47 protein-coding genes and 1 pseudogene (2 of these 48 cut by a window edge) are annotated in these 57,671 nt (G+C 57.0%); 29 read left to right on the forward strand and 19 right to left on the reverse strand.

Annotated features, from left to right (window positions below):
- The 3 genes from ACK13D_RS18025 to ACK13D_RS18035 all read left to right on the forward strand — a co-directional run.
- On the forward strand, nt 1-927 hold the 3' portion of the coding sequence (locus ACK13D_RS18025) for an MFS transporter (protein ID WP_010258909.1). 354 nt of this gene lie to the left of the window's left edge; the window shows 927 of its 1,281 coding nt (coding positions 355-1,281); its start codon lies beyond the left edge, outside the window; the stop codon is at nt 925-927.
- 74 nt (nt 928-1,001) lie between these two features.
- Nucleotides 1,002-1,976 carry a glyoxylate/hydroxypyruvate reductase GhrB gene (gene ghrB / locus ACK13D_RS18030; RefSeq protein WP_010671603.1) on the forward strand — a complete coding sequence of 325 codons (975 nt, stop codon included), beginning with the start codon at nt 1,002-1,004 and terminating at the stop codon, nt 1,974-1,976.
- Nucleotides 1,977-2,057: 81 nt separating this feature from the next.
- Entirely contained in the window at nt 2,058-3,308 is a 1,251-nt protein-coding gene (locus ACK13D_RS18035; protein WP_010671604.1) for a valine--pyruvate transaminase, read from the forward strand.
- Here ACK13D_RS18035 and ACK13D_RS18040 read toward each other — a convergent pair.
- Nucleotides 3,305-4,756 carry an aminotransferase-like domain-containing protein gene (locus ACK13D_RS18040; protein ID WP_010258912.1) on the reverse strand — a complete coding sequence of 484 codons (1,452 nt, stop codon included), beginning with the start codon at nt 4,754-4,756 and terminating at the stop codon, nt 3,305-3,307. The genes ACK13D_RS18035 and ACK13D_RS18040 overlap by 4 nt on opposite strands.
- Before the next feature lie 167 nt (nt 4,757-4,923).
- Between ACK13D_RS18040 and ACK13D_RS18045 the strand changes: the two genes are divergently transcribed.
- Genes ACK13D_RS18045 through ACK13D_RS18070 form a run of 6 tightly spaced genes read left to right on the forward strand, consistent with a single transcriptional unit; the run spans nt 4,924 to nt 10,646 of the window.
- The gene (locus ACK13D_RS18045) at nt 4,924-6,390 is read left to right on the forward strand and encodes a hypothetical protein (RefSeq protein WP_418796970.1); all 1,467 of its coding nucleotides are present in this window, start codon (nt 4,924-4,926) and stop codon (nt 6,388-6,390) included.
- A gap of 17 nt (nt 6,391-6,407) precedes the next feature.
- On the forward strand, nt 6,408-7,682 hold the full coding sequence (locus ACK13D_RS18050) for an ATP-grasp domain-containing protein (protein ID WP_320513902.1): 1,275 nt from the start codon (nt 6,408-6,410) through the stop codon (nt 7,680-7,682).
- Nucleotides 7,670-8,377, forward strand: coding sequence for a class II glutamine amidotransferase (locus ACK13D_RS18055; RefSeq protein ID WP_022624802.1), 708 nt, complete (start codon nt 7,670-7,672; stop codon nt 8,375-8,377). The genes ACK13D_RS18050 and ACK13D_RS18055 overlap by 13 nt, the downstream gene beginning before the upstream one ends.
- A gap of 5 nt (nt 8,378-8,382) precedes the next feature.
- Nucleotides 8,383-9,183, forward strand: coding sequence for a 2OG-Fe(II)-dependent halogenase WelO5 family protein (locus ACK13D_RS18060; protein ID WP_010671609.1), 801 nt, complete (start codon nt 8,383-8,385; stop codon nt 9,181-9,183).
- A gap of 29 nt (nt 9,184-9,212) precedes the next feature.
- Nucleotides 9,213-9,713 (forward strand): YbaK/EbsC family protein, encoded by a 501-nt coding sequence (locus tag ACK13D_RS18065; RefSeq protein ID WP_256849977.1) that lies wholly within the window; start codon nt 9,213-9,215, stop codon nt 9,711-9,713.
- Nucleotides 9,714-9,734: 21 nt separating this feature from the next.
- On the forward strand, nt 9,735-10,646 hold the full coding sequence (locus ACK13D_RS18070; RefSeq protein WP_033768428.1) for an EamA family transporter: 912 nt from the start codon (nt 9,735-9,737) through the stop codon (nt 10,644-10,646).
- A gap of 62 nt (nt 10,647-10,708) precedes the next feature.
- On the opposite strand, the gene ibpA is transcribed toward ACK13D_RS18070, so the two are convergent.
- Nucleotides 10,709-11,125, reverse strand: a complete 417-nt coding sequence (gene ibpA, locus ACK13D_RS18075) for a small heat shock chaperone IbpA (protein ID WP_010258920.1) — start codon at nt 11,123-11,125, stop codon at nt 10,709-10,711.
- A 290-nt stretch (nt 11,126-11,415) separates the two neighbouring features.
- On the opposite strand from ibpA, the gene ACK13D_RS18080 reads away from it, so the two are divergent.
- A complete protein-coding gene (locus ACK13D_RS18080) occupies nt 11,416-11,784 on the forward strand; it encodes a YceK/YidQ family lipoprotein (protein WP_223564587.1) in 369 nt (122 codons plus the stop codon).
- On the opposite strand, the gene ACK13D_RS18085 is transcribed toward ACK13D_RS18080, so the two are convergent.
- The 7 genes from ACK13D_RS18085 to dnaA form a co-directional block, all read right to left on the reverse strand.
- Nucleotides 11,759-13,018 (reverse strand): DUF3748 domain-containing protein, encoded by a 1,260-nt coding sequence (locus tag ACK13D_RS18085; RefSeq protein ID WP_418796971.1) that lies wholly within the window; start codon nt 13,016-13,018, stop codon nt 11,759-11,761. The two genes, ACK13D_RS18080 and ACK13D_RS18085, sit on opposite strands and share 26 nt — an antisense overlap.
- Before the next feature lie 115 nt (nt 13,019-13,133).
- Complete coding sequence (gene yidA, locus ACK13D_RS18090) at nt 13,134-13,943, reverse strand: sugar-phosphatase (protein WP_010258924.1); 810 nt, start codon at nt 13,941-13,943, stop codon at nt 13,134-13,136.
- 99 nt (nt 13,944-14,042) lie between these two features.
- The gene (locus ACK13D_RS18095) at nt 14,043-14,522 is read right to left on the reverse strand and encodes a YhcH/YjgK/YiaL family protein (protein ID WP_010258925.1); all 480 of its coding nucleotides are present in this window, start codon (nt 14,520-14,522) and stop codon (nt 14,043-14,045) included.
- A 192-nt stretch (nt 14,523-14,714) separates the two neighbouring features.
- Nucleotides 14,715-17,123, reverse strand: coding sequence for a DNA topoisomerase (ATP-hydrolyzing) subunit B (gyrB, locus tag ACK13D_RS18100; RefSeq protein WP_010258926.1), 2,409 nt, complete (start codon nt 17,121-17,123; stop codon nt 14,715-14,717).
- Nucleotides 17,124-17,141: 18 nt separating this feature from the next.
- The gene (gene recF, locus ACK13D_RS18105) at nt 17,142-18,227 is read right to left on the reverse strand and encodes a DNA replication/repair protein RecF (RefSeq protein ID WP_010258927.1); all 1,086 of its coding nucleotides are present in this window, start codon (nt 18,225-18,227) and stop codon (nt 17,142-17,144) included.
- A 314-nt stretch (nt 18,228-18,541) separates the two neighbouring features.
- A complete protein-coding gene (gene dnaN / locus ACK13D_RS18110) occupies nt 18,542-19,642 on the reverse strand; it encodes a DNA polymerase III subunit beta (RefSeq protein ID WP_010258930.1) in 1,101 nt (366 codons plus the stop codon).
- A 4-nt stretch (nt 19,643-19,646) separates the two neighbouring features.
- The gene (dnaA, locus tag ACK13D_RS18115) at nt 19,647-21,062 is read right to left on the reverse strand and encodes a chromosomal replication initiator protein DnaA (RefSeq protein ID WP_010671615.1); all 1,416 of its coding nucleotides are present in this window, start codon (nt 21,060-21,062) and stop codon (nt 19,647-19,649) included.
- A 597-nt stretch (nt 21,063-21,659) separates the two neighbouring features.
- On the opposite strand from dnaA, the gene rpmH reads away from it, so the two are divergent.
- The 7 genes from rpmH to ACK13D_RS18150 all read left to right on the forward strand — a co-directional run bounded on the left by rpmH (nt 21,660) and on the right by ACK13D_RS18150 (nt 27,276).
- Entirely contained in the window at nt 21,660-21,800 is a 141-nt protein-coding gene (gene rpmH, locus ACK13D_RS18120; RefSeq protein ID WP_003849659.1) for a 50S ribosomal protein L34, read from the forward strand.
- A 14-nt stretch (nt 21,801-21,814) separates the two neighbouring features.
- A complete protein-coding gene (gene rnpA, locus ACK13D_RS18125; protein WP_008926396.1) occupies nt 21,815-22,174 on the forward strand; it encodes a ribonuclease P protein component in 360 nt (119 codons plus the stop codon).
- On the forward strand, nt 22,138-22,395 hold the full coding sequence (yidD, locus tag ACK13D_RS18130; protein ID WP_008926397.1) for a membrane protein insertion efficiency factor YidD: 258 nt from the start codon (nt 22,138-22,140) through the stop codon (nt 22,393-22,395). The genes rnpA and yidD overlap by 37 nt, the downstream gene beginning before the upstream one ends.
- Nucleotides 22,396-22,397: 2 nt before the next feature.
- Nucleotides 22,398-24,044, forward strand: a complete 1,647-nt coding sequence (yidC, locus tag ACK13D_RS18135; protein ID WP_010258933.1) for a membrane protein insertase YidC — start codon at nt 22,398-22,400, stop codon at nt 24,042-24,044.
- A gap of 92 nt (nt 24,045-24,136) precedes the next feature.
- The gene (mnmE, locus tag ACK13D_RS18140; RefSeq protein ID WP_010258935.1) at nt 24,137-25,501 is read left to right on the forward strand and encodes a tRNA uridine-5-carboxymethylaminomethyl(34) synthesis GTPase MnmE; all 1,365 of its coding nucleotides are present in this window, start codon (nt 24,137-24,139) and stop codon (nt 25,499-25,501) included.
- Nucleotides 25,502-25,766: 265 nt separating this feature from the next.
- Nucleotides 25,767-26,357, forward strand: a complete 591-nt coding sequence (locus tag ACK13D_RS18145) for a malonic semialdehyde reductase (protein ID WP_010258936.1) — start codon at nt 25,767-25,769, stop codon at nt 26,355-26,357.
- A gap of 169 nt (nt 26,358-26,526) precedes the next feature.
- Nucleotides 26,527-27,276 carry a 4'-phosphopantetheinyl transferase family protein gene (locus ACK13D_RS18150; RefSeq protein ID WP_158132132.1) on the forward strand — a complete coding sequence of 250 codons (750 nt, stop codon included), beginning with the start codon at nt 26,527-26,529 and terminating at the stop codon, nt 27,274-27,276.
- Nucleotides 27,277-27,312: 36 nt separating this feature from the next.
- On the opposite strand, the gene ACK13D_RS18155 is transcribed toward ACK13D_RS18150, so the two are convergent.
- A complete protein-coding gene (locus ACK13D_RS18155; protein WP_010258938.1) occupies nt 27,313-28,626 on the reverse strand; it encodes an NCS2 family permease in 1,314 nt (437 codons plus the stop codon).
- A 152-nt stretch (nt 28,627-28,778) separates the two neighbouring features.
- Here ACK13D_RS18155 and yieH point away from each other — a divergent pair, with 152 nt between their 5' ends.
- Together yieH and ACK13D_RS18165 are read left to right on the forward strand one after the other, a co-directional pair.
- A complete protein-coding gene (gene yieH / locus ACK13D_RS18160) occupies nt 28,779-29,438 on the forward strand; it encodes a 6-phosphogluconate phosphatase (RefSeq protein ID WP_010258939.1) in 660 nt (219 codons plus the stop codon).
- An 11-nt stretch (nt 29,439-29,449) separates the two neighbouring features.
- Entirely contained in the window at nt 29,450-30,382 is a 933-nt protein-coding gene (locus tag ACK13D_RS18165; protein ID WP_163799671.1) for a GlxA family transcriptional regulator, read from the forward strand.
- Here the strand turns inward: ACK13D_RS18165 and ACK13D_RS18170 are convergent.
- Nucleotides 30,367-31,362 carry an acyltransferase gene (locus ACK13D_RS18170; RefSeq protein WP_089415186.1) on the reverse strand — a complete coding sequence of 332 codons (996 nt, stop codon included), beginning with the start codon at nt 31,360-31,362 and terminating at the stop codon, nt 30,367-30,369. The two genes, ACK13D_RS18165 and ACK13D_RS18170, sit on opposite strands and share 16 nt — an antisense overlap.
- A gap of 221 nt (nt 31,363-31,583) precedes the next feature.
- Between ACK13D_RS18170 and glyQ the strand changes: the two genes are divergently transcribed.
- From glyQ to ACK13D_RS18195, 5 genes are all read left to right on the forward strand, one after another.
- A complete protein-coding gene (glyQ, locus tag ACK13D_RS18175; RefSeq protein ID WP_010258942.1) occupies nt 31,584-32,495 on the forward strand; it encodes a glycine--tRNA ligase subunit alpha in 912 nt (303 codons plus the stop codon).
- 9 nt (nt 32,496-32,504) lie between these two features.
- Entirely contained in the window at nt 32,505-34,574 is a 2,070-nt protein-coding gene (gene glyS / locus ACK13D_RS18180; protein ID WP_207254341.1) for a glycine--tRNA ligase subunit beta, read from the forward strand.
- A gap of 376 nt (nt 34,575-34,950) precedes the next feature.
- The gene (locus ACK13D_RS18185) at nt 34,951-36,681 is read left to right on the forward strand and encodes a ShlB/FhaC/HecB family hemolysin secretion/activation protein (RefSeq protein ID WP_418796972.1); all 1,731 of its coding nucleotides are present in this window, start codon (nt 34,951-34,953) and stop codon (nt 36,679-36,681) included.
- A 58-nt stretch (nt 36,682-36,739) separates the two neighbouring features.
- Nucleotides 36,740-47,128: a hemagglutinin repeat-containing protein gene (locus ACK13D_RS18190; protein ID WP_418796973.1), complete on the forward strand. Its 10,389-nt coding sequence runs from the start codon at nt 36,740-36,742 to the stop codon at nt 47,126-47,128.
- 5 nt (nt 47,129-47,133) lie between these two features.
- A complete protein-coding gene (locus tag ACK13D_RS18195; protein ID WP_050482658.1) occupies nt 47,134-47,349 on the forward strand; it encodes an Imm31 family immunity protein in 216 nt (71 codons plus the stop codon).
- A 94-nt stretch (nt 47,350-47,443) separates the two neighbouring features.
- On the opposite strand, the pseudogene ACK13D_RS22070 reads toward ACK13D_RS18195, so the two are convergent.
- Nucleotides 47,444-47,593: pseudogene (locus ACK13D_RS22070) on the reverse strand (SymE family type I addiction module toxin); the annotation flags it as partial.
- A 385-nt stretch (nt 47,594-47,978) separates the two neighbouring features.
- Here ACK13D_RS22070 and ACK13D_RS18200 point away from each other — a divergent pair.
- Nucleotides 47,979-48,908 carry a VENN motif pre-toxin domain-containing protein gene (locus ACK13D_RS18200; protein WP_418796977.1) on the forward strand — a complete coding sequence of 310 codons (930 nt, stop codon included), beginning with the start codon at nt 47,979-47,981 and terminating at the stop codon, nt 48,906-48,908.
- A gap of 21 nt (nt 48,909-48,929) precedes the next feature.
- The gene (gene imm40, locus ACK13D_RS18205; protein ID WP_033773226.1) at nt 48,930-49,229 is read left to right on the forward strand and encodes an Imm40 family immunity protein; all 300 of its coding nucleotides are present in this window, start codon (nt 48,930-48,932) and stop codon (nt 49,227-49,229) included.
- 52 nt (nt 49,230-49,281) lie between these two features.
- Here imm40 and ACK13D_RS18210 read toward each other — a convergent pair whose 3' ends face one another.
- Together ACK13D_RS18210 and ACK13D_RS18215 are read right to left on the reverse strand one after the other, a co-directional pair.
- The gene (locus tag ACK13D_RS18210; protein ID WP_033773228.1) at nt 49,282-49,605 is read right to left on the reverse strand and encodes a hypothetical protein; all 324 of its coding nucleotides are present in this window, start codon (nt 49,603-49,605) and stop codon (nt 49,282-49,284) included.
- The gene (locus ACK13D_RS18215; RefSeq protein ID WP_033773229.1) at nt 49,602-49,826 is read right to left on the reverse strand and encodes a SymE family type I addiction module toxin; all 225 of its coding nucleotides are present in this window, start codon (nt 49,824-49,826) and stop codon (nt 49,602-49,604) included. Before ACK13D_RS18215 ends, ACK13D_RS18210 begins: the two co-directional genes overlap by 4 nt.
- 625 nt (nt 49,827-50,451) lie before the next feature.
- Here ACK13D_RS18215 and ACK13D_RS18220 point away from each other — a divergent pair.
- The 3 genes from ACK13D_RS18220 to ACK13D_RS18230 all read left to right on the forward strand — a co-directional run bounded on the left by ACK13D_RS18220 (nt 50,452) and on the right by ACK13D_RS18230 (nt 52,898).
- Nucleotides 50,452-51,714, forward strand: coding sequence for a glycosyltransferase family 9 protein (locus ACK13D_RS18220; RefSeq protein ID WP_159227230.1), 1,263 nt, complete (start codon nt 50,452-50,454; stop codon nt 51,712-51,714).
- A gap of 591 nt (nt 51,715-52,305) precedes the next feature.
- The gene (locus ACK13D_RS18225; protein WP_033773230.1) at nt 52,306-52,584 is read left to right on the forward strand and encodes a type II toxin-antitoxin system ParD family antitoxin; all 279 of its coding nucleotides are present in this window, start codon (nt 52,306-52,308) and stop codon (nt 52,582-52,584) included.
- Nucleotides 52,584-52,898 carry a type II toxin-antitoxin system RelE/ParE family toxin gene (locus tag ACK13D_RS18230; protein WP_159227229.1) on the forward strand — a complete coding sequence of 105 codons (315 nt, stop codon included), beginning with the start codon at nt 52,584-52,586 and terminating at the stop codon, nt 52,896-52,898. The genes ACK13D_RS18225 and ACK13D_RS18230 overlap by 1 nt, the downstream gene beginning before the upstream one ends.
- A gap of 102 nt (nt 52,899-53,000) precedes the next feature.
- Here the strand turns inward: ACK13D_RS18230 and ACK13D_RS18235 are convergent, their stop codons facing one another.
- The 5 genes in view from ACK13D_RS18235 to fdnG are tightly spaced (at most 21 nt apart) and all read right to left on the reverse strand, a layout consistent with a single transcriptional unit that may run on beyond the window.
- The gene (locus ACK13D_RS18235; RefSeq protein ID WP_010257484.1) at nt 53,001-53,612 is read right to left on the reverse strand and encodes a glutathione S-transferase; all 612 of its coding nucleotides are present in this window, start codon (nt 53,610-53,612) and stop codon (nt 53,001-53,003) included.
- A gap of 21 nt (nt 53,613-53,633) precedes the next feature.
- The gene (gene fdhE, locus ACK13D_RS18240; RefSeq protein ID WP_010257482.1) at nt 53,634-54,557 is read right to left on the reverse strand and encodes a formate dehydrogenase accessory protein FdhE; all 924 of its coding nucleotides are present in this window, start codon (nt 54,555-54,557) and stop codon (nt 53,634-53,636) included.
- A complete protein-coding gene (gene fdoI, locus ACK13D_RS18245) occupies nt 54,557-55,198 on the reverse strand; it encodes a formate dehydrogenase cytochrome b556 subunit (RefSeq protein ID WP_010257478.1) in 642 nt (213 codons plus the stop codon). Before fdoI ends, fdhE begins: the two co-directional genes overlap by 1 nt.
- Nucleotides 55,198-56,097: a formate dehydrogenase subunit beta gene (gene fdxH / locus ACK13D_RS18250; RefSeq protein WP_418796974.1), complete on the reverse strand. Its 900-nt coding sequence runs from the start codon at nt 56,095-56,097 to the stop codon at nt 55,198-55,200. The genes fdoI and fdxH overlap by 1 nt, the downstream gene beginning before the upstream one ends.
- Before the next feature lie 12 nt (nt 56,098-56,109).
- Nucleotides 56,110-57,671 carry the 3' portion of a formate dehydrogenase-N subunit alpha gene (fdnG, locus tag ACK13D_RS18255; RefSeq protein WP_418796976.1) on the reverse strand. The gene runs 1,489 nt beyond the window's last position, so the window shows 1,562 of its 3,051 coding nt (coding positions 1,490-3,051); its start codon lies beyond the right edge, outside the window; its stop codon occupies nt 56,110-56,112.

Raw genomic sequence — 57,671 nt, forward strand, 5'->3', positions numbered from 1 at the left:
GTGATGCCCGCGATGCTGATCTACATCAGCAACTGGTTTACCAAGTCGGAACGTTCACGCGCCAATACCTTCCTGATCCTGGGTAATCCGGTCACGGTGTTGTGGATGTCGGTTGTGTCAGGCTATCTGATCGAATCGTTTGGCTGGCGTGAGATGTTTATCTTCGAAGGGATTCCGGCGGTGGTCTGGGCTATCGCCTGGTGGTTCCTGGTACAGGATAAGCCGGCGCAGGCGCGCTGGATGAGCGATGCCGAGAAAGCGGCATTGCAGGCTGAACTGCAGAAAGAGCAGGAAAATATTAAAGCGGTGCGCAACTACAGCGAAGCGTTCCGCAACCGCAACGTGATCATTCTCTGCCTGCAATATTTTGCCTGGAGTATCGGCGTCTATGGCTTTGTGCTGTGGCTGCCGTCGATTCTGCGTAACGGCACGCAGATGGGCATGGTAGAGGCGGGCTGGCTCTCCGCAGTGCCTTATCTGGCGGCGACCATTGCGATGGTGGTGGTCTCCTGGGCGTCGGATAAAACCCAGAACCGTAAGCTGTTCGTCTGGCCGCTGCTGCTGGTGGGCGCGCTGGCGTTCCTGGGCTCTTATCTGGTGGGATCGAACAATTTCTGGATGTCCTACACCCTGTTAGTGATTGCCGGTGCCGCGATGTATGCGCCTTACGGACCGTTCTTCGCCATTATTCCTGAGATGCTGCCACGCAATGTCGCCGGTGGCGCAATGGCGCTGATTAACAGTATGGGTGCGCTGGGGTCGTTTATCGGTTCATGGATTGTCGGCTATCTTAATGGAGCCACCGGCAGCCCGTCCGCGTCCTACATCTTTATGGGATCGGCCCTGCTGGTTTCGGTGTGGCTGACGCTGATTGTGAAACCGGCGCAGAACAAAGCGCCGCCGCTGCAGGGTGCGAAACCCGCCTGAAAGCGTAAACGTTAGCCTCTATTTCTCCGGGCGGCCTGCAAGCCGCCCGCTACTTATTGACCGGGAGCCACCGAATGAAACCCGCTGTAATTCTCTATAAAAAACTGCCCGACGATCTTTATGCTCGCCTGGCTGAACAGTGTGACGTAACGGAAATCAGCGATCTCTCGCCGGAAAGCCAGCAGGAACATGCTGCGGCGTTCCAGCAGGCAGAAGGTCTGCTGGGATCGGGCGGTAAAGTGAATGGTGAGCTGCTGGCGAAGATGCCCAATCTGCGCGTCTGCTCCAGCGTCTCTGTAGGCTATGACAATTTTGATGTGGATGCGCTGAATCAGCGTCACGTGGTGCTGATGCACACGCCGACCGTGCTGACCGAAACCGTAGCGGACACCATGATGGCGCTGGTACTGAGCACCGCCCGTCGGGTACCGGAATTGGATGCCTGGGTCAAAGCGGGCAACTGGCAGAAGAGCATCGGTCCGGCGCAGTTCGGCATCGACGTGCACCATAAAACGCTGGGTATTCTCGGCATGGGACGTATCGGGATGGCGCTGGCGCAGCGCGCCCACTTTGGCTTCGGCATGAAAATCCTCTATAACGCCCGCCGCGAGCATGAAGAGGCGCAGTCGCGCTTTGGCGCACAGCGCTGTGAACGGGAGGCGCTGCTGAAGCAGAGTGATTTCGTCTGCATCAGTTTGCCGCTGACTGAAGAGACGCACCATCTGATCGGTGCCGCCGAGCTTGAACTGATGAAGCCGGATGCGGTGCTGATCAACGCCGGTCGCGGGCCGGTGGTGGATGAGAATGCGCTGATCGCCGCGTTGCAGGCGGGCAAACTGCATGCCGCCGGGCTGGATGTGTTTGAGCAGGAGCCGGTCTCTGCCGACTCTCCGCTGCTGTCGCTGCCCAATGTGGTGACGCTGCCGCATATCGGTTCTGCCACCCATGAAACCCGCTACGGCATGATGCAGGATGCGGTAGAGAATCTCCTCGCTGCACTCGGCGGAAGCGTCGAGAAAAACTGCGTGAACCCGCAGGCGCTGAAGTAATCCCCTCGCCTTTCCATTGCGCCCGCCCATGGCGGGCGTTATGGTGGACCCCCGATTCGCTATCACAAATATTTAACCGCTATGTCTTTTTCTCAGTTCGGCGACAAATTTACCCAACATTCCGGCATCTCACGTCTGATGGAAGATATGGGCGCGGGCCTGCGAACGCCCGGCACCATCATGCTGGGCGGCGGTAATCCGGCGCAGATCCCGGCCATGAACGACTACTTTCAGCAACTGCTGCAGCAGATGCATGAGGAAGGCAAACTCAGCGAGGCGCTGTGCAATTACGACGGCCCGCGCGGAAAAGCGACGCTGCTGGCGTCGCTGGCCGGACTGCTGAGCGATCAGCTTGGCTGGCCCATCACCGCACAGAACATTGCGCTGACTAACGGCAGCCAGAGCGCCTTCTTCTATCTGTTCAATCTGTTCGCCGGTCGTCGGGCCGATGGCAGCAAAAAGCGGGTGCTGTTCCCGCTGGCGCCTGAGTATCTTGGCTATGCGGATGCCGGCCTGGAAGAGGGGCTGTTTGTGTCGGCGAAGCCGAACATTGAGCTGCTGCCGGAAGGCCAGTTTAAATATCATGTCGATTTTGAGCATCTGCCGATGAATGAAGAGGTCGGGCTGATCTGCGTATCGCGCCCGACCAACCCCACCGGCAACGTGATCACCGATGATGAGCTGATGCAACTCGATGCGCTGGCACAGCAGCATGACGTGCCGCTGCTGATCGACAATGCCTATGGCGTGCCGTTCCCCGGCATCATCTTCAGCGAGGTGCGCCCGCTGTGGAACCCCAACATCATTCTCTGCATGAGTCTGTCGAAGCTCGGCCTGCCGGGTGCGCGTTGCGGCATCATTATCGCTGACGAGAAGACCATCACCGCGCTGAGCAATATGAACGGCATCATCAGTCTGGCGCCCGGCAGTATCGGTCCGGCCATTGCCAATGAGATGATCCGTCGCGGCGATCTGTTGCGGCTCTCCGAAGAGGTGATTAAGCCGTTCTATCAGCAGAAGGTGCAGCAGACCATTGCGATCCTGCGGCGCTATCTGCCGGAAGACCGCTGCCTGATCCACAAGCCGGAAGGGGCGATTTTCCTCTGGCTCTGGTTCCGCGATCTGCCGATCACCACCGAATTGCTTTATCAGCGGCTGAAAGCGCGCGGCGTGTTGATGGTGCCGGGCCACTTCTTCTTCCCGGGACTGGAACAGGCGTGGCCGCACACCCATCAATGTATGCGGATGAATTACGTGCCGGATGCAGAGAACATTGAGCGGGCGGTGCAGATTCTGGCGGAAGAGGTTGAGAACGCCTGGCGCGACAGCTAATCCTGCGTATCGGTTAACGACAGCTGGCACCACTGTGCCAGCTGCTGAATCGCCTGTTCCACTTCCGCATTCCAGCCAAAACCGGCATTCAGCCGGAAACAGTGATCGTAGCGCTGGTCGGTGGCAAAAATGTGGCCCGGCGCAATGCCGATGCCCGCGTTGCGCGCTTTCAGAAACAGCTCGCGCACGTTCAGCGCCTGTCGGGGCATCTCAACCCACAGCACATAGCCTCCTTCCGGATCGGACACCCGGGTTCCCGCCGGAAATTCCCGTAACACCGACTGACGCATTTCACGGATTTGTCGTGCCAGCTCACGCCGCAGCTTACGCAGGTGAGCATCATAGCCGCCACTGCGCAGCAGTTCCGCCACCGCCGCCTGCGACAGCACCGAGGTGCCCATGGTTGAGGTATATTTCAGTGAGGCGATTTTGCGCATGTAGTTGACGCTGTGAACCCAGCCGATACGAATGCCTGGCGCCACGGTTTTAGAGAAGCCGCTGCAGAGAATGGCGTTGGGGCTGAAGGCGCGCATCGGGAAAGGGCGGCGTTCACCGAAGGCGGTATCGCCGAAAATATCATCCTCGATGATCACCACATCGTTTTCATCCGCCTGCCGCGCAATATAGGCCTTATGCTCGTTGGGAATGCTTTTTCCCAGCGGATTGTTGACGTTGCACAGGGTGAGAAAAACCCGCACCGCCTTGCGCTGAAACAGCCCGGTGAGCTTCGCGACATCGACATACCCTTCCGGCCCGGCTTCCACTTCAATCACCCGTAAATTGAGGTTATGCAGCATCTGCAGCAGCACGAAATAGCAGGGTGACTCCACGGCGACCACATCGCCTGGCTGGGTCGTGGCGCGCAGCGACAGCGAGATCGCCTCAATGCAGCCGTTGGTGATCAGAATATCGTCAGCGCTGATATTGCAGCCGTAACCCACTGCCCGGCGGGCAATCTCTGTTTTCAGCGGCGCATAGCCGGTGCCCTTCACCGTATTCCCGAGCAGGGCCGGTTTGCTGTAGCCCATCTGACGCATCAGCAGGCCGATGCGCTTGACCGGATAGAGTGCGCTGTCACCGTTGGCCAGATCGAGACGCACCCGGCAGTCTGAGCCAAGCATCGCCAGATGAAGTTCTGTCTGCTCATCAAGCGGCGCGATGGCGCGCGGCTGTTCGCTGACGGCGGGCAGCTGACGGGAAGAGGGCCGCTGCGGCGCAACAAAAAAGCCCGATTTGGGGCGGGCAACGGCGTAGCGCTCATCTTCCAGCGTGCGCAGTGTCTTCAGGGCGGTGGTAAGGCTGACATTGTACTGCGTCGCCAGCGTGCGCACTGACGGCAGACGGCTGTCAGGTGCCAGCGAACCGGCATGAATGGCCTGCTTGATCTGTTCTGCGATCTGGCGGTAACGACTGCTCTGACTCTCCTGTTCCCCGATAATATCGGCCATCTGTTCCACCCCATATCGCGCTGATCTGTGCATATTCAACAGAGTACATTCAAAGTACTTTAGGCTGCATCTCTTAATTATTCATAACGCTAAACGGCCCGGCGACCCCGTCAGCCCCGGGCTTCAGACCATAAAGTGATTCTGTTCACCTGAGGAAAACGTGAGAAATGAATAATCTGCCCGCCATGATGAAGGAGATGGAAGCGTATCTGTCACCCGCCATCATTGAGTCTGCTCAGCGCTGCTCTTTTCGCCTGCTGGCAGCGTTGCCGGATCAGCAGCAGCTGGAGAATAACCGTGTGCTGCTCGCCTATGGCGGGGGAAAAGACAGCAGCTACATGGTGGCTTACGTGCGTTACATTCAGGGACTGATCTGGCAGCAGCAGGGCAGCACCTTTCATCTGCGGATCAGCACCAATCGCCATGCGGCGATGAATCAGAGCGTAATGGAGAATATCCACCGCGTTTATCAGTCGCTGGGGATGCATGACGATGAACGGGTGGAGTGCCTGGTGGTTGATGGCCTGCTTATCCGGCCGTTTGACCGCGACCTGCCGATGCCGGAGAGCGTGCGGCAGCAGAACCGCAATGACGTGCTGATGAATGGCCACCGGTTTCGCGCCGACGCGCGCTCGACCTTCTGCAACGCCTGTAATCTCAGCATGGTGAACTCCTTTGGCCTGGCGGCAGACTACAACGGTGGCGTGGATCTGATTGTTACCGGCGACTCGCCACAGGAGCAGGCCGCCTATGTCGCCTGGGCGCGGCACCTCTCACGGCTGTTTGATGCGCCGGTGGCGGACAAAACCCGGGGCTTCAGCGGGTTTCTGCAGACGCTGGATGGTGTGGCAGAGCGCTACTTCAGCGATGTTTATGGCGCCGATCAGCTGACGCCTGCGCACCGCATCACCCACCAGCTGGCGCGCAATCCACTGTTCTTCAACATCTATCAGGACACCGCCTATGAAGCGGGCGCGCACTGGGCACTGCTCAGCGAATTTATGCGCTTCCGTTTTGATGCGCTGATGTTCAGTTTTTCCGAATCCGACTGCGGTAATCCGACGCTGATGGCGCACCTGCGCGGATTGCGGGCAGAAACGCTGCTGCAGCGCCACTATGCCGAAGGGATCCGCGAATATGTGCGCTTTGCGCTGGGACTGATGGTGAAGAAAGATTTTCCGCCCGCGCTAATCGATGAGATGGCGGCGCGCTATCAGGATGACGCCGCGATCCAGCGGCAGCGGCAGCGCGCGGCGGACTTCGCCATACAGGCGTTTGACCTCAGCGAAGATCAGCTGATCTGCATGATCTACTCCCCGTTCCTGGCGCAGGGAGAGCAGCTCGGACACTGGCTGATGCAGCAGCAGATTACGCTGGATGAGGCGGCCATCCGCGACCTGCTTGAGCAACGCAGTGAAGATCGCGCGCTGGCACAGCAGTTAACCCGGCTCTCCGGCATGACGCTGACGCAGATGCGGCACTGCTGGCAGAGCAAGCCGGTCAGTTCGCTGCTGGAGGGCAAAAGCGCCGATCCGCTATCGCGCGTGCTGCGTTTTGATCCCCACAAAGCGGTGATTCAGGTCAATAACGGTGTACTGAATGACATCGTGACAGAAATCATTTCCGGGCGTTAACCCGGTAAGGCGAGGCGATGAAAAAGATTTTTCTGCAAATTGGCGCCACCCGCGACGGGCAAAATCCTTACTGCGCGGTGGCGAAGCGCGACGGCTATTTTACCGTGCTGGCTGAAATGGGTGATTTCGTCGATTACCAGTCGTTAAGCCTGGCTCTGCCATTTGATCTGATCATTCGCCTCGATCGCCCCGAGAATCCCTGGGAGGTGATGCAGGCCTATCTGCACGCCGGTTTACTGGCGCATCCGCTGGTGGTGCTGGCGGGCTTTGAAGCCTACAACGCCAGCGCCGGACGACTGCGCGAGATGCTGGCCGGGCCGGATGCGCCCGCTGCCTTTATTCCGCTGGATAAATATGCTCAGCGCATGGCGCTGAAAAAAGCCTGGCCGCGCTTCCCGCAGCCGGAGTTCCGCTTTTTCGCCTCGCCGCTCAGCATTCTGGATGCCGGACAGGCGCTGATCTATCCCTGCGTCGTGAAGCCGGTGGATGGCGGCGGCGGCCTGGGCATCTGGCTGATTGAGCATGCCGATCAACTGCATAGCGTAGTGAAACAGCTGGTGCAGACCATGAACTACGGCGGACGCGGCTTCAGCGGCTTTATTGTGGAAAGCGCGCTGATCGGCGATGAGTTTTCATTACAGGGCGTGGTGCATCAGGGACATCCCCAGGCGCTGACCTGCTGCCAGAAGGTGATTGAGCAGCACCGGGATGCTGAGGGCTGCGTCAGCTTTTATGAGTCGGGGCATGTGGCGATGGCGGCAGCGGCCCTGCCGGTCTCGTTCAGCAGCCTGATGACATTCTGTTGCGAAACCTTTGGCTACCGTCAGGGTGCATTTCATATCGATTTTATTGTGGTCAACGGCGTGCCACATTTCCTGGAGATGGGGTTCCGGCTCTCCGGCATGGGCGTGGCGACGCTGGTGCAGGAGGCGACCGGCATCAACTGGGCGGAAGTCACCTTCCGGCTGGAGGCGGGTGGCGCATTGCCCGCGTTTGCCTTAACCACACCCGGTGCGGTCGGCCAGCTGCGGTTGCGGCAACCGGCGCAGCTGCAGGCTGCCGAACGCTGGATCGATCAGCATCAGCAGGGCGCGTTGTTACCGCCACTCAGATTGCCTGCGTTACAGGTTTCGTCACGCTCATCGCTCTATGCCGACCTGACGCGTCACGCGGGCATTCTGGCCACTTTCAGCCTGACGGCCACAGCGCGTGAGCCGATTATGACCACTTTTCAGCAGGTGATTGCCGCGCAGCCGGTGGCGGCCGGGAGAGATAAAGTATGTGCAGGATGATTCTGGCGCATGGCCGGTTCGACAGCGCAGAGATTCTGGAGGCGGCGCGCGCCATGAGCTGCGGTGAAAGCGCCGAACACGATGGCCCGATCAAATCACACCCTAACGGCTGGGGCTGTCTGTGGCTCGAAGAGGGTGAGATTCGTACCCTGCACGGCACCGGCGCGTTCGCAGAAGCGCTGCCGGGTATCGATGTGGATCGGCTGCGCAGCCGGTTTCTGGCGGTGCATGTGCGGCACGCCACGCTGAGTAAAAATCAGGGACTGGCGTTTTCTCATCCGCTGTGGCGCAACAGCGCCGGACATCAGTGGTACATGATGCATAACGGCTTTCTGCCGACGATTTACCGCCAGCTCGGTCTGGCCGAATCGCGCTTCGATTCAGAAGAGTATCTGCGTTATCTGGTGGATCAGACCACGCCTGCCGATTTCACCCGCGACTATCTGCGCGCAAAGATGGCGCAGGTAGAGCCGGGCGGCAGCGCAGGGAATGCCATTTTCGTCACCCGTGACAAAGCCTGGGCGTGGCAGTGGTATCCGCACGACACGCCCTGGCCCGACTATTTTACGATGCATTTTCAGCAACAGGATGGTTGCACGCTGATCGCCTCTGAACCCGTGGCAATACCAGGCAGCGCTGGCAACTGGCGGCGAATGAACAATCATGAACTCTATGAAATACCGTTTAGGGAGTGATAAACATGGCAATTTTCAATCAGTTCCGCGTGATTAATCCCAACATGTTTGTGGAATCGACCTGGCTGGATGACATCGTCACCGCACGGGTGCCGCTGCTGGTGCTGCGTAATTTCCTGACGCCAGAGGTGCGGGAAGCGGTGGTGACTGACCTGCAGAGCTGCCGGGAAAAGATCCGTGTCTCCCACTATCCCAATGGCGCGCTGACCACGCTCGGCCCCTATCTGGCGCGTCATACTGCGGCTCCCGATAACTACTTTACCGAGCTGCGCGATATCCAGCCGGCGTTGCCGCCCTCACTGAATACGCTGCGCGAACAGATTTACCGCTGGGTTCAGCATGCGCTGCGGCTGGAAAGTTTACGCATCGCCCACGAACCGGGTTGTGGAGACTATGCCGGTTCTATCGTGCGCTTTCATGCCAATGGCGTCGCGAACCCGCTGCATAACGACAATATCGTGCGCGACGCCGCAGAGACTTCGCTGGTGGTGACGCAAATCCTGCATCAGCTCAGCTGCGTGGTCTGCCTGCAGGAGTGCAACGCGGGCGGAGCACTGCGTATCTACAACAAAAAGTGGTCGCCAGAGGATGAGCAGTTCAAAACTGCCGGGGAGCTGGGTTATCGCAGTGGGGTGATTGAAAACAGTGAGATCTGCGAATTTTCACCACGCAGTGGCGATATCTATCTGTTTAATCCTGCGTTTTATCATGAGATCGATCGGGTCGAAGGCGATACCCGTATCACCATGGGTTTCTTTTTCGGGCTGACCGATAAAAAAATGAAACACGCTATCGCCTGGAGCTAAGCCGGGCTGTGCCAGAACAGGAGAAGGGAATGACGACGTTTGAAAAAATCACTGCGCTGCTGGATCAGCAGCAGGCCAGCTACCGCGTGGTGGAACATGAGGCGATAGGGCAGACCGAACAGATCAGCCAGATACGCGGTAACCTGCTGGGCCAGGCGGCCAAAGCGATGGTGCTGGACGTCAGCATGCCGGATGGTGCGCCATCGCGTCAGCTGCTGGCGATAGTGCCGGGCGACTGCCGGATCAATTTCAAAAGTGCGGCACGCGCCATCGGCGGCAAAAAATCCTCTTTTGCCGCACCAGAGCTGGCGCAGGCGCTGACGGGCTGTGTGATGGGCGCGGTACCGCCGTTTAGTTTTGATGACCGGCTGGCGCTGCGGGTGGATACCCGGCTGCAACAGGTCGGAACGTTATGGTTTAACGCGGGCGAGCTGGATAAGTCGATCGCGCTGGCTGTAGATGATTATTTTCGCATCGTGGGTGAAGGCTGCTGTGCCGATATCGCGACCCCGATTGCGGTTACCGCCTGACGGCAGGACAAGGAGTTTCTGATGTCGGTAAAAGATATGCTGTTAGCGCTGTGCGTGGTGGTGGCGTGGGGCGTCAATTTTGTGGTGATCAAGCTGGGGCTGCAGGGTATGCCGCCTTTTTTGCTCGCCGGGCTGCGTTTTACCCTGGTCGCCTTTCCCGCCATTTTCTTTGTGCGTCGCCCGCCGATTCCGCTGCGCTGGCTGGTGGTTTATGGCATGACCATCAGTTTTGGTCAGTTCGCCTTTCTGTTCCTGGCGATCAAGCTCGGCATGCCTGCCGGTCTGGCCTCGCTGGTGCTGCAGGCGCAGGCATTCTTTACCCTGTTGCTGGGCGCGCTGTTGCTGGCGGAGAGGCTGCGCTGGAATCATATTGTCGGGATTATCATCGCTACGCTGGGGATGTTTTTGCTGGCGACGGCAGGCATGGAAGGGCAGACCAGCGCCGGTATTACGCTGACCACCATGATGCTGACGCTGTCGGCGGCGCTCTCCTGGGGACTGGGTAATATCACCAATAAGATTATTATGCGGAACCGCAGCGTGCCGATCATGTCACTGGTGGTCTGGAGTGCGCTGGTGCCGATCGTTCCTTTCTTTGCCTGTTCGCTGCTGTTTGATGGTCAGGCCGCCATCGTTTACAGCCTGCTGCATATCGGCCTGCAGACCGTGCTGGCGCTGTTCTATCTGGCATTTGTCGCCACCATTGTGGGTTACGCTATCTGGGGGAATCTGCTGAGTCGCTACGAAACCTGGCGCGTCGCGCCGCTGTCGCTGCTGGTGCCGGTGGTGGGGATTATTACCGCCGCGCTGGTGCTGGATGAGCATCTCTCCGGGCAGCAGATGCTGGGTGCGGTGGTGATTATACTGGGTCTGCTGGTCAACGTGTTTGGTGGCGTGCTGGGTCAGCGCTTAGCGATGCGAACGCAGCCGTAAGGACAAGTCTGCCTTCAGATATAAGGGCAAAAAAAACGCCGCTAACGCGGCGTTTGTCATGGTTACTTCAGAATCTCAATACGGCGTGGTTTCGCCTCTTCCGGCACCAGTCGTTCAAGATCGATGCTCAGCAGACCATTTTCGAGACGGGCATCGCGCACCACAATGTGGTCGGCGAGCTGGAATTTACGCTCGAAGTTACGCTCGGCGATACCCTGATACAGGTATTTACGCTCGGTCTGCTCTTCAGGATGGGCACCCCGCACGATCAGCACGTTATCGTGCGCCGTGATATCCAGTTCGCTCTGAGCAAAACCGGCCACCGCAATAGTAATGCGATAGTGATTTTCATCGACCAGTTCAACGTTATAGGGAGGATAGCCGCCATTGCTCTGATTCTGATTAGATTCGAGCAGGTTAAACAGGCGATCAAAACCGATAGCAGAGCGATAAAGTGGGGTGAGATCAAAATTACGCATATTAAGACTCCTGAATTTCAGCAAGTTTTGGCAACCTTCCACTACTGGACAGGCTGGATACGGCACCCCACTGTCCCTTGCGGCAACGGTGAGTGCGTCCGTAAACTAAAAATGGGTGCCACAAGACCATTTTCAAGAGGGCGAAATGCAATTTTTTTCGCCAAATTGTGGAAATGGCATACACTCAGGACTACTTTTGCCAGACCCAGACGGACTTCGCCCCAGAGTGTTGACGTTGTCTGGCAAGCAAACTCAGCCAGGCTTATGCCATGACTGAAGGGATGATGATGATGAAATTGATGAAGACCTTACCTCTGGCTGGAGTGGTGTGCTGCGCAATGGCAACAACCGGCTGTTCCAGCGTGATGTCTCACACAGGTGCGAGTCAGGGCTACTATCCAGGCACCCGTGCCAGCGCTGATATGCTGTCCGATGGTGATACCAGCTGGGCGCTGAAGCCGCTGGCGTTAATCGATCTTCCTTTCTCTGCCGTGCTGGATACGCTGCTGCTGCCGTGGGACTACTACCGCAGCGACAAAGATAAATCTCTCGACTCTCCACGTGAACGCATCCTGCAGAGCGAAAGGCTGGCGCATACGCAGGAAAGCCTGGCGCAGGCGCAGCCTATGCCCCCTATGCGGTCACTGCCGCAACCGTAAAGAGTTGCCGCCAGCCATTCACCTCACGCATATAAGCAATCTGTGTACCATCAGGTGACCAGACCACCGCGTCACCTGATGGCGCCTCTTCTGTTCTGCGGGTCAGACGCTGACACACGCCGCTCTCAACGTCACATCGCATCACGCTGTTATCGCAGACAAAAGCGATCGCCTGGCCGTCAGGATGCCAGCTAAAGGCGGACTGAATGCTGTGGCTGAGTCGGGTGATCTGACGCGGTTCGCCGCCGTTGGGGGACACCGTCCAGAGCTGGATCACCTCTGCGGCATCCGCCATCAGAAACGCTATCTGGCTGCCATCCGGTGCGGCGCGCAGCCAGTGGCGCGGTTGCAGAGCTACACCACGGCTGTGGGTCAGGCGACGCTGCTGCACGCCAGCCGGTGGCGCAGGTAACTGCTGGCTGCTGCCCTCCAGCGGCATCTCTCCGGCGCGGGCGTAATCCTCCAGTGCATCAGGCAGATCAACAATAAAAACTTCAGGCCGTTTTTCGCCCTGCGCCGTCAGCGTGTCGCCAATAAAGGCGATCGCCCAGCGCTGCCAGCTGCCGTCCGGCTTCTGGTAGCCACGCTCACCGACCCAGCACTCCTCACAGGCACGATTAATCTGGTCACTGCCTGGCAGCGGTTCCGCATGCGTCTGGCTCACCAGCAGGCAAAAAAAGGTGCCGTCATATTCGCGCGGATGCTGCTTTTCGGGCGTTACAGCGCAAAGGGGCACCGCGATGCCGACGTTGCGCAGATCGAGCCGGCTATCCAGTTCGTGCATTACGTGGTCATTGTAGGTAAAGCTCAGGCGAGAACCGTCGGGACTGAAGACATGTACATGCGAGCCGCCACGCAGCGCGCCAGGAGTAAACGGTGGCGTGATATCGCAGGCATCCAGATTCACCGCCGCACCGTTCTGAACGATCACCCCGCGCCGGTGGTGGAAGTCATACTGCCAGCTGGCATCGGGATGTTCCGGGCCATGAATGCAGACGTAGCGCGGTGGCAGGTCGGGACTGACCGTCACGACGCCGACATGGGCACCATGCCAGGCCTGATAGAGCACCTCCACTTCACCGGTCATCACATTGACCCGCTCAATGGTCTGACTGGTAAACGATGCGCCCGATGGACGAACGTCAAACGCCAGCCACTGGCTATCGGCAGTCCAGACATTAATATTGGTGAGCTGATGCTGACGGGCAGCAAAGGTGATCTGTTTTTCTGACATGATGAAACCCACGGAGAAAGAGTTGCCCGACAAATTACGCGATTCTGTTTTGCGGTGCAGCAATTTTGCCGGGTTAGGGGATCCGGGCCGAAGCGGCCCGGCAGAGAACAGGCCGTTACAGCACTAACTCTTCGATGGCATGCGCGACGCCATCTTCCATATTGGTTTTGGTGATGAACTGAGCAATTTTCTTAACAGAGTCAATGGCATTCCCCATTGCGACACCCGTTCCTGCGTATTCGATCATCGCCAGGTCATTCTCCTGATCGCCAATCGCCATCACTTCTTCCTGCTTCAGGCCGAGCTTCTCAGCCAGCATTTTGACGCCCTGGCCTTTATTCACCCGACGATCGAGGATTTCGAGGTAATAAGGCGCGCTCTTCAGGATGGTGTAGGTCTGCTGAGCATGCCCGGGCAGGCGGGCAATCGCCGCGTCGAGAAGAGCGGGCCGGTCGATCATCATCAGTTTCGGGAAGCGCATGGCACGATCCATCTCCTCCACCGCGCGGTAGCGCACCGGAATGCCGGTCAGGCTCGCTTCATGGATGGTGTATTCGCTGATGTCTTTGTTAGGGGTATAGAGATGGGTTTTGTCAAATGCCTGGAAATGTACGCCAAGCTCACGTGCCAGGTTCTCAATGTAGAGGTAGTCGTCAAAGGTCAGCGTCACTTCCGCCACGCACTCACCATCTTCGGCCTGATGAACCAGCGCACCGTTGTTGCTGATCGCGTACTGGCCGGGCGTCTGCATATCCAGTTCCATGAGATAGCGCTGGATACCCACAAACGGCCGGCCGGTGGTCAGAACAATCGACACCCCTTGCTGACGGGCGCGATCCAGGGCGGATTTCACCGCCGGTGTGATCTCATGTTGCGGGTTGAGCAGGGTGCCATCCATGTCGATAGCGATCAATTTAATAGCCATAGAGTCCTCGTAGCGTCTGGGTTTTGTTCAATGCTAGCGCGATTCAGCGCACATTGACCAGTTTCATGGCAGGCGAGAACGGCCAGCTGACCGCCAGGTTCAGGCGGTAAAGAGATCGCGGTGGATTTTAATCACGGCTTTTCGGATTGTTGCGGGTTCGCCAGGGGCGCAGCAGGGACGATGAATATCGTGCGGGAAAAAGAGCGCGAACATGCCGGGCATCAGCGTAATCACAGACTCATTCAATATCTTCTGATAAAAAACGACGTCTCGCTGCTGGGCAAAATCTTCGGTGATGTGCTGGTCGGGATGGGCGCGGGCCACGCCAATATTTTCGGTGCCTGCCAGCAGATACTGAATATCGATGTAGTTGAAGTGGGACTCCGCTTTACGTGCGCTGGCCGGTTCGGTCATCATCTCCTGCACCAGACAGAACATTTTGTTGTCGGGCAGGATCTCATATTTGCCGGTTTCCAGCTGGCTGAAATCTGTGCTGGCAATCCAGCTTATCGCCTGATCGACTACCGGATGAAAGGCGTGACGTTCTCTGTCCCAGTCGTGACGATCGCAAACAATCATGGTGTTACTCCCTGTGTGGAATAGTGCGCGGTAAATGCGCAAAGAGGGGCAAGAGTAAGGGAGCTGACCGGGTTAAAACGTGATCGGGATCGCAGCACGCAGGCAGGAAGGCACGCCCTGGCGGGTTTTCCGCCCGGACGGCACAAAAAAAAGGCCATCACCTGGGTGATGGCCTTTCATCTCTGATGCCGGTTAAATATCGATATTAGCGGCTTTCAGCGCATTTTCTTCGATGAAGGCGCGGCGCGGTTCAACCGCATCGCCCATCAGGGTAGTGAACAGCTGATCAGCGCCAATCGCATCTTTAATGGTAACGCGCAGCATACGACGGCTGTCTGGATCCATGGTGGTTTCCCACAGCTGCTCCGGGTTCATCTCGCCCAGACCTTTGTAGCGCTGGACCGAGAGGCCGCGACGCGACTCTTTAATCAGCCACTCAATCGCCTGTTCGAAGCTTGCCACTGGCTGACGACGCTCGCCACGCTCGATGTAAGCATCCTCTTCCAGCAGACCACGCAGTTTGCTGCCCAGGGCGCAGATTTTGCGATACTCAGGACCCTGAATGAAATCAGCATCCAGCGGATAGTCAGTATCTACACCGTGGGTACGGACGCGCAGTACCGGCTCGAACAGGTTTGATTCGCGGTTTTCACGCACCTGTGCCAGATAGGTGCTGCCATGCGCTTCGCGCTCCGTCAGATAGCTCACCAGACCATTCAGCCAGGTTGTAACCTCTGCTTCGCTGGTCAGGTCGCTCAGCGTGTCGTGATAAATCATCGCACGCAGCATGGCCATCGGATAACGGCGCTCCATACGCTTGATCATCTTCTGGGTGCTGTTGAAGTCAGTGACCAGCGTCTCCAGCGGCTCACCGCCCAGCGCCGGCGCGCTGGCATTGGTGTGCAGCGTCGCGCCATCAAGCGCGATAGCGATCTGATATTGATCCATCGCTTCATCATCTTTGATGTACTGCTCCTGCTTGCCTTTCTTCACTTTATAGAGTGGCGGCTGGGCGATATAAACGTGGCCGCGCTCAATGATTTCAGGCATCTGACGATAGAAGAAGGTCAGCAGCAGGGTACGGATGTGCGAACCATCGACGTCGGCATCGGTCATGATGATGATGCTGTGATAGCGCAGCTTGTCCGGGTTGTACTCGTCGCGACCAATACCGCAGCCCAGCGCGGTGATCAGCGTGGCCACTTCCTGGGAGGCGAGCATCTTGTCGAAACGCGCTTTCTCAACGTTAAGAATCTTACCTTTCAGCGGCAGAATCGCCTGGTTTTTACGGTTACGGCCCTGTTTGGCCGAGCCGCCTGCGGAGTCACCCTCCACCAGGTAGATTTCAGACAGCGCCGGGTCGCGCTCCTGGCAATCCGCCAGTTTGCCTGGCAGACCCGCCAGGTCCAGCGCGCCTTTACGGCGGGTCATTTCACGGGCGCGGCGTGCCGCTTCACGGGCACGGGCGGCGTCGATGATTTTGCCGACTACAATTTTGGCGTCTGATGGGTTTTCCAGCAGGTATTCAGCCAGCAGTTCATTCATCTGCTGCTCAACCGCTGTTTTCACCTCGGAGGAGACCAGTTTATCTTTGGTCTGCGAGGAGAATTTAGGATCCGGCACTTTCACCGAAACCACAGCGATCAGACCTTCACGGGCATCATCACCGGTGGCGCTGACTTTAGCCTTCTTGCTGTAACCCTCTTTTTCCATATAGGCATTCAGGGTACGGGTCATCGCTGAACGGAAACCGGCGAGGTGTGTACCGCCGTCGCGCTGTGGGATGTTGTTGGTAAAGCAGTAGATATTTTCCTGGAAGCCGTCGTTCCACTGCAGCGCCACTTCCACACCAATGCCATCTTTCTCGGTAGAGAAATAGAACACGGTAGGATGAATCGGGGTTTTGTTTTTGTTGAGGTACTCAACAAACGCCCGGATACCGCCTTCATAGTGGAAGTGATCGCTTTTACCATCACGCTTATCATCCAGACGAATCGACACGCCGGAGTTCAGGAATGAGAGTTCACGCAGGCGTTTCGCCAGGATGTCATACTCAAAATCGCGCACGTTGGTAAAGGTTTCGTGGCTCGGCCAGAAACGCACACGGGTCCCGGTAATGTCGGTCTCACCCGTCACCGCCAGTGGTGCCTGCGGTACGCCATGGACGTAAATCTGCTGATGCACTTTGCCTTCGCGACGAATGGTCAGCTCCAGCTTCTGCGACAGGGCGTTAACCACGGAGACGCCCACGCCGTGCAGGCCGCCGGAGACTTTATAGGAGTTATCATCGAACTTACCGCCAGCATGCAGCACGGTCATGATCACTTCAGCGGCAGAGATGCCCTCTTCTTCGTGAATACCGGTAGGAATGCCGCGTCCATCATCCTGCACCGATACGGAGTTATCGGCATGGATGGTGACCACAATGTCACTACAGTGACCAGCGAGCGCTTCGTCGATTGCGTTATCCACGACCTCGAATACCATGTGATGCAGACCGGTACCGTCATCGGTATCGCCGATATACATGCCCGGGCGTTTGCGTACCGCATCAAGTCCTTTCAGGACTTTAATACTTGAGGAGTCATAAGAATTCGACATCAACGTTTCTCGCTCATTTTAATCTTCAGGTTGAACCGCTATTTTACCCTGTTCCACGCGGAACATCTTGCCCTTTTCGTCGGTCATGTCGATTACATGTCCGGCAGAAATTGCGCTGACAAATACCTGAGCCTGAGTGGCTTTTAACCGTTCCGCCAACAGGCGTCGGCGGCTCTCATCCAGCTCAGAAGCAAAGTCATCAATGAGATAAATACAGCGGCGTCCGCTCTGGCTTGTCAGGAACTCGCCCTGTGCCAGACGCAATGCACACATCAGCAGTTTTAACTGCCCGCGTGAGAGTAAATCTTCTACCGGCGTCCCTTCAGCCCGAATACGAAAATCCGCTTTATGGGGGCCGCTGGCGGTATAGGTCAGTGCGCGATCGCGCTCGAAGTTACGTTCCAGCAGTTCGGCGTAATCGCTCTCTTTGTCCCAGCCACGCTGGAATGAGAAGCGCAGCTCAAATTCCGGCAGAAACTGGCCACAGGTGGCGGTGATTTCCGCTGAAATCGCCGCGCTGTATTCCGCCCGCCACTGGCTGATCTGTTCAGCCAGCGGAACCAGCTCCTGATCCCAGGGACGAATCTGGCTGTAACGTGAGACCTGGCGCAGCGCCGCGTTCCGCTGTTTAAGCAGGCGGCGCATGTTGTTCCAGGCGTTAAAAAAGCCGGGGGTGTTATGAAAGCAGCCCCAGTCGACATAGGCTCTGCGATATTTGGGGCCGCCATTCAGCAAACTAAAGCCTTCAGGGGTGATTAACTGCATCGGCAACAGCTGCGCCAGCTCCGCGACCTTATGACCATCGCTGCCATCAATGCGCACTTTGCTGTCACCGGCACGGTTTTTGGTCAGCCCGACTGAAATTTCCCGCTCTTTGTTTTCCAGACGCCCATGCAGCACAAACGCCGCCTCATCGTGACGAATCACGCGTCCCGCCTGCAGGCTGCGAAACGAACGGCCATGCCCCAGAGTATGAATCGCTTCTAAAACGCTGGTTTTACCACTGCCGTTGGCGCCGACCAGGAAATTAAAGCCGGGTGCCAGCTGCAGGTCAGCCTGCTCAATATTACGAAAATCTTTGATAAGAAGGCGGGTTAAAGCCATGAATCAATCCAGCGTGAAGGGCAATAAAGTTTTGGGCCTGGCGATCCAGGGCGTCAACGGCAAAGCAGGTTTGCCCGATACCTCAGTCACCAGGCCGTCGGCGTTGCAGCTACGTTGCGCCCCGCCAGCGCACAGCCACCGGAGCGTACTGAAGTACGTGAGGATGGCGAGCACTGCCGGGGCACAACGTAGCATGTAAGCCAGGCCGATATATTCTACAAGAAGCGCGCAGGCCCTGGGAGCATACTGAAGTATGTGACCAGGGGCGAGCACTGCCCGGAATCAGAATGGCAAGTAAGCCAGGCCGATATATTCTACAAGCGCATGGGCATGACGACATAGGCCGCTGCCGGACTCGCCACATCCTCAATCTGCACGCTCGACACTGAATCGGTCAGCAGCAGACGGACGTTTTCGCACTTAAGCGCGTTCAGCACATCCAGCACGTAACTGACGTTGAAGCCAATCTCCAGTTCCGTGCCGTTATAGCTGACATCCAGCATCTCTTCCGCTTCTTCCTGTTCAGGGTTATTGGCGGTGATCTTCAGCTGATTTTCGGTGATATAGAGGCGAACACCGCGGAACTTCTCGTTAGAGAGGATAGCGGCGCGGGCAAAGGCCTGTTTGAGCAGATCGCAGCCCGCTTCCAGCGCTTTGTCCGGATTCTTCGGCAATACGCGACGATAATCGGGGAAACGGCCATCAACCAGCTTAGAGGTAAAGATGTAGTCGCCGACATGCGCACGGATATTGCTGCCGCCAATCTGAACCTGCAGCGGAGTATCGCCGCCATCCAGCAGACGCAGCAGTTCAATCACGCCTTTACGCGGCACAATCACCGAATGACTCGGCAGCGCCTGACCAATCGGCATGGAGCAGACAGCCAGACGGTGACCGTCAGTGGCCACGGTGCGCAGCTCTTCCCCTTCGGTTTCGAACATCATGCCGTTGAGGTAGTAACGCACATCCTGATGCGCCATCGAAAACTGGGTCGCTTCAATCAGCCGTTTCAGCGTTGCCTGCGGCAGGGTAAATTCAACTTCACTCTGCCAGTCGTCAAGATTTGGGAAGTCACTGGCGGGCAGGGTCGACAGTGAAAAACGGCTGCGGCCAGAGCGCACCAGCATGCGATCGCCTTCCAGTGCCAGAGTAATTTCTGCGCCATCCGGCAATCCGCGACAGATATCGAGGAATTTACGCGCCGGAACGGTGGTGGATCCAGGCTCATGTGCCTGAGTCAGCGCCACGCGTGCGACCATCTCCATTTCCAGATCGGTACCGGTCAGCAACAGCGAACCTTCAGTTACCTGCAGCAGCAGGTTTCCGAGGATCGGCAGCGTCGGACGACCACCCAGGGGACCACTTACTTGTTGCAGCGGCTTCAGCAACTGCTCACGTTCAACAATAAATTTCATAGCGTCAGGAAGATAATGTTCTGATGAGATTAGAGAAATCTTCTTTGATATCGTGGCTCTCTTCACGCAGCTGCTCAATCTTGCGGCAGGCATGAAGCACCGTTGTATGGTCGCGCCCCCCAAAAGCATCGCCAATTTCTGGCAAGCTATGGTTGGTTAACTCTTTCGCCATCGCCATCGCCATCTGGCGTGGACGTGCCACCGAGCGCGAACGGCGCTTGGAAAGCAGATCCGCCACCTTAATTTTGTAGTACTCAGCCACGGTCTTCTGAATATTATCGATGGTGACCAGCTTTTCCTGCAGCGCCAGCAGATCGCGCAGCGCTTCGCGCACGAAGTCGATGGTAATCGCCCGGCCAGTAAAGTTGGCATTGGCGATCACGCGATTCAGCGCGCCTTCCAGCTCACGCACGTTAGAGCGTAACCGCTTGGCAATAAAGAAGGCGACTTCACCAGGCAGACGGATGTCGTTCTCATCCGCTTTTTTCATCAGGATCGCCACACGCGTTTCCAGCTCAGGCGGCTCGATCGCCACCGTTAAACCCCAGCCGAAACGTGATTTAAGACGATCTTCCACCCCGTTGATCTCTTTTGGATAGCGATCCGAGGTGAGGATGATCTGCTGGTTGCCCTCTAATAAGGCATTAAAGGTGTGGAAGAACTCTTCCTGCGATCGCTCTTTATTAGCAAAGAACTGAATGTCATCGATCAGCAGCGCATCTACCGAACGGTAGTAGCGTTTGAACTCTTCAATCGCATTGTTCTGTAGTGCTTTAACCATGTCCTGCACGAAGCGCTCGGAGTGCATATAAACCACTTTTGCATTGGGTTTTCGGGCAATGATGCCGTTGCCCACCGCATGCAACAAGTGCGTTTTACCGAGACCGGTGCCGCCATACAGAAACAGCGGGTTGTAAGCGCCGCCTGGATTATCCGCCACCTGACGTGCCGCCGCGCGCGCCAGCTGGTTAGATTTACCCTCGACGAAGTTATCGAAGTTATGACGGTTGTTCACATTTGAGCGATAGGTGACGTCGGCCGGAGCCGGGACATTATCCCAGCTGGGACGCATGATCTGCGTCGGGGCCGGACGAATATGGCTCTGTACGGGCATCACGGGCGCGCTGACGCTGGCCATTACAGGCTGGCTGACCGCTGCCGCCTGCTGCTGAACCGGGCGCGTTCCCACTTCAAAACGCAGCGTGGGCACGTTTGGACCGCAGAATTCATTCAGCAGTGCATTGATACTATTAAGGTATTTGTCCCGAACCCAGTCGAGTACGAAGCGATTTGGAGCATACAAGGCAAGCGTATTGTCGTTTAACTCAGCCTGCAGTGGACGGATCCACATGCTGAATTCGGTGGCAGGAAGCTCATCCTGCAAACGGGCAAGACACTGTTGCCAAAGCGTAAGTGACACGGCGGACTCCACTCGTACAAATTCGAAAAGAATAGTAGGCGTTACTCTAAGAAACGTTCATTTTTGACACAGACGCTAAGAAAGCGCCTGCGACCGCTATCAGCGGTTTTCCGTCCTGCAATCACCGGAGGATCGTCAGCGGAAGGGCGGATCATAGCGCAAAGCGAGGCAGAGATCTTCCCTTTCTACACAGTTTTGATCCTTTTTATCCACAGGCCAGAGGCGCGCAAAGAAGTTTACGCCAGTTGCGGGAAAAACCAGCAGGGATCTGGCGCAATCCATTAAAATTTCGGGCGACATCTCATTTTATCCCCAGGATCCGGCAAGCCGATCGCAATAAGATCCCGTGCGATCCTTGCGCTTTAGTGCGGAGCCCGTATAATTCTCCACCCGACATTGAGCCATCAGGCGCAAAGTCGGGACTCTGCGGGCTGTATGCGGGTTTTCAGGCACTATGACACGCGAAGTAAATTGACTCGGGACTGTACAATTATTACAATCCCGCCTCTTTATTAAAGACACATTGAGGCGTAGGTCGATTTTCTGGCCCGAAACGCGTCACCCAGTGAAAATTTTCAAGTTTAGGTAGAAACCGCCATGAAACGCACTTTTCAACCGTCCGTACTGAAGCGCAACCGTTCACACGGTTTCCGTGCTCGTATGGCAACAAAAAATGGTCGTCAGGTTCTGGCACGTCGTCGTGCTAAAGGCCGTTCTCGTCTGACCGTTTCTAAGTAATAAAGCAAGCCCTGATGGGTAAGCTCGCATTTCCCAGGGAGTTACGTTTGTTAACTCCCACTCATTTCACTTTCGTCTTCCAGCAGCCACAACGGGCTGGCACGCCGCAAATTACTATTCTCGGCCGCCTTAACGCGCTGGGGCATCCCCGCATCGGTCTCACCGTCGCTAAAAAACATGTGAAACGCGCTCATGAACGCAACCGGATCAAGCGATTGACCCGCGAAAGCTTTCGTCTGCGTCAACATGAACTGCCGTCGATGGACTTCGTGGTGGTCGCGAAGAAGGGGGTTGCCGATCTGGATAACCGTATGCTGGCGGAAGCGTTGGAGAAATTATGGCGTCGTCACTGTCGCCTGGCGCGCGGCTCCTGATCGTCCTGATACGCGTCTATCAACGCGGCATCAGTCCATTACTGGGACCACACTGTCGGTTTCACCCGACCTGCTCTCATTACGGAATTGAGGCATTACGCAGGTTCGGCCTGATAAAAGGCAGTTGGTTGACATTAAAACGCGTATTAAAATGCCACCCCTTGAACCCGGGTGGTGACGATCCTGTGCCGCCAAAAACCTTTGATACCAGAGAACATTAACGATGGATTCGCAACGCAATCTCTTTCTCATCGCTTTTCTGTTCGTGACCTTTATGATCTGGCAAGCCTGGCAGACGGACCACGCTCCGCAGCCACAGCAGACGCAGACCACACAAGGCACAAACAGCGTAGCGGGTGATACCGCCAGTCAGGGTGTACCGGCCAGCGGTCAGGGCCAGACGATCACCGTTAAGACTGATGTCCTGTCATTGAATATCAACACCCGAGGCGGTGATGTTGAACAAGCACAGCTGCTGACTTTCCCGGACAAACTGGGTTCTAACCAGCCGTTCCAGCTGCTTGAAACAACGCCAGCGTTCCTTTATCAGGCACAGAGTGGTTTGACCGGTCGTAATGGCCCGGATAACCCGAACAACGGCGCGCGTCCGCTGTTCAACGCTGCGCAGGATCACTTCGAGATGGCTGATGGCCAGTCCGAACTGCGTGTGCCGATGACCTACACCGCTGAAAATGGCGTGGTTTACACCAAAACCTTCATCTTCAAGCGTGGCGAATATGCCGTTAATGTCGATTATCATGTCAACAACACCACCCAGCAGCCGCTGGAAGTGTCGCTGTTTGGCCAGCTGAAGCAGACCATCGATCTGCCTAAGCATCGTGATACCGGCAGCAACAACTTTGCTCTGCACACCTTCCGTGGCGCGGCCTACTCCACCAGCGAGTCGAAATATGAGAAGTATAAATTCGACACCATCGCGGATAACGAGAACCTGAACGCCACCACCAGCAATGGCTGGGTTGCGATGCTGCAGCAGTACTTTGCAACAGCATGGGTTCCGCGTACTGAAGGCACCAACACCCTTTACACCAGCAACCTGGGTAATGGCGTGGCGGCGATTGGCTATAAATCTGCACCGGTCACCATTGCCGCGGGCGCACAGCAGAATCTGGGTGCAACGCTGTGGGTCGGCCCGGAAATTCAGGACAAGATGGCAGCGATTGCGCCGCACCTTGATCTGACCGTAGATTACGGCTGGTTGTGGTTTATCTCTCAGCCGCTGTTCAAACTGCTGAAATTTATCCACAGCTTCATCGGTAACTGGGGCTTCTCCATTATCGTGATCACCTTCATCGTGCGCGGCATTATGTACCCGCTGACCAAAGCGCAGTACACCTCGATGGCGAAGATGCGCATGCTGCAGCCGAAAATTCAGGCGATGCGTGAGCGTCTGGGTGATGACAAGCAGAAGCAGAGCCAGGAAATGATGGCGCTGTATAAAGCAGAGAAAGTGAATCCGCTGGGTGGCTGTCTGCCGCTGGTGATTCAGATGCCAATCTTCCTGGCGCTCTACTACATGCTGTCAGGCTCGGTTGAACTGCGTCATGCGCCATTTATTCTGTGGATCCATGACCTGTCAGCGCAGGACCCGTACTACATCCTGCCGATTCTGATGGGCATCACCATGTTCTTCATTCAGAAGATGTCACCGACCACCGTGACCGATCCGATGCAGCAGAAGATCATGACGTACATGCCGGTGATTTTCACCGTGTTCTTCCTGTGGTTCCCGTCAGGTCTGGTGCTGTACTACATCGTCAGCAACCTGGTCACCATTCTCCAGCAGCAGCTGATTTATCGCGGCCTGGAAAAACGTGGTCTGCATAGCCGCGACAAGAAGAAAGCGTAAGCGATCCAGAGCGGGAGTAATCCCGCCCTAAAATAGTCTATTCTCAGGCGGTCAAAGCGACCGCCTGTGTTTTTTGTAGCGAGAGAAAATTTATGAGCCACAGCGATACCATTGTTGCCCAGGCGACGCCACCCGGACGCGGCGGCGTAGGCATTCTGCGCGTCTCTGGCGCCCAGGCGGCAGAGGTCGCCCGCCAGCTGCTGGGCAAACTGCCTAAGCCGCGTTACGCCGATTATCTGCCGTTCACCGATAGCGATGGCCGCGTGCTGGATCAGGGCATTGCGCTGTGGTTTCCCGGTCCTAACTCCTTTACCGGTGAAGATGTGCTGGAGCTGCAGGGCCACGGCGGCCCGGTGATCCTCGATCTGCTGCTGAAGCGCATCGTGGCGCTGCCGGGCGTGCGTATCGCTCAGCCGGGTGAGTTTTCAGAGCGTGCGTTTCTGAATGACAAGCTCGATCTGGCGCAGGCCGAAGCGATTGCCGACCTGATTGATGCCAGTTCGGAGCAGGCGGCGCGTTCGGCCGTGAACTCCCTGCAGGGCGTCTTCTCCACCCGTATCAATCATCTTGTGGAAGCACTCACTCACCTGCGGATCTATGTCGAAGCCGCTATCGACTTCCCGGATGAGGAGATCGATTTCCTCTCTGACGGCAGAATCGAAGCGCAGCTGAATACGGTGATCGGCGACCTGGATGCCGTCCGTGCCGAAGCGCGTCAGGGCAGCCTGCTGCGTGAAGGGATGAAAGTGGTGATTGCGGGCCGGCCTAATGCGGGCAAATCGAGCCTGCTGAATGCGCTGGCGGGCCGTGACGCCGCCATCGTCACGGATATCGCAGGCACCACCCGTGACGTACTGCGTGAGCATATTCATATTGATGGCATGCCGCTGCATATCATCGACACCGCCGGTCTGCGTGAAGCCAGCGACGAAGTGGAGCGCATCGGGATTGAGCGCGCCTGGCAGGAGATCGAACAGGCTGATCGCGTGCTGTTTATGGTGGACGGCACGACGACCGATGCCACCGAAGCGGCGGCGATCTGGCCCGATTTCGTCTCCCGTCTGCCGCCCGAACTGCCGATTACCGTGGTCCGCAACAAGGCGGATGTCACCGGTGAGTCTCTCGGTCTGACAGAAGTAAATGGTCACTCACTGATTCGCCTGTCGGCACGCACCAGCGCGGGCGTGGACGAGCTGCGCGATCACCTGAAGCAGAGCATGGGCTTCGCCGGCAATATGGAAGGCGGCTTCCTGGCGCGTCGCCGTCATCTGCAGGCGCTGGAGCTGGCGGCAACGCACTTACAGCAGGGTAAAGCGCAGCTGCTCGGTGCCTGGGCCGGTGAGCTACTGGCGGAAGAGTTACGTCTTGCCCAGCAGGCGTTAAGCGAGATCACCGGCGAGTTCACTTCTGACGATCTGCTGGGTCGCATCTTCTCCAGCTTCTGTATCGGTAAATAACCGTGCTGGCCTGATAGCGTCCTGCTGTCAGGCCAGATTTCCTGCCACGCTGCCTCCCTGTTATTCCCGCCTCTGCGTTGATTCTTGCTGATATGTTATTTTGCGGCGGCACGGCATTGCCGTATAACGGTTGAAGCGCCGATCTGACGTGCGGCGACGGATTGCGGTGAGTGATCCCCGCCTCATCCCGCCGCGCCGGACCGGACGCAAACCCACTACGTGAACACCGTTGGGCGAACTTTTTCGCCTGAAACAGGAGAGTTGCATGAGTACACCGCTCGACACTGCCGCACTGGACACGCTGTTTAATGACGCCCGCACCCACAGTTACTGGCAGGCTAAGCCCGTCGATAACGCCCTGCTGGAGCAGCTCTATGCTTTAACGGCACTGGGCCCGACCTCGGCGAACTGCTCGCCTGCGCGATTTGTTTTCGTGACCTCGGCGGAAGGCAAAGAGAAGCTGAAACCGGCACTCTCTTCCGGCAATCTGGAAAAAACCATGAGCGCGCCGGTCACGGTGATTGTGGCCTGGGACCGCGAGTTCTATGAGCAGTTGCCCGCCCTGTTCCCCCATGCTGATGCGCGCAGCTGGTTTACCGGCAGCCCGGAAGCGGCAAAAGAGACCGCTTTCCGTAACAGCAGCCTGCAGGCGGGCTACCTGATTCTGGCGGCGCGTTCGCTGGGTCTGGATGCCGGTCCGATGTCCGGTTTTGATCCGGCCAAAGTCAATGACGCCTTTTTCCCCGACGGTCAGTATCAGGTTAACCTGCTGATTAACCTCGGCTATGGTGACGCGTCAAAACTGCATCCGCGCCTGCCGCGACTGAGCTTTGAGCAGGCGAGCCGTTTCGCCTGATGCTGCCCGCGTCGCGATTCGAATCGCGACGCTTATCTCTGGTCGATCCTCGCGACTCTGCTCATCCTATTCCGAATTTACCCCAATCTGTGCGTTGCCAGGTGCATTAAGGTAAGAAAATTCCTACAATGCTTCTGATGATTATCTGACCATTTTCACGGAGCGACAGATGGCTGGTCATTTTGTACGCTGGACGGGCGATCCCGGCTTCCCGGCTAATGATTTACGCATTCCCCAGGCTATCACCGACACGGCACAGCAGTTTGCTGACAAACGCCGTGGGCGATTTCTTGCCGCCCGTATCCTGCTGGCACAACTGATGCTACGGGTTTATGGCATTGGTGAACTGCCGCGCCTGCTTATCCAGAGCAACGGACGCCCCGTTTTTGCTGACAGCGATCTGCCCGATTTCAGCATCGCCTATGCGGGTAATACGGTGGGTGTGCTGCTGGCCGAAGAGGGTGGACGTGCCGGTCTGGATATGGAGATTGTGCATGCCAGAAGCCGTCAGACTCAGGAGCAGCTGATTCAGGGATTAACCTCGGGCGAGATCGCCTGGATCAATGCCCAGCAGGATGCCATGGAGGCGGTGACGCAGATCTGGACATTACGCCAGAGCATTCTCAAGCTGACGGGAGAGGGCGATCGGGGACTGGATTCGCTGCGCCTGTTGCCCGGTGCGGGTCGGCTGCGATCTTCACTCTATCCCGATATTCAGGTGGTGTGTGATGCGGAGCCCATGCTGGTCTGGTCGTGTGCGCTGTCGTCTGCGACTCAGCGTCTGCATCTGTGGGAGATGGATAACGCCTTTCAGTGGCACGCATTACGCGAAATAGAGATGGGTAAGCCCAACATCGGGCCTCATGCTCTGCGGCTGACCAGCCTGCCCAGCGAGCGCAGCCTGCATCCTGAAATGTAAAAAGCCGCAACCCGGCGGTTGCGGCCCTGAATGCGCTTAGTGCGCGTCTACAAAGACAATCTTCAGCACAAACAGCAGAGCAACAATCACTACGCAGGGGCTGATTTCACGCCAGCGGCCAGTACCCAGCTTCATGACGCAGTAAGCGATGAATCCCAGCGCAATGCCTTCGGTGATGGAAAAGCTGAAGGGCATCATGGCGGCGGTCACAAACGCCGGAACGGCTTCGGTCAAATCATCCCAGCGTACGCGCGACAGGCTGGCGGTCATTAACACCCCAACGTAAATCAGCGCGCCCGCAGCGGCGTAGGACGGCACCATCGCGGCCAGCGGTGACAGGAAGGTCACCAGCAGGAACAGCAGGCCGGTGACCACGGCCATCAGGCCGGTACGGCCACCAATCGCCACGCCCGAGGTGCTTTCGATATAGGCGGTCACGGATGAGGTGCCTGCCAGCGCGCCACTCACTGAACTGATGCTGTCGACATAGAGCGCCTGCTGCATCCGCGGGAAAGTGCCGGTTTCATCGGTCAGTCCCGCTTTGTCGGTGACGCCGATCAGCGTGCCGGAGGAGTCGAACAGATTGACCAGCATAAAGGAGAAGATCACGCCCGCCATGCCGATGTTGAAGGCGCCTTTGATATCCACCTGGCCGACCACAGAAGTAATGGAAGGCGGCGCAGAGAACAGGCCGACAAACTTCACGTCACCCAGCATCCAGCCGATAGCGGTAGTAACCACCATCGAGATCAGCACTGCCGCGTGGATATTGCGTGATGCCAGAATAGCGATGATAAAGAAGCCCAGCGCGCCCAGCAGTACGCTGTGCGAGGTCAGGTTCCCCACGGCCACCAGGGTATCGGGATTCGGCACGATAATACCGGCATTCTTCAGCCCCATCATGGCGATAAACAGGCCGATACCGGCGGTAATGCCGACGCGCAGGCTCAGCGGGATATTGGCAATCATCCAGTAGCGAACCCGCAGCAGCGTCAGGATCAGCAGGCCGACCGCACCCCAGAAGATCGCGCCCATACCCACCTGCCACGAATAGCCCATCGCGCCGACCACCACAAAGGCGAAAAAGGCGTTCAGCCCCATTGCGGGCGCCAGCGCCACCGGCAGATTGGCAAACAGTCCCATCAGAATGCTGCCAAAGGCGGCAATCAGACAGGTGGTCACAAACACCGCCTGGGTATCCATGCCGGCGACGCCGAGGATCTGCGGATTGACGAAGACGATGTAGACCATCGTCAGAAAGGTGGTGATACCCGCGATCACTTCGGTGCGCACCGTGGTGCCATGTTCCTGCAGCCTGAAGATGCGCTGCAAAACGCCTTGCTTGCTCATGCCATCCATCCAGAAGAAAAAATCATCGGCGCGTATCCTGGCGATTTTACCGGGGCAATACAATGATTTTTCGCAACCGATTGCCAGTCTCGCAATCTGCGCTGAGTGCGGTAGAGTGTGGAGCACACCCCTGAATCGAAGGATAGAGTCTGATGTCAGTAGAATGCGTCTTTTTTGATTGCGATGGCACGCTGGTGGACAGTGAGTTGCTCTGTACCCAGGCCTACGTCAACACCTTTGCCCGTTACGGCCTGGAACTGTCGCTGCAGCAGATGTTTGAAAAGTATAAGGGCGTCAAACTCTACGACATTATTCGTGACGTCGGCGACGCGCATCAGGTGACGCTGCCGATGGAAGAGGTGGAGACTGCTTATCGCGCAGAGGTCGCGCGGCTGTTTGATCAGCAACTGCAGCCCATCCCGGGCGCGAAAGCGCTGGTTGAGCAGATCAAGGTGCCGATGTGCGTGGTTTCAAACGGGACGGTAAAAAAGATGCAGCACTCGCTGGGCTTAACCGGCATGCTGCCGCTGTTTGCGGAGCACCTCTACAGCGGCTATGACATTCTGCACTGGAAGCCCGATCCGGAACTGATGTACCACGCGGCGGAACAGATGCAGGTACCGATTGAGCGCTGCATTCTGGTGGATGACTCCGAAGCGGGCGCCCGCGCCGGTATCGCCGCCGGCATTCCGGTCTACTACTACTGCGCTGACCCGCACAACCCTGAACTGGATCATCCGCTGGTGACGCGCTTCGACGATATGGCGCAACTGCCTGCGCTGTGGCGCGCCCGTGGCTGGGATCTGGTGTAGCCCGGGCCAGCATGACACACACCGTCTGGTTTTTAACCCTGCCCGGCGTGATGGCGCTGGATCTCACCGGCCCGGCCGAGACGCTGAAGCTGGCGGGCGATCACTTTACGCTGCGCTACATCGGCCCGCAGCCGGAGGTGGTCTGTTCCACCGGCATGACCATTGGCGGCATCGAACCGTTACCTGAACAGTTGCCCGCCGGGAGTCTGCTGGTGGTGCCTGGCGTCTATGACTCGCAGGTCTGTTACGCCACGCCGCAGGCCGGAGAGGCTCGCGACTGGCTGATGCGCCAGCACGCCGCGCTGCGCGCGCAGACCTTTATGCTGGTCTGCGTCTGCTCGGGAGCGCTGCTGGCGGCGCAGGCAGGCATGCTGGATGACGTGCTCTGCACCACTCATCATGATGTGATTGCCCGTCTGAAAGCCGCGGCCCCGCGCGCACGGGTGCAGGAGAACCGGGTGTTTGTCGGGCATGAGAATATCTGGACCAGCGCAGGCATCACGGCGGGAATCGATCTGGCGCTGCATCTGATTAATCAGCTCTGCGATACGCAAACCGCGCTGGCGGTAGCGCGGGAGATGGTGGTCTGGTTTCGCCGTGCCGGTGACGATCCGCAACTTTCGCCGTGGCTGCGTTACCGCAACCACATGCATCCGGCCATTCATCGGGCGCAGGATCTGATGATTGCCCATCCTGAGCACGGCTGGACCCTGACCGAGCTGGCTGGACGCACGCATGTCAGCAGCCGCCATCTGGCGCGGCTGTTTCGCCAGCATCTGGGGATTAGCGTGCGTGAATACCATGAGCAGCTGCGGGTTGGCGTGGCACGCCAGCGTCAGCAGCAGGGTGAATCTGCCGAAAAAGCGGCGCTGGCGGCGGGGTTTTCATCGGCGCGCCAGCTACGGCGCGCCCGCCAGCGCGAAGCCGATCAGCTGACAAAGTGACGGGTATCGACGCGTTTCAGCGCCATCCCCAGCAACAGGCTGCCGCCCAGTGTCAGCCCGAACACCCAGGGCAGGTCGAGCCACGGACGCGACATATCATCGTAATGATGCGTTCGCAGGTAGTGAATGAACAGCGCATGAAAGCCGTAGATCGGCAGTGAATAGCGTGCAATCACCGTTAAACCCGGCAGCGTGCGCTGGTTCAGGCTGTTTTTAAACACGATGAGCAGGCTGATCGCGGCGATAAACACCAGCGGTCCGCAGTAGAGATACCAGGTGTCATTAAACGCCCCGTTGACGATCAGCGCCTGTTTCGTCCCTAACGTAATGCCAATCACACAGGCGATAAACAGCCCGGCAGCGAGCGGCGTCAGGCCGCGCCGGGTCGTTTCCATCGTGCCGATAGCCCGTCCCAGCAGCGCATAGAGCAGGTAGTAGATACTGTCACCGCTGACATAGAGATTAACCGGCAGAAAGTGAAACGGCCCCAGCGACTGGCTGACCGTATTGGGATTGGCGAGCACCGCCAGCACCAGCACCAGCAGCGCCACGTAGCGCGCCTGCACGCTTTTTACCTGGATCAGGGGCGACAGCAGATAGATGCCGATCAGCGCAAAGAAGAACCACAGGTGATAAAACACCGGCTTCTGCAGCATCTTCAGGATTGATCGCCCTTCGCTGATAGGGGTCAGCCAGGTGATATAGGCCAGCGATACTGCGCTGTAGAACAGCAGACAGAGCACCAGCCGGAGCATATGGCGCGGCTGGGCGCTGCGTTCGCCGAAAAACAGATAGCCGGAGATCATAAAGAACAGCGGAACACAGACGCGTGATGCTGAGTTCAGCAGATTAGCCGCATCCCAGGTGATGCCAGTCACCGCCATCGGCCCGGTGATATACCAGGTGGTGGTATGAATCACGATCACCATCAGACAGGCAACCGCGCGTAAATTATCGATCCAGTAAATCTTCTGCGGCATGGCATCCTCTTGCGCATCGCGTCCGTGCGCAAAAGGGTAGCCAAATGCGACCAGAGCAACAACTGCTGCCAGCAGGATTCGGAGCCATCTGTATGCCAGCGCCCTGAATCACCGCGAAAACGCGCCGGTAGCGCCTGGGATTTACGGCTGCACATCGCGCGGTCAAAGGGTATACTGTCGGCCTCTTTTTTTAATCTAACCGAAGCGCGTGCACACTCAACATGCAAAAGTTTGATACCAAAACCTTTCAGGGGCTGATCCTGACCTTGCAGGATTACTGGGCGCGTCAGGGCTGCACCATTGTCCAACCGCTGGACATGGAAGTGGGCGCTGGCACTTCACACCCGATGACCTGCCTGCGCGCACTCGGCCCGGAGCCGATCGCCGCCGCTTACGTGCAGCCATCACGCCGTCCTACCGATGGCCGCTACGGTGAAAACCCGAACCGCCTGCAACACTATTACCAGTTCCAGGTGATCATCAAACCCTCACCGGACAACATTCAGGAGCTCTATCTTGGCTCGCTGAAAGAGCTGGGTATGGACCCGACGGTGCATGACATTCGCTTCGTGGAAGATAACTGGGAAAACCCGACGCTGGGTGCCTGGGGACTCGGCTGGGAAGTGTGGCTCAACGGCATGGAAGTGACGCAGTTCACCTACTTCCAGCAGGTTGGCGGCATGGAGTGTAAGCCGGTGACCGGCGAGATCACCTACGGTCTGGAGCGTCTGGCGATGTACATCCAGGGCGTCGACAGCGTTTACGATCTGGTGTGGAGCGACGGTCCGCTGGGCAAAACCACCTACGGCGACGTGTTCCATCAGAACGAAGTGGAGCAATCCACCTATAACTTCGAATACGCCGACGTTGATTTCCTCTTTACCTGCTTCGAGCAGTATGAGAAAGAGGCGCAGCATCTGCTGGCGCTGGAAAAACCGCTGCCACTGCCCGCCTACGAACGCATTCTTAAAGCGGCACACAGCTTCAACCTGCTGGATGCCCGCAAAGCGATCTCGGTAACAGAGCGTCAGCGCTATATTCTGCGCATTCGTACCCTGACCAAAGCCGTGGCTGAAGCTTACTACGCCTCTCGCGAGGCAATGGGCTTCCCGATGTGCAATAACAAAAAGTAAGAGGCAGCCATGACTGAACAAACCTTCCTGGTGGAGATCGGCACCGAAGAGCTGCCACCAAAAGCCCTGCGCAGCCTGGCAGAAGCCTTTGCCGCGCAGGTCACTGCTGAACTGGATGCCGCTAACCTGAGCCACGGCGAGGTCAGCTGGTTTGCTGCGCCGCGTCGTCTGGCGCTGAAAGTCGCCACCCTGAGCGCCTCACAACCCGATCGGGAAGTAGAGAAGCGCGGACCGGCGGTCGCTGCGGCGTTTGACGCTGACGGCAACGCGACCAAAGCCGCTGAAGGCTGGGCGCGTGGCAACGGCATTACCGTCGATCAGGCTGAACGTCTCGCCACCGATAAAGGCGAATGGCTGGTTTATCGCGCTCAGGTCAAAGGCGAAGCGGCCCAGGCGCTGCTGCCCGCAATGATCGCTACCGCGCTCAGCAAGCTGCCGGTGCCAAAACTGATGCGCTGGGGCAACAGCGATGTGCAGTTCGTTCGTCCGGTTCACACCGTGACGATGCTGCTGGGCGATGAGCTGATCCCAGGCACCATTCTGGGCATTAAGTCAGATCGGGTTATTCGTGGTCACCGCTTTATGGGTGAAAGCGAAATCACGCTCGACAACGCCGATCAGTACCCTGATGTGCTGGAAAAACGCGGCCAGGTCATTGCCGACTATCAGGTCCGCAAAGCGATGATTAAAGCCGATGCTGAAGCAGCAGCACGCCGTTTAGGCGGCAACGCTGATATCAGCGACAGCCTGCTGGAAGAGGTGACATCGCTGGTGGAGTGGCCGGTGGTCCTGACCGCGACCTTTGAAGAGAAATTCCTCAAGGTACCTGCGGAAGCGCTGGTCTACACCATGAAAGGCGATCAGAAGTATTTCCCGGTGTATGACAATGACGGCAACCTGATGCCGAACTTCATTTTCGTCACCAACATCGAATCCAGCGATCCGCGCCAGATTATCTCCGGCAACGAAAAAGTGGTACGTCCACGCCTGGCCGATGCGGAGTTCTTCTTTAATACCGACCGCAAAAAGCGTCTGGAAGATCACCTGCCGCGTCTGGAGACGGTGCTGTTCCAGAAAGAGCTGGGCACGCTGCGCGATAAAACCGATCGCATTCAGGCCCTGGCGGGCTGGATTGCCGGTGAAATTGGCGCAGATGTGAATCACGCCACCCGCGCGGGCCTGCTGTCGAAGTGTGACCTGATGACCAACATGGTCTTCGAGTTCACCGACACCCAGGGCGTGATGGGCATGCACTACGCGCGTCACGACGGCGAAGCCGAAGATGTGGCGGTGGCGCTGAATGAGCAGTATCAGCCGCGCTTTGCCGGTGACGATCTGCCGTCCAGCCCTGTCGCCTGTGCACTGGCGATTGCCGATAAAATGGATACGCTGGCCGGTATTTTCGGCATTGGTCAGCATCCAAAAGGCGACAAAGATCCGTTCGCACTGCGTCGTGCGGCGCTGGGCGTGCTGCGTATCATCGTCGAGAAAAACCTGCCGCTTGACCTGCAGACTCTGACCGAAGAAGCGGTGCGCCTGTATGGCAGCAAGCTGAGCAACGCCCGCGTGGTGGATGATGTGATCGACTTTATGCTGGGTCGCTTCCGCGCCTGGTATCAGGAAGAGGGTCACAGCATCGACACGCTGCAGGCGGTTCTGGCGCGTCGTCCGACCCGTCCGGCTGACTTTGATGCACGCATGAAAGCGGTGTCGCACTTCCGTACGCTGGAAGCAGCCGCAGCACTGGCGGCGGCGAACAAGCGCGTCTCTAACATTCTGGCAAAATCGACTGAAACGCTGAATGAGAGCGTGCAGGCGTCGCTGCTGAAAGAGAATGAAGAGATCCAGCTGGCGACCTTTGTCACTGCGCTGAGCAGCAAGCTGCAGCCTTACTTCGCTGAAGGCCGCTATCAGGATGCGCTGGTCGAACTGGCACAGCTGCGTACTGCGGTAGACAACTTCTTCGATAAAGTGATGGTTAACGCCGACGATCAGGCGGTGCGGGTTAATCGCCTGACGCTGCTGTCAAAACTGCGTGAGCTGTTCCTGCAGGTCGCGGATATCTCACTGCTACAGTAATGCTATTTGTTGTGCGAAAAAGGGACGAGCAATCGTCCCTTTTTTTATGGGATTTTTTTGGCCTGATGTCTTCGACTCATACCTGAGTGTGACCGCTATAGCGGCCATTTTTTAGGGTGCAAATGAATACGCTAAAGTGCTTAAACTGCCATTGCCGGTCATCAGGAATCGGCTGTTGTGATGCGCCACTTGATAAATATTGAATATATATCAAATGGTTAATTTCTGATTTTTTCCTGGAATACCCTAAGATTTTTTCAAAATCCGGTGGTTAAGAAACCGCCCTAAAAATAGCCAGCCCTCTTGTTTTTCCCCTCACCTGATGGATAATTCGCCAGAATTTACACCCGGTTACATTTAGTGAAATGGAATTTTCATGAAAAGGATTTGTTTATCGCTCTGGCATCCGCCAGTGCGTCTGCTCACCATGGTGGCAGGCGCGCTGCTCTGCTCTGCTTTCCCGCTGATGGCAGCCCCACCAGCCGATAATCCCCGCGAAGAAGGCCAGGCAATTGATGCCCGCGAGCAACTGCGTCAGCAGACGCGCGAGCGCGTGCTGCAACAGCAGAATGCGCCGCAGGCGAATGAACATCTTCCCCGTCCTGATAGTCGTCTGCCCGGTTATCCTGCCAGTGAGCAGCCCTGCTTTACCATCAATCAGATCGCCCTGACTGGCGATGAAGCCAGCCGTTTTCAGTGGGCGCTCGACGCCGCCGCGGATGCCACCGGCCGCTGCCTGGGCGGACAGGGCATCGTGCTGGTCATTAACAAAGTGCAGAATGCAATTCTCGCCAAAGGCTATGTCACCACCCGCGTCATGGCACAGGAGCAGGATCTGACTAAAGGCGTATTAACGCTGACGTTACAGCCGGGCCGTATCAGCAGGATCCGTTTTGATGAACCGGTTTCCTGGCGTGGACGGCTGTGGAATGCGATTCCGGCGTCATCGGGCGAGATATTAAATCTGCGGGATATTGAGCAGGGGCTGGAAAACTTCAAGCGGGTGCCCAGTGCCAGTGCCGACATTAAAATCGTGCCGGGCGAGCAGGAAGCCACCAGCGATCTGCAGGTCAACTGGCGCGAAGGCAGACCGGTGCGGCTCAGTCTGGGACTGGATGACAGCGGCTCCAGAAGTACCGGGCGCTACCTCGGTTCCGCCACCCTCGCAGTGGATGCGCCCTTTGCGCAGAACGATCTGTTTTACGCCAATATTGGCAAAAATCTGTTTGAGCATGGGCCGTTCGGTAACCGCTCGCACACCCTGAATTACTTTTTCCCGATAGGCTACTGGGCCGTTTCCGCCAACTACAACGACTACACCTATCACCAGAACATCCCCAATGCCAATGAGGTGCTGCACTACAGCGGCAAGAGCGATAATTTCCAGCTCACGGTCTCCCGGTTGCTCTACCGCGATCAGTCGAACAAAACCACGCTTAATCTGCGTGGCTACCGCAAACATTCCACCAACGCGGTCAACGATATCGACATTGTGCAGCAAAAGCGGCGCACCGCGGGCTGGGAACTGGGCCTGAATCAGCATAGCTATCTGGGCAGCAGCACGCTGGACGCCAGTATCGCCTGGCGGCGCGGTACTGGTGCGTTTAATGCGCTTCCTGCACCAGAAGAGTCGCGTCATCAGGGCAGCGCGCGTACCGGCATATTGCTGGGCGACCTCGGCATCAACCATCCTTTCGCTGTGGGCGAGCAGCCCTGGCGGGTCTACAGCAGTGTGCGAGGCCAATGGAGTCCGAATGCCCTGACGCCACAGGAGCGCATGGCGATTGCCGGCCGTTATACGGTACGCGGCTTCGACGGTGAACAGATGTTGTCGGGGGAAAAAGGACTGCTATGGCGTAATGAAATCGGCTGGAATCTTTTCTCGTGCGGGCATGAGCTCTATCTGGCTGCCGATTATGGCCGGGTAAGCGGACCTGCGACTCGCGATCTTGTCGGGCATCAGCTGGCAGGCAGTGCAATAGGCGTACGCGGCGCGCTCTGGGGGCGCTTCAGCTACGACCTGTTTGCGGGCATTCCGCTCTATAAACCTGCGGGTTTTCATACCTCAGGCGCGACGGCGGGTTTCAGCGTTAACCTGGAAATCTGACCACCAAAGCGGGCGATCCCGCTATCTGAACAGAGTGACTTTCACATGGATGTGACCCATGAATAAACATTGCTATCGCATTATCTTCAGCCGCACCCATGGGGAACTCCGGGTGGTGTCAGAACTTGCCCGCAGTTGCAGCACGGAACCCGGCCAGAGCCGTGGCAACGGCGCGCCGCGTCTCTGGGTCACTTTACGCCGCGCGGCGTGGCTGCTGGGAATGGCCCTGTTTGCCGGGCCTGCAATGGCGAACGGCATTGTGGCGGATAGCAATGCTACGCCAGGACAGCGGCCGGACGTCATCGCCACCCAGAACGGGCTGCCGCAGGTTAATATCACCGCCCCCAATCAGGCGGGTATCTCGCATAACCAGTATCAGCAATTCGACGTCGCGCAGAACGGCGCCATCCTGAATAACTCCGCAGTGATGACCTCAACACAACTGGCCGGAATGATTCAGGGCAACCCGAATCTCAACCCAAAGACCCCAGCGGCGCGGGTGATCATCAACGAAGTAAACAGCAATAATCCCAGCCAGCTGCGCGGTTATATGGAAGTGGCGGGCGGACGGGCGCAGGTGATCGTTGCCAACCCGGCCGGGATTGTCTGTAACGGATGCGGCACCATCAACGCCGGACGGATGACGCTGACCACCGGCAAACCACAGCTCAACGCTGACGGCAGTCTGGCGGGTTATCAGGTCGAACGCGGCGTGGTGCGCATTGAAGGCGGCGGACTCAACGGCGATCCCCGTCATGATACTGAGTATGTTGACGTACTGGCCCGCGCGGTGGAGATCAATGCGGGCGTCTGGGCCAAAAAAGAGCTGGCGGTGGTGGCCGGTCGCAATCGCGTAAGCGCAGACGCACAGACGGTCACACCGCTGGCTGATGACGGCAGCGCCAGACCTGAACTGGCGATCGACATGGGGCAGATGGGCGGCATGTACAGCGGCCAGATCCGCATGATAGGCACTGAAGCGGGCGTCGGCGTGCGAAATCAGAACGCTCAGGTGCAGGCGGGCAAAACGCTGGTGGTGAGCAGCGAAGGTAAGCTTGTCTGGCAGTCGGCGGCGCAGGATGGCGTGACGCAGGCCGGAGGCGACATCAGTCTGGCGGCCAGAGAGGATATTGACTATCAGGGCAAACTCCACAGTGGCGGTCAGCTGACGGTCCGGAGCCGCGAAGGCGGAATCACTCAGTCCGGCACCCTGGCGGCGGCAGGTGATGTGCGGCTGACGGCGGCCCGCAGCATCCAGAGCAGCGGACACCTGCTGGCAGGCAGCGATGCCAGTAGCCAGGTTGTGCAGGAAGCTAATCTGCAACTGGAGAGCCAGGATACCATTCGGGCCAGCGGCAGCCTGCTGAGCAAAAAAGAGGTCAGCGCGCGCGGACGCCGGGTCGATCTCAGTGGCGCTCAGGTCGCCGCCAGCCGCGCAACGCTGACGGCTCAGGAGGGTGGTGTTGCCGTGCGGCAGGCGGTGATTAATGGCACGGAGCTGGTGATTAACACGGCAGGTGATATCGAGGCGCAGCAGGCGCAGATTAGCGCCGGGCGCTGGCAGGTCGATGGACGCAGCCTGTTCAGCCAGCAGGCCGGATGGTCGCAGACCGGAAGTGGCGAAAGCCGCTTCACCCTGAGTGGTGGGCTGGATAACAGCGACGGAGCGATTGAGAGCCGGCAACTCAGCTTCCGGGCCGCCTCGCTCAATAACCAGCGTGGACGCATGGTCGCACTCGACAACGCCGCCCAAAAATGGCGGATTGACGGTCTGCTCGACAATACCGCGGGTGAGCTGGGTAACAACGGCGATCTGACGCTTGAGACAGGCAGCCTGACTAACCAGGGTGGCACCGTTAAAACCCAGGCCGCGCTGGCTATTAATGCCCGCGACGCGGTTAACAACAGTCAGGGTAAGCTGCTGGCCGGTGATGCGCTGACGCTCAGCGCGGGCGGTGATCTCGATAATCACGCTGGCACCCTGAACGGCGGTCAGCTGTCGCTGACCGCGCAGCATCTGAATAATGTGCAGGGCGAGATCGTCAGCCAGCGCGATCTCGATCTGACGACACTACAGGGCCTGGATAACAGCGATGGCTGGATCGAAGCGGGTCATCATCTCTCACTCAACAGCGGCAGACTCTGGCAGAACCGCGACGGAACGGCACAGGGCGGTGAGCGGGTCACGGCGACGACAGATCAGCTCAATAACGCCAGCGGCCGGTTGCAGTCTGGCGGTGATCTGGACCTGACCAGCCGTGGCGATATCCTCAACCAGAGCGGCAAACTCACGGCGAAAAATGCCCTCGCGGTCCATGGCACCGCAGCGACGCTATTTGATAACGATGGCGGATCGCTGCAAAGTGGCGGCGATCTGCTGCTGCAGGGCGGCGCACTGAACAATCGCCAGTCAGGGCAGATTCTCAGCCAGCAGGCGCTGACGCTGAACCTGGCGGGCGACTGGGACAATCAGGGTGGCACCCTGACCGGTAATGGCCGCACGCAGGCCAGCGCCGCAAATCTGTTGAATGCTCAGGGCGCGATCAATGCGCTGGATACGCTGGATATGCAGGTTGCTGGTCGTCTGGATAACAGCAATGGCCGCATCTTCAGTCGGTTAAGCCAGACGCTCCAGGCGCAGGAGATGAGCAATACGCAGGGCTGGATGGGCAGCCAGGGAAGCTGGACTGCCACGACTGCCGGTTTCGATAACACGGCGGGCAGCGTACAAAGTCAGCAGCAGGCTGAACTCTCGGCGAACTGGCTTAGTAACGCCAGCGGCGTGTTGCAATCGGCTGCTGGCATGGCGTTACGCATTGAGCAGGATATCAACAACCTGGCCGGTAAAGTCTCTGCTCAGCAGCAGCTTACCGTTCAGGGTCAGACCGAAGGCAGCCGCACCGGTAACATTCACAATGCGGATGGCCAGTGGCTGGCTGGTGAGGGGCTGACTATTACCGCTGCGCGACTCGATAACACCCAGGGCGGTCTGCTCTACAGTCAGCGGCAGTTGAAGCTGAATCTGGCCGGGGATCTGGATAACCAGGTCGGTAAGATCCAGAGCGGCGAAGCGTTCCAGCTGGATGCGCAGACGCTGAACAACGCAGGCGGCAACATCGACAGCCAGCAACAGCTGACACTTCAGCTGTCAGGGCAGTTTGATAACAATGGCGGCGCGGTACGCAGCAATGGCGGACAGCAGATCAATGCCGCAACGATCAATAACCGTCAGGGCGTGTTCAGCAGCCGTGAAGCGATTAATCTGACCACCGGGCAGCTGGAGAATGCCAGCGGCACACTAATCAGCCAGGGCGCGGGAAGTTATCACGTCGGCACGCTCAATAATCAGCAGGGCAAAGTCCACAGCGACGCGGCGCTGACCCTTGAAGCCGCACAACTGAACAATCAGGGCGGCCAGCTTGTCGCCACCCAGGATCTTGTGCTGAACGCCACGGCGATCGATAACAGTACCCAGGGTGTGATCAGCAGTCAGGCGGGGCTCTCACTGCAGGCCGATCGCCTTATCAACCGCGACGGCAGTCTGTTACTCGGCACCACCTACAGCGACATTACTGCACGTGATATCGATAACAGCGCCGGGCGGCTGCAGAGCGCCGGAACGCTCATGCTGCGCGGTGTTGCACAGCTGGACAACCGGCAGGGAAGGGTGCTGGCGAATGGCGATCTCATTCTCAACGGTGATCTCTCACCGACTGATTCACCGCTGGTGCTGCTCAATCAGAGCGGACGGCTGGAGAGTGCTGGCGCATTAAACATCCATGCACACTCTTTCGATAATCAGGGCGGCACGCTGCTGGGCCTGCAAGCTCTGACGCTGAGCGCGCAACAGGACTACACCCGCCAGGCGAGCGAAACCATCAGCAGTAACGGCACGGTGACTGTCTCTCTGAGCGGGGCGTTTACTAACCTGGTGGACTGGCTGCTGCCGGGTAATCTGGTGCTGAATGCGGCAGGCATAACCAACCCGGCGATGCTGGTGGGCAAAACCGTTCAGCTTACTACCGTTGCGCTGCTGAACAGCGGGCGTCTTGAAGCCGACAACCTGACGCTGAATGTCGACTCGCTGGATAACCGTGCCGCCTTGATGGGTGATGAAGTCACCGTGCGTGGTCGGGTAATCGACAACCATGGACAGCCTGCGGTCATCGCGGCAACTCAAAACCTGACTCTGCAGGCCCGCGAGCGGCTGAGCAACACAGATGGCGCGCTGCTCTATAGCGGCAATCGCCTGTCATTGCACAGCGATGATCTGATCGAGAACCGGGCGAGCTTTATTGAAGCGGACGGTGATACGACGCTGGAGGCGCGGCGGCTCAATAACCTGCGCGAAGGGCTGGTGATAGAGCGTGAGGCTGAGACCAGCGACTACAAGTGGCATCGCTATAACTACTACTGGCGCTCGTTTGGTACGACGATAATGCCCGATAAAGGCAGTATGGCACCGACCACTCAGCAACTGACTTTCCAGGATGAGGCCGCGGCGCAGAGCAATCCTTACGGCACCCTGCTGGCAATTGACGCTGTGGGCAAACGCGCTCAGGTACGGGTCATGAACAATCAGGGCGTGTTGACCGATCTGTGGGTTAACTATCTGGCACTGAATCCCAGCGCCGATGGCACGTATGCCATGACGTTCTATGAAACCCGCGGATTTAAGCAGAAAAATGTGCCGACTCCTTACCAGAACACCGTATGGCGTGAACATGACCGTGGTCGTATCGAACAATGGGACCCTGAACAACATATCGATATCGATAGCGCCCTCTTTATCAGCGACTACAGCGCTTTGCGTGAGCGTAGCGTAACCGGCACCCTGACGCGTGACAGACTGGTCAATGAAGGTATCGGTGCACGTATTCTGGCGGGTGGCGACATGCTCCTGCGCATCACCGGAGCGTTACTTAATGATGCCAGCGTGATCACGGCTAACGGCAATCTGACACTGGATGGCGACGGAAGCATCGACAACCGGGGCTATTCGATCAATGAGCGACGCCAGGAAGTGATTGTCGATCATTACGACAGAAGCACGCGCCACTGGTATCCGACCTTCAATTCCAATGAGACCACAGCCCTGGCAACCGTTGACGGCATCATTACCGGCAACGGCAACGTCAGCATTAACGGGGCCAGCATCAGCAATACCACCGTTAATCAGGCGCAGATAAGCCAGCTTGAAGCGGCGCTGCAGGCAGTGGACGCTGAGCGCGCTGAGTATGAACGTAACCCACTGGCCTTTGCCGTGGACGGGGTCGCCCGCCATGACGGCGACACAGAACTTACGACGGGTGATAACACATCGGGTCGCCCACTGTTACCGGCTGAACTGGCTCTGACGGCGCTAAAACAGCTGGAGAAAGTCGCCACAACCATCCCCAATAATGGTCTGTTCAGCCAGCACACTGCTGCGGGCAGTCCGTTCCTGATTGTGACTGACGAGCGCTTTACCAGTCAGAGCAAATTTATCAGCAGCGACTATCTGCTTGAACGGGTGGGTTACGACCCGTCACAGGTGCATAAACGCCTGGGCGACGGTTTTTATGAGCAGCGTCTGGTTCGCGAGCAGGTCCTGAAACTGACCGGCAGGCCTTCCGTTAACGGCTGGGATGCGATGGCGCAGTATCAGCAGCTAATGAACAACGGCTCTAAAGTGGCGCAGGATTTCCATCTGGTGCCGGGCGTGGCGTTGACGCCGCAGCAGATTGCGGCGCTGCAACAGGATATCGTCTGGCTGGTCAGCGAAACGGTTGATACGGAAGACGGCCCTCAGACGGTGTGGGTGCCGAAAGTTTATCTGGCACAGACCACGCTGCGCCTGACTGGCGCGGGCGCGGTGATTGGCGGCGGTAATCTGCAGCTCTCGGCAGACAGCGTGACTAATGCCGGTAACCTGTTTGCGGACCAGGCGCTCTCCATCGACAGCGGGCAGTTTCAGCACCTGGGTGGCGACATCACGGCGGGCAGCATTGATGTGAAGGCGGAGACGCTGACGATCAGCACCGATCTGCAGAATGCCCTGCGTCAGGCGACGATGAGTGCTGGGGATATCAGCCTCAGCGGCACCGATATCCGGCTGCAGGGCGCGAAACTCAATGCCACCAATAACCTCAGTCTGAGCGCGCGCAACAACCTGGAGATCGGTGCCGCGAAAAGCAGTCACAGCGGCAGCCTGAACGTGATCTCCGGGGCGATGGGTAACCGCACCAGCAGCGGCATAGAAGAAGCGGGCAGGCGCATGGCGCAGGTCAGCGGCGAGTGGCAGCAGGCGCAGGGCAGCGAGCTTAACGCCGGTGGCAATCTTCTGCTCTCGGCCGGGCGTGACCTGACGCTGACCGGTAGCCAGGCCAGCGCCTCCGGCTCTGCCCGGGTTCAGGCTGGCGGCGACATTCACATCGGCGCTGAAACCACCACCAATGCCACCCATCTTGAGGCTGGCAGCCGGACTTCATCGGTCAGCAACAGCCGCACGGAAGATCGTCTTTTGCTCAGCACCCTGAGCGGCGCTCAGGGTGTGACGCTGGTGGCGGGTAATAACCTGCTGGCCGAAGGCGCGCAGGTTGACAGTGCCGAGGGCCGCATTGGCGTCAGCGCGCAGAACGTTACCATTAAGGACGCGCGTACCCGCACGCAGGACCTGGACAGCGAGAACAGGCGGCTGGGTAATACCCGCAGTCATCGTGACGAGGAGACGATTCGCGAGGGCAGCATGGGAAGCACCTTCGGCGGAGAACAGGGCGTAACGGTCATCGGGCGTGAGGGTGACGTGACGGTCACCGGCAGCACGCTGCACAGCGGACAGGGTGCTGTTGCGCTGCAGGCGAAAAAGGATGTCATCCTCAGCCACACGACAGACAGCGAGCACCGCGTCTCAGAAGAAAAAAGCCGCGGCCGGAAAACCAAAGGTGAACGCTCAGAGGAAATGCTGAGTGAGAACGTGGTGGGGAGCACGCTCAGTGGACGTGATGGCGTCACGGTGGTAGCGCAGGACGGCAGCATCACCGCCACGGCCAGCACTCTGCACAGTGAGCTGGGGGCCGTTGCACTGCAGGCGAAACAGGATGTGACCCTCAATACTGCCACCGAACGGGCGTTGGACTTTAGTGAAGAACGTTCTGAGAGAAAAGGCTTCCTGAAAAAGAGCAGCAGCCACACTATTACGCAGGACGGCAGCACGCGCGAGAACGGCAGCCTGCTGAGCGGCGAAAGCGTCACGGTCATCGCCGGACGCGACCTGACGGTGACCGGCTCGACGGTGGCCGCCGATCGGGACGTCAGTCTGCGGGCCGGGCGCGACGTGGAGATTGGCGCGGCGACCGAGACCGACAGCCACTACCAGCTGAAAGAAAAGAAAAAAAGCGGGCTGATGAGCAGCGGCGGCATCGGCTTCACCATCGGCAAGCAGTCCACGCGGCACGAAATTGATGAGAAAGGCGCCACCCAGAGCCAGAGCGTCAGCACCATCGGCAGCAGCCAGGGCAGCGTGGACATCACGGCGGGCAACCGGCTGCACGTCGGCGGCGCAGACCTGGTGGCAGGTCAGGACCTGAACCTGACGGGCGACAGCGTAACTATCGACCCGGGCTTTGATTCACGCAGCCGTAAGGAAACCTTCGAGCAGAAACAGAGCGGTCTGAGCATCGCCCTGTCAGGCACGGCAGGCAGCGCGCTCAACACGGCGGTCAGCAGCGCGCAGCAGGCCAGGAAGTCGGGTGACGGGCGGGTCAGCGCGCTGCAGAACACCCAGGCGGCGCTGAACGGGGTGCAGGCGGCGCAGGCGGCTCAGATGGACGGGCTGAATACTGCCGCCGCGGACGCGCACAATGCAGCCGGCGACCTGAAGCCCGGGCAGGACGGCTATCAGGCGGGATCGACCAACACCATCGGCGTCAGCGCCTCGTACGGCAGTCAGTCGTCGAAAAGCGAAACGCGAACTGAAAGCAGCCAGTCGCAGGGCAGTACGCTGACGGCAGGCCGGAATCTGACCGTCACGGCAACCGGTAAAAACGGCACGGCGCAGAGCGGCGACATCAGCATCTCCGGCAGCCAGCTGAAGGCGGGCGGCGACCTGAGCCTGGATGCGTCGCGGGACATCCTGCTGCAGTCGGCGCAGAACACGCAGAGCACCGATGGGAAAAACAGCAGCAAGGGCGGCAGCGTCGGCGTAGGCATCGGCGTGGGTTCAGGCGGCTACGGCATCAGCGTGTCGGCGAGCATCAACGCGGCGAAGGGCAGCGAAAAAGGCAACGGGCTGACGCACAGCGAAACCACGCTGGACGCGGGCAACCGGCTCAGCCTGACCAGCGGGCGCGACATCACGCTCACGGGCGCGCAGGCAAACGGTGAGAGCGTGAAGGTGGACGCGGGCCGCAACCTGACGCTGACCTCAGAGCAGGACAGCGACCGCTACGACAGCAAGCAGCAGAGCGCCAGCGCGGGCGGCAGCTTCACCTTCGGCTCAATGACCGGGTCGGCGAACGTGAACGTGAGCCGGGATAAGATGCACAGCACCTGGCAGAGCGTGGCCGAGCAGACCGGGATTTTTGCGGGCAAGGGCGGCTTTGACGTCACGGTGGGTGAGCATACGCAGCTGAACGGCGCGGTTATTGCGAGTACGGCAGATGCCAGCCTGAATAAGCTCGACACCGGCACGCTGGGCTTCGGCAATATTGAGAACCACGCGGAATATGAGGTGGAGCATCAGAGTGCGGGCATGAGCACGGGCGGCAGCGTGGGCGGTCAGTTCGCCGGGAACATGGCGAACGGCATGCTGGCGGGGCTGAACGACAGCGGCAGCGCGGACTCCACCACGAAGGCGGCGGTGAGTGAGGGCACCATCGTTATCCGCGATAAGGAACAGAAGACGCAGGACGTGGCGGACCTCAGCCGCGACGTGGCGAATGCCAATCCGGGGCTGGACGTCATCTTCGACAAGGAGAAGGAGCAGAACCGGCTGAAGGCGGCGCGGCTTATCGGGGAAATCGGCGCTCAGGCGGGGGATATCGCACGGACGCAGGGCCAGATAGCGGGCCTGAAGGCGCAGCAGGATCCGGCGGCTCTTCAGGCGGCGCGTGAGCAGCTGTCGGCAAGCGGTAAGCCTTATACGGAAGCCGATATATCGCAGCGGGCGTATGACAACGCGATGAAGCCGTTCGGCACGGGTTCGTCGCTGCAGCAGGGCATCAGCGCAGTGACGGCGGCAGTGCAGGGCCTGTCGGGCGGGAACGTGGCGCAGGCGATAAGCGGCGCGTCGGCACCGTACCTGGCGGAAAAGATACACGAGCTGACCACGGACGCGAACGGTAAGGTTAATGTCCAGGCGAACCTGATGGCGCACGCGGTGCTGGGTGCGGTAACCTCGTACGCGGCGGGCAATGCTGCGCTGGCCGGAGCCTCGGGCGCGATGATGGGCGAATACATCGCGCAGCAGCTGTATCCGGGGGTTAAGCGCAGTGACCTGTCTGAGGAGCAGCGGCAGACGATAAGCGCGCTGGGTACGCTGGCGGCGGGTCTTGCGGGCGGCGTTGTGGGTGACAGCACGGCGGATGTTGTTGCGGGGGCTCAGGCGGGTAAGAACGCGGTTGAGAATAATGCGCTGCACGCCGAAGGCGAGAAGCAGCGTCAGGATGCGAAGTGGTCGCTGCCGTATCTGGAAGCCGAAAAGAAACAGCAGGCTGAGAAGTTAATCAGTGACCTGAATGCGAAAGATAAGGCATTCGATGCAGCGTTAGACTCAGCCTGTAAAGGGCTTTCTTCAGCAGCCTGCCAGGGAATGCGGCAGGAACTGGCAGCGATGTCGAAGAGTTATGACCAGCAGCTCGACGGCCAGTATATCGGCACGATGGGCAGCGTTTATAAAGAAGGAAAAGGTCAGGTTGACGCGCTGATGTGGCAGTATGCCTCGGCGGATGCGAAAGCGGAGCGCGAAGCCAACGTTAACCGTATCGCTGAAAACTGGGGTGTGAGTAAGGAGACAGCAGACGGCCTCTATACCGCAATGGCTGGCGTTCATACCACAGCGGCGATTGGTGGCGCGGTTTATGGGATGAAGGGAAGTAGTTCGGCGCAGACAGGTAAGAATCCCGCTTATATAGAAGAGCCACCTTTCAATCCCTCAGGCACAGGCGGAGCTGCGCAACCGTGGTCGACTAAAGGTCGTATCAACTATGTTCAGCTACCGAATGAAGGTAAAATTCGTTATATACCGCCAGAGGGGTACTCTGCATCTCAACCTCTGCCAAGAGGCCCAAATAAAGGTTACATTGACAAGTTTGGGAATGAATGGGTTAAAGGCCCATCTCGTACAGCGGGCCAGGCATTTGAGTGGGATGTCCAGTTATCACGAACAGGTAAAGCTCAGTTAGGTTGGGCAACGCGAGATGGCTCTCACCTTAATATCTCCCTTGATGGAAAAGTTACGCATAAGTGAAAACTATGAAAATAGATTTTTATCAAGAAGTAGAAATTAAAGCGGATGCTAAAAATAGTAAGTACGCAAAATGCAAGGGAGTCGTTCTTGGAATCAGCGAGGAGGAGAATACTGTCTTTGGTTACTCTGTAGTAATTCATGGGAAAGAAAACACAGTGTACTTCGATAAAGATGATGTTTCCCCCACTGGTATTACCTTCAGTCGAGAAGACTTTTATTGATAAAAAGCCCGGCTATAATGTGCTGACTCCATAAAGTTGGACATCCAACAAGTAGGGGTTCACTTCATTAATAGCCGGTTTGTTTTATCAGCCCCTACGCAAAATGCCCGTCATCACGCTTAAACTTCGGCGCGTCACTGGTGCTGTGCATCGCACCAGGAAACTCCGTCAGCCACTGCGCCACCTTCTTCCGGTTGATGGGCACCACGCTTAAGCCCTCGACGCAGCCCCACAGTTCGCGGGTGGCGGGCCTGAAGGTGCAGAAAGATCCGGAAGCACTGGCGGCTGCGAGGGAAGAGCTGGTCAAAAAAGGGAAGCTGAACCCGACGGCAGATGAAATAGCGAAGCAGGCTTACGACACGGCGCAGAAACCGTTCGGGACCGGCGGTAAGGTGCAGCGTGCCATCAGCGCAGTGACGGCGGCAGTGCAGGGCCTGTCGGGCGGGAACGTGGCGCAGGCGATAAGCGGCGCGTCGGCACCGTACCTGGCGGAAAAGATACATGAGCTGACCACGGACGCGAACGGTAAGGTTAATATCCAGGCGAACCTGATGGCGCACGCGGTACTGGGTGCGGTAACCTCGTACGCGGCGGGTAACTCGGCGCTGGCGGGCGCCTCGGGCGCGGTGATGGGCGAGTACATCGCACAGCAGCTGTATCCGGGCGTTAAACGTGAAGACCTGTCTGAGGAGCAGCGGCAGACGATAAGTGCGCTGGGGACGCTGGCGGCGGGTCTGGCGGGCGGCGTAGTGGGTGACAGCACGGCGGATGTTGTGGCGGGCGCGCAGGCGGGTAAGAACGCGTTTGAAAACAATAATCTTGCACTGGTTGCGCGTGGTTGTGCCGCACTTTCACCGTGCCGGAATAAGGTTGCAGAGCAGCTGCTGGAAATCGGGGCGAAAGCCGGAATCACAGGGCTTGCCGGACTGGCCATTAAAGATGTAGCTGATAAAATGACCTCCGACGAACTGGAGCATCTTGTTAGCCTGCAAATGATGGGTAACGACGAGATCACCGGGAAGTATCTCAGTTCGCTTCAGGATAAATATGCTCCTTCGCATACCGGTGGCAATCAACAGGCGGGTACAGAGAGTTTAGGTAAGCTGGAAAATCCTGTGCAGGACGTGAATAAGGGAACTGCGCTAGTTACGCCAAATCAGACAGTTAAGAATAGTCCCCTTATAACTATATCTCCTGAAACCCAGCCAGGAAAAAATGATGGAATATTCATCAATCCTAAACCGACAGAGAATACTAGTACTGGTTATATATCTGAGTCATCTGATAAAAACAGTCCTATTAGTGCAAGTGATTTTTTCAAGGGCACGGCGTACACAGATAAAGTCAAACAACAAGCTTCTTCTGGGGACTTCCATTCGTTCCCAGAATCAGTAGATGGTCATGCTGATCTGGGAAAAATATCAGTAATTACAGGGGGTGATGGTGTGGATCGTCTGAAGTTAGAGATATCTGGCAGTTATCGCGGGAAGGAAGGTGTGTTCGAATATATCCGTGAACCAAGTGGTGCCATAAATCATCGCCTCTTTGTACCTAAATAATAAATGGAAATGGTTTGAAAAATGATAAATAAAATATTGGAATTGTATTCGCGTTGTGGAAAAAGCCTTTTAGATAACGGACTTAATGATGCCGTCCTACCAATGTCTGTAGCTAATCAGGCTTTGGAGTTATTTTTAGAGGCTAAATGGACGGTACTGGGAGGGGACGTTTATCAGTATGAAGATAATAAAATGAAGAATTTTTATGCTGACTGGTACTGTAATCTAACTGATTCCTCTGATAGCTGCGATTACGCTAAAGAACATTTAAGTAAATTAAAGGGGGATAACATCTATATCTCTTTCACAATAAAAAGCTGAAATAATCCCGGCCAACTGGCCGGGATTATTGCTTTAAGCCCTGAATCTCCTCTTACCGCCGCTGCAGCCGCAACACATCTGCTGCTGCGGCAATTTCGATCTGTCCCGCATCCGTGATACCAAACTCGGTCAGCCAGCTGCCGCCGATAATTACCTCGCCGTTCTCCCGCACCCAGTCCGCGCCCAGATCCTGGCACTGCTGGCTGGCTTCGCAGAGTTCTTTCCAGCCTGCTTCATCAGTCACGGTTGTCACCGACAGCGTGTTATCCCGCAGCATCAGCCGGATCGGCGCGTCGGTGGTAAATCCGAGCGCGGCTAGCTGGCCGCCTGTGATAGTCAGCTCCGGGATGGGTTCCGGGGTAAAAATGATCTTCATACATTCTCCTCCGTGACGTGCACGATGCGGATAATCAGCTGGCCCTGTTCGGCGATGATGCTGACGGGCTGGCCTTTAATAAATCCCCACTGTTCCAGCCATCGTCCTTTGATGGTGAGTCGAGGCAAGGGATTTGGTCTGCCGCCGTTGGGGCGGTAACCAACGATGCTTTTGCGTGCTTGGGGTACAGCGGCTTCTGACGTAGAATCATCTCTAGCCATAATTAACTCCAATCCAGTTAGTTGTGGTCAGCGGCTGTTGCGGGTTGGCGCTCGCTTCAGCCGCGCTAAAAAATCTCTGGTTACGTTCTTCCTTTCCTGTTTTCTCCTGTTCAAATATACACCGTCTGCTGTGTAAACTCGCTGAAAGCTAAGTAATAAACTGCGAGTCGTCTTTGAAAAACGGATTGTTTTTTCGGTCTGTCACCATTACCCCTGAAAGCGTTTACCCTGGCGCTATGTCCGTAATAAGTCTTCGGGAAGTAATATTAAAAATAGCTAATTCTATTCAATGATTGTCTTTGAGTAGATTATTTATCAGAACTCACTATTATTGACCTGGCAGTGAATAACTTATATTTAGCAACCTGAGTTGTCATATCACGGCGCATGATGCAGTAAGGTTAATGGGAACGATAATGGCTGGGTGTTTTTAGCAAAAATCCAATAAGTGATGTTAATTGAATGATGATCCTGCAGAACGATTAAATATTATTGTATAGCGTAAGCGTTTCAGGATGTTGTAGAATCACACACTTATTAAAAGGTTAATATAAATAAAAGACGATTGATTCAAGTGATTTTTTGTATCAAAAGAATGATCTGCTCAGGAAGCAGGAAGGGTGAAATGAATAAGGATGTGAGGATCACCGTATCAAAGGGACCATTCAAAAAAATACGCGAATGGAATCGAAGAAAAAACTACTATCTCAAAGAGGTGAAACTCGAGGCAAGAAAGTCTATTGCAAAGCTTCTGTGGGATAAACGGAAAAAAGTCTCCTTTGAACCTGAATCCGTGAAAACTATACTGCTTGTTCGCAATGAAGGTAAGCTGGGTGATATCATCGTTTCGATGCCACTCATCAGGTCGCTTCATCAGGATGGCTATGCAGTAGATTTGCTGGTAACTGAAGCCTGTTACGACGTAATAAAATACAGCCCTTTTATCAGGCATATTTATAAGTCACGAAATTGCAGTTATAACCGTTACCTGAAGTCTTTTTATCATACCGTTTCAAAAGCAACGATGAAGAAGCTAAATAGAAATAAGTATGATCTGATTATCGATCCTTGCTTATCCGAAACGCCGGTGCATCGGATGAAGTTATTTCGGGATATCAATGCCAGATTCGTTATTGGACTAAATAAGCAATCTGACATCAGCCATTACACAGTTTCGGTTCCCTATAAAAATGAAAAGCAGCATGTTACAGAGTTACTTTCTTTGATAAGTAAAAGCATTGGCGTTAAAGCGACAGGCAATTTCACTTACAGTCTTCATTTTCCTGATGTTGTGCTTGATGAGGTGAGGCACTTTCTTAGTCCCTGGGAAAGTAAGAAAAAAATTGTTATTAATGCTTTTGCTGGCACGCCGGAAAGGAACTTCTCACAACAGCAATTGCTGGAAATCATTAATATGATTACTAATAACAGCAGAGAGGTGAAAATCATCACTCTGGATCATCGTAATGAAATAGCGGTGCCGCTTCCTGAAAATGTTGTGAAAAATCCCTTTTATACTTTGCATCATGTGATGGCATTAATTAAAGAATCGGATATGGTGATAACGCCAGATACATCAATTGTACATATCTCTGCTGCGTGGAAAAAACCTCTTATTGCCGTTTACAAAAATACGCCTAATAATAATATGTGGGCGCCAGGCTATGAAAACGCAAGCCACATCATTGTTCATGATGATAAAACATCCGATGCTGAGAATATCCCTGAGCGTATTTTTAAAGAGGTAATCCGCAGGAATTTATTGGGCAAGCGTGAGGTGAAAATCCAGAAATCTGTATCGGTGATCGAGTTGAAAGAACCTGTTCGTACGCACGGTTATCATGCTCCCGACTGCTGTATCGCCTCCTCTGATCAGCTCTGCTGCTGACCAGCAGATAAAGCGTTCTGCCGTGCCAGACACCATTGTCCTTCTTAAGTGGGCTGGCTTAGAAAGCTCTCACGCCGCAGCGGCACCATATCTTGCAGAGCAGATACATACGCTGACTATCACGAAAGGGGCTGACGGCAAAGATGTGGTGAATACTGAAGCGAACCTGATTGTGCATGCGATGGGGTATGCAGCTGGGTAAAAATTTGCCTGAAAACAATAATCTTTAATCCCCAAAAAGCCAGGTAATAAACTGCGAGGCGTCTCTGAAAAACGGATTGTTTTTTCGGCGGGTTTTGTGTGATTTTTCTATTCCTGAATCCCTCTTCAGTTCCTTTAAACAGCCAGCTATTCAATCTTTAAGTCCAGGTTATGCACATTATAATCTGTATGGTTTTTACCCTGTCCGATAATGACAGTGCCTGAACCGCTGATAAGATGTGCTATCGCGCTGTTGAAAACCGGATACCCTCGACGACATCTGTAAGTCCCCAATTCTCAGGAGAGAGCGACTCAACAGAGTATGAAACTGACAGCTGCCAGAAAGGTGAGTATGATTAAATCCTATCAGGCAGAAGAAAGAGGTTACCCATGAGAACAACACAGCAGATGAGTATCACGCTGCCCAATGAAATGGCAGCACAGGTTAAGGCACGTGTTGCCAGCGGCGAATATGCATCGGAAAGCGAAGTGATCCGTGAAGGATTACGTGCGCTGATGGCACGGGATCATGCCGTGGAGCAATGGCTGCATGAAAAGGTAGTGCCCGCATGGGAAGCGCTTCAAAGTGGCGAAACACAAAGCCTGAGCGCTAACGACCTCAGGAACAGACTAAAAGCGGAACACAGGAAGGCAACCGGGGAGGAGTAATGGTTTACAGGGTGGTGTTCGCACCAGAGGCGCAGGAACAACTGGCAGAACTTTACCGTTATATTGCGCAAGCAGCGACACCCTATACCGCTTTAAACTTTACGGAAAACGTCATTGATTATTGTGAGTCTCTTGCACAGTTCCCACATAGAGGGAACTGTCGTGATGATCTTCTGCCAGGACTGAGAATCACCAATTACCGCAGACGGACAATAATTGCTTTCATGCTGTCTGAGAAAACAGTGAGTGTTTTAGGCATATGGTATGGCGGGCAGGATTATGAAAATGACCTGTCTGGAGACGAAATTGACTGAGTTGTCAGACCAGCAGGCCGATTATATTTTTCCTGTGCAGCGTAACAAAATGTCGCTTCCATGCCTGCCCGGGGCGCTTTGCTAGTTATTTCGCCTGACCCATCACGCCGCAGGCGGCGTCGTCCTTGCAAAGCTCTCGCGCTGAAACAGCGTTTCTGCCAGTTTCACCAGCGCGGGTCGTTCGACACACCAGTTCGGCACTACGCGACGGAAATTGAGGTAGCCGATCATGCAACCGGTGGCGATATCCGCCAGATTGAGCTGTCCGTTGTTAAGCCATTTCCCCTCTGCCGCCTTCGCTTCCAGCATGTCGAGGCTGCGCTGAATCTTTTCACGATTGCGCAGCAGCACCTCTTCCGACTGCAAATCCCCCGGACGCATCTGCTCGCGCACGATCACCAGCGCGGCATCGCTGACGCCATCCGCCAGCTTTTCCAGCTGACGGATGTTAAGCGATTCAAGCGGATCGGCAGGCAGCAGAGCAGGCTCCACGCCACGCAGTTCCAGAAACTCCGCAATGATGCTGGAATCGAACCAGATTTGCTTATCGTCAGCGACCAGCGCCGGAACTTTGCCCAGCGGATTGTAGTGCGGCACGTGGCTGTCATCGCTGTAAGGCGATGCGTTAACGAATTCAAAAGTAATGCCTTTTTCCAGCATGATAATCGAAATCTTACGCACAAACGGGCTGGTATAGCTGCCAATCAGTTTCATCGGGTTCTCCAGAGTCAGTGACTATTCGCCAGGAAACATAAAGGGATTGAGACTGCTGCGTGCGAAGCCTTCCTGCTCCATTCTGGCATCCAGTATCAGCGATGCCAGGTCATCTGCCACCGGTTCAATGGCCGGATCTTTCTCCTGATAGAGCATCTTCAGGTAAGTGCCGCAGTCGCCACAGCTCTCTGCTTTCACCGCCGCCCGTTCGCTGTCGATCGACCAGTAGTGCAGATCACGGGACTGTTCGCACTGGGTACATTTGCTGCGCACCACATGCCATTCACTTTCGCACAGATTACAGTGCAGATAGCGCGCGCCTTCATGACTGCCCATATGCACCACGCTGGCGACCGGCATACTGGCACAGACCGGACAGAACTGACGCTGATCGCCCATCTCAGCGCGTGCTTTGCCTGGGATCAGGGCCGCCATCTGCGCCCAGTAGAGCGAAAGCGCCGCCCAGATAAAGGGTGCTTTGTCGCTGCTGACCAGCGCATACTCGCCGGTAAACAGCGCGCTGGCCAGCGTCTCCAGCTCGGTGGCGGACGCCTTCTCCAGATTCTCCAGCACCGCCAGTGCCTGACCGCTCATCTCTGGCTTCAGCTCGGCAATCAGTGAATGCAGCAGTCGCTGCCAGTGGGGATCGCGCGGCAGGGTATGAATATTCAGCGGCGGCTTGCCCTCGCTGGCGCTCTGCGTCAGGCGGGCATGCAGGTCGATGTGCAGCGGATGGTCATACAGCACAATCTCCTGCGCTTCAGCGATCACCGCCGCAAAGCGCAGGTAGTCGCCGAGTGGGTTTTTCGCCGCCAGGTCACGCAGTCGCGCAGCACGACGGCTGTATAAATTTTTCAGCCGTGGAAAAAGTAACGGCGGAATCATCTCCGCCGTTGTCTTTTCGCCTTTCTCCAGCTGATCTTGCGGGATTATGCGAATACTCATCAGGGGCGTTTTTCCTGTTTTATTGGCGGATTACGCTGCTCGCGATACCAGCGAGGATGGTGCTGCCTGGCCCATTCGGCGCTGACCCAGCCTTCCACCATCGCGGTCAGTGTGCCTTTGACCCACAACGCAGCATAAATGTGCACCATAATGACGATGATCAGCGCCACCGCTGACACCGAATGCACCACCAACGCCAGACGAATCAGCGGAATGGCGAAGGCATCGGCAAAGTAAGGTCGCCAGATCACGATGCCACTGGCAAGCAGCAACACTAAGCTGATAATAGCAGCCCAGAACACACACTTCTGACCAAAGTTATATTTACCGGTATCACCCACCTCTTCATTCAGCGCAATCCGGTGAATGTTTCTGGCCCAGTAAAGGTCATCGCGATTAATCAGGTTGTGTTTCCAGTAACGCAAAAACATCAGCATAAAAGCAACGAACATCACCACACCGACAAAAGGATGCAGAATACGCGCCAGCTGTGGTGTGCCAAATATCTGCATCAGCCAGTTAAACGACGGAAAGAAAAACCCTAATCCGCTTAAGGCGGCCATGACAAAGCAAATCGCGACAATCCAGTGATTGATGCGTTCGGGTGCGCGGTAACGCACCAGATGATCGGGCTTTTTCATTATTTGCGCTCCTCAGGGTGATCGTCGTTGTCGTCGTGCTCTTCAGTGACGCGATTCGGGCCAACGCCAACATAGTGAAAAATAGAGGCGGCGAACGTAGCGGCAAAACCCACCGCCGCCAGCGGTTTCCAGATCCCCTTCCAGAAGGTCACCGTCGGGCTGATGCCCGGGTTAGCAGGCAGCCCGTGGTAGAGCTGAGGCTTATCGGCATGATGCAGCACATACATCACGTGGGTGCCGCCCACGCCTTCCGGGTTGTAGAGGCCAGCCTGCGCAAAGCCGCGCGACTTCAGCTCCGCTACACGTTCCTCCGCCAGCGTGAGCATGTCGCTTTTGCTGCCGAAATGAATGGCGCCGGTCGGACAGGTCTTCACACAGGCAGGCTCCTGGCCGACGCTGACGCGATCCACGCACAGGGTGCATTTGTAGGCGCGGTTATCCTCTTTGTTGAGCCGCGGCACGTTGAACGGGCAACCCGCAATGCAGTAGCCGCAGCCGATACACTGCTCAGACTGGAAATCGACGATGCCGTTGGCGTACTGAATAATGGCACCTGCCGACGGACAGGCTTTCAGGCAGCCGGGATCGGCGCAGTGCATGCAACCATCTTTGCGAATCAGCCAGGCCAGCTTGCCGTTCTCTTCAACTTCCGAGAAGCGCATCACCGTCCAGGATTTGGCGGTCAAATCGGTGGGGTTGTCATAGACCCCGATGTTATGACGGACTTCATCGCGGATGTCGTTCCATTCGGAGCAGGCGACCTGACAGCCTTTGCAGCCAATACAGGTGGTGACGTCAATGAGCTTCGCGACTTCACGCTGGTGATCGCGCGCCTGTGGCGGTGGGGTAAAGCCGTTGGTCGCTGAGCGACGGATAATATCTTGTGATTGATAAGCCATTGTCATCTACCGTTACGCTTTTTCCACTTTCACTAAAAATCCCTTGTACTCCGGGGTCTGCGAGTTGGCATCGCCAACCGACGGCGTCAGCGTATTGGCGAGGAAGCCTTTACGCGTGGTGCCTTCAAAGCCCCAGTGACAGGGAATACCCACGGTATCAACCGGCTTGCCGTCAATCATCAGACGCTGCAGACGACGTGTTACCACCGCTTTGGCTTTGATATAGCCACGGCGCGACGAGACTTTGACGCTGTCTCCGGCCTTGATGCCTTTCTCCTCTGCCAGTTCGGTGCCGATTTCAACAAACTGCTCCGGCTGCGCAATCGCGTTCAGCAGGGCATGTTTGGTCCAGTGGCGGAACAGTTCGGTGATGGAATAGGTGGTGGCGACGCAGGGATAGTCAGCGGCCTCGCCCAGTTGCGCGGCGTCGCTGCTGAACAGTCGGACGACCGGACTATGACGCTGCTGCGGATTCATAGGATTGTCGGCGAGCGGGCTTTCCATTGGTTCGTAATGTTCCGGGAAGGGGCCGTCGGCCATCTTATCGAGCGCAAACAGGTGGCCAAGACCATCGGGCTGCATGATAAACGGACCGGCCTGCTGCTGCGGCGACAGCGTTACCGGATAATCCGGCACGTCAATGCCGTGCCAGTGAGTGCCATCCCACTCAATCAGGCGGCGATTCGGATCCCAGGCTTTACCCTGCGCATCCGCGGAGGCGCGGTTGTAGAGAATGCGGCGGTTAGCCGGCCACGCCCAGGCCCAGCCGGAGACCGCGCCCAGCCCCGATGGGTCGGCGTTGTCGCGTCGTGCCATCTGGTTGCCTTCCGGCGTCCAGCTGCCGCTGTAGATCCAGCAGGCGCTGGCGGTAGTGCCGTCGTTACGCAGCTCTGAGAAGCCGTTGAGCTGCTGGCCTTTTTTCAGCAACAGCTTGCCGCTGGCGTCGTAAATGTCGGCAAGCGCCTGACCGTTGTTCTCCTGCGCCACCTCTTCCGGCTCAGGATTAGACGGATCGCGGTAGTCCCAGCGCATTGCCATCAGCGGTTCAGGGTTTGCTCCGCCTTCCAGGCGATAGAGCGCGCGCAGACGCATGAACAGATTGCCGAGGATTTTACCGTCGTGCAGCGCTTCAGCGGGCGGCTCCGCGGCCGCCCAGTGCCACTGCAGCCAGCGTGACGAGTTGGCCACCGATCCCGACTCTTCAGCGAAGCAGGAAGAGGGCAGACGGAACACTTCGGTCTGGATTTTCGAGGGATCGACATCGTTGAACTCGTCGTGATGCTGCCAGAAGCTGGCGGTTTCGGTGCGAAGCGGATCGATCACCACCATATATTTGAGGCGGGACAGTGCCCGGACCGCTTTATTTTTGTCCGGGAAGGCGGCCAGCAGGTTGAAGCCCTGAATCAGGCAACCATTGAGCGCGCCCTGTTCCATCATCTCCGCCTGCGCCATGCAGTCGTAGCTCTTATCCCACTTCGGCAGCCAGTCGTAGCCCCACTGGTTTTCCGCTGTGGCCTTATCGCCGTAGAAACTCTTCATCAGGCTGACGAAAAATTTGTCGGTGTTCTGCCAGT

This window comes from Pantoea sp. K16, from assembly GCF_048452805.1.
In the GTDB taxonomy this organism is placed as follows: Bacteria; Pseudomonadota; Gammaproteobacteria; order Enterobacterales; family Enterobacteriaceae; genus Pantoea; species Pantoea agglomerans.

What these genes read in the sequence shown, in the direction of transcription:
- ghrB (WP_010671603.1), top strand. Translation starts at nt 1,002, where the DNA reads ATGAAACCCGCTGTAATTCTCTATAAAAAACTGCCCGACGATCTTTAT.
- ACK13D_RS18035 (WP_010671604.1), top strand. Translation starts at nt 2,058, where the DNA reads ATGTCTTTTTCTCAGTTCGGCGACAAATTTACCCAACATTCCGGCATC.
- ACK13D_RS18040 (WP_010258912.1), bottom strand. Translation starts at nt 4,756, where the DNA reads ATGGCCGATATTATCGGGGAACAGGAGAGTCAGAGCAGTCGTTACCGC.
- ACK13D_RS18045 (WP_418796970.1), top strand. Translation starts at nt 4,924, where the DNA reads ATGAATAATCTGCCCGCCATGATGAAGGAGATGGAAGCGTATCTGTCA.
- ACK13D_RS18050 (WP_320513902.1), top strand. Translation starts at nt 6,408, where the DNA reads ATGAAAAAGATTTTTCTGCAAATTGGCGCCACCCGCGACGGGCAAAAT.
- ACK13D_RS18055 (WP_022624802.1), top strand. Translation starts at nt 7,670, where the DNA reads ATGTGCAGGATGATTCTGGCGCATGGCCGGTTCGACAGCGCAGAGATT.
- ACK13D_RS18060 (WP_010671609.1), top strand. Translation starts at nt 8,383, where the DNA reads ATGGCAATTTTCAATCAGTTCCGCGTGATTAATCCCAACATGTTTGTG.
- ACK13D_RS18065 (WP_256849977.1), top strand. Translation starts at nt 9,213, where the DNA reads ATGACGACGTTTGAAAAAATCACTGCGCTGCTGGATCAGCAGCAGGCC.
- ACK13D_RS18070 (WP_033768428.1), top strand. Translation starts at nt 9,735, where the DNA reads ATGTCGGTAAAAGATATGCTGTTAGCGCTGTGCGTGGTGGTGGCGTGG.
- ibpA (WP_010258920.1), bottom strand. Translation starts at nt 11,125, where the DNA reads ATGCGTAATTTTGATCTCACCCCACTTTATCGCTCTGCTATCGGTTTT.
- ACK13D_RS18080 (WP_223564587.1), top strand. Translation starts at nt 11,416, where the DNA reads ATGAAATTGATGAAGACCTTACCTCTGGCTGGAGTGGTGTGCTGCGCA.
- ACK13D_RS18085 (WP_418796971.1), bottom strand. Translation starts at nt 13,018, where the DNA reads ATGTCAGAAAAACAGATCACCTTTGCTGCCCGTCAGCATCAGCTCACC.
- yidA (WP_010258924.1), bottom strand. Translation starts at nt 13,943, where the DNA reads ATGGCTATTAAATTGATCGCTATCGACATGGATGGCACCCTGCTCAAC.
- ACK13D_RS18095 (WP_010258925.1), bottom strand. Translation starts at nt 14,522, where the DNA reads ATGATTGTTTGCGATCGTCACGACTGGGACAGAGAACGTCACGCCTTT.
- gyrB (WP_010258926.1), bottom strand. Translation starts at nt 17,123, where the DNA reads ATGTCGAATTCTTATGACTCCTCAAGTATTAAAGTCCTGAAAGGACTT.
- recF (WP_010258927.1), bottom strand. Translation starts at nt 18,227, where the DNA reads ATGGCTTTAACCCGCCTTCTTATCAAAGATTTTCGTAATATTGAGCAG.
- dnaN (WP_010258930.1), bottom strand. Translation starts at nt 19,642, where the DNA reads ATGAAATTTATTGTTGAACGTGAGCAGTTGCTGAAGCCGCTGCAACAA.
- rpmH (WP_003849659.1), top strand. Translation starts at nt 21,660, where the DNA reads ATGAAACGCACTTTTCAACCGTCCGTACTGAAGCGCAACCGTTCACAC.
- rnpA (WP_008926396.1), top strand. Translation starts at nt 21,815, where the DNA reads ATGGGTAAGCTCGCATTTCCCAGGGAGTTACGTTTGTTAACTCCCACT.
- yidD (WP_008926397.1), top strand. Translation starts at nt 22,138, where the DNA reads ATGGCGTCGTCACTGTCGCCTGGCGCGCGGCTCCTGATCGTCCTGATA.
- yidC (WP_010258933.1), top strand. Translation starts at nt 22,398, where the DNA reads ATGGATTCGCAACGCAATCTCTTTCTCATCGCTTTTCTGTTCGTGACC.
- mnmE (WP_010258935.1), top strand. Translation starts at nt 24,137, where the DNA reads ATGAGCCACAGCGATACCATTGTTGCCCAGGCGACGCCACCCGGACGC.
- ACK13D_RS18145 (WP_010258936.1), top strand. Translation starts at nt 25,767, where the DNA reads ATGAGTACACCGCTCGACACTGCCGCACTGGACACGCTGTTTAATGAC.
- ACK13D_RS18150 (WP_158132132.1), top strand. Translation starts at nt 26,527, where the DNA reads ATGGCTGGTCATTTTGTACGCTGGACGGGCGATCCCGGCTTCCCGGCT.
- ACK13D_RS18155 (WP_010258938.1), bottom strand. Translation starts at nt 28,626, where the DNA reads ATGAGCAAGCAAGGCGTTTTGCAGCGCATCTTCAGGCTGCAGGAACAT.
- yieH (WP_010258939.1), top strand. Translation starts at nt 28,779, where the DNA reads ATGTCAGTAGAATGCGTCTTTTTTGATTGCGATGGCACGCTGGTGGAC.
- ACK13D_RS18165 (WP_163799671.1), top strand. Translation starts at nt 29,450, where the DNA reads ATGACACACACCGTCTGGTTTTTAACCCTGCCCGGCGTGATGGCGCTG.
- ACK13D_RS18170 (WP_089415186.1), bottom strand. Translation starts at nt 31,362, where the DNA reads ATGCCGCAGAAGATTTACTGGATCGATAATTTACGCGCGGTTGCCTGT.
- glyQ (WP_010258942.1), top strand. Translation starts at nt 31,584, where the DNA reads ATGCAAAAGTTTGATACCAAAACCTTTCAGGGGCTGATCCTGACCTTG.
- glyS (WP_207254341.1), top strand. Translation starts at nt 32,505, where the DNA reads ATGACTGAACAAACCTTCCTGGTGGAGATCGGCACCGAAGAGCTGCCA.
- ACK13D_RS18185 (WP_418796972.1), top strand. Translation starts at nt 34,951, where the DNA reads ATGAAAAGGATTTGTTTATCGCTCTGGCATCCGCCAGTGCGTCTGCTC.
- ACK13D_RS18190 (WP_418796973.1), top strand. Translation starts at nt 36,740, where the DNA reads ATGAATAAACATTGCTATCGCATTATCTTCAGCCGCACCCATGGGGAA.
- ACK13D_RS18195 (WP_050482658.1), top strand. Translation starts at nt 47,134, where the DNA reads ATGAAAATAGATTTTTATCAAGAAGTAGAAATTAAAGCGGATGCTAAA.
- ACK13D_RS18200 (WP_418796977.1), top strand. Translation starts at nt 47,979, where the DNA reads ATGGGCGAGTACATCGCACAGCAGCTGTATCCGGGCGTTAAACGTGAA.
- imm40 (WP_033773226.1), top strand. Translation starts at nt 48,930, where the DNA reads ATGATAAATAAAATATTGGAATTGTATTCGCGTTGTGGAAAAAGCCTT.
- ACK13D_RS18210 (WP_033773228.1), bottom strand. Translation starts at nt 49,605, where the DNA reads ATGAAGATCATTTTTACCCCGGAACCCATCCCGGAGCTGACTATCACA.
- ACK13D_RS18215 (WP_033773229.1), bottom strand. Translation starts at nt 49,826, where the DNA reads ATGGCTAGAGATGATTCTACGTCAGAAGCCGCTGTACCCCAAGCACGC.
- ACK13D_RS18220 (WP_159227230.1), top strand. Translation starts at nt 50,452, where the DNA reads ATGAATAAGGATGTGAGGATCACCGTATCAAAGGGACCATTCAAAAAA.
- ACK13D_RS18225 (WP_033773230.1), top strand. Translation starts at nt 52,306, where the DNA reads ATGAGAACAACACAGCAGATGAGTATCACGCTGCCCAATGAAATGGCA.
- ACK13D_RS18230 (WP_159227229.1), top strand. Translation starts at nt 52,584, where the DNA reads ATGGTTTACAGGGTGGTGTTCGCACCAGAGGCGCAGGAACAACTGGCA.
- ACK13D_RS18235 (WP_010257484.1), bottom strand. Translation starts at nt 53,612, where the DNA reads ATGAAACTGATTGGCAGCTATACCAGCCCGTTTGTGCGTAAGATTTCG.
- fdhE (WP_010257482.1), bottom strand. Translation starts at nt 54,557, where the DNA reads ATGAGTATTCGCATAATCCCGCAAGATCAGCTGGAGAAAGGCGAAAAG.
- fdoI (WP_010257478.1), bottom strand. Translation starts at nt 55,198, where the DNA reads ATGAAAAAGCCCGATCATCTGGTGCGTTACCGCGCACCCGAACGCATC.
- fdxH (WP_418796974.1), bottom strand. Translation starts at nt 56,097, where the DNA reads ATGGCTTATCAATCACAAGATATTATCCGTCGCTCAGCGACCAACGGC.